The sequence below is a fragment of the Streptomyces sp. NPDC058619 genome, assembly GCF_042717785.1.
Classification (GTDB): Bacteria; Actinomycetota; Actinomycetes; order Streptomycetales; family Streptomycetaceae; genus Streptomyces.
Genome location: NZ_JBHXQN010000016.1, coordinates 115,343 through 169,198, shown reverse-complemented (window position 1 = coordinate 169,198; position 53,856 = coordinate 115,343). Strand labels below are relative to the sequence as shown.

The window sequence follows — 53,856 nt, the reverse complement described above, 5'->3', positions numbered from 1 at the left end:
GTACGCGCTCTGGTCGGCGCGGTCACCGACGTCTACGACGGCCGGCCCCCCAGAGACGACGCGACCGTACTGTGCCTGGACTGGCACGGACCCCGACCTGGACCGGCCCCCCGATCCCCGCTCCGCACCTCCCGCCCGGGCCTCTGAAAGCACGTGGGCGGGTGGGCCGGCCTGCGAGCGGTCGACGTTTCCCGCGTGTGACCAGCCGGGGACGGCTTTGCCAGGACCGATGCCGACCCGACGCTGACTTTGGTGACAATGCGTCAGGATGCAGCATGCCTTGCGGTGGCGGCGCCAGGACGGGTGCGGGTCGCTGTCACACGTCGATCAGGGCGTCCACCACGGCCCTGGCGACGCGGCTCGCGCGCTCCGGTGTCCAGTGGGCCGGCTCTTCCACGGTGGAGACGTAGTAGCCGCGGGTCAGCAGCGAGAGGACGTCGGCGGCGAGGCCGGCGTCGGGTACTCCCGCGGCGATGGACGCTTCGAGGAACTCCTGGCGCGATTCGCGCGGCTCGTGGTGGTCGACGCCGTGGGGGTCGGCGTGTGCCGACGAGAGCATCTCGATCCAGAGCGACCGGAGCAGCAGGTCTTCCGGTTCCGTGCTGAGGTGCCATTCCACCGTGGCGCGCAGCCGGTCCGAGCCGGTCAGTTCTCCCAGATGGGCCTCCAGGTCGGCCCGCCACCGCGATTCTGCGGCGCGCACGGCGTTGGTGATCAGCGCCGTGCGGGTGGGCACATAGTTGGTGACCATGGCCGTGGACCCGCCGAGCTCCTTTGCCACGGCCCGGATGGTGACGGCACGCGCACCGTCCCGGGCGGCGACCGCGAGGGTCGCGTGGGCGATTGCCTCCGTCCGCGTCCCGGCGCGTCAGCCCCCGCCGTGGAGGTAGAGGACGACCGGCAGGGGCTCGCGTGCCGCGTCGGGCAGCCACAGATCGAGTTCGAGCGGCCGGTTGCCCGCACGGTAGGCGTACGGGACGCCGCGCAGCAGCCGTACGCCGGGGGCGGGGTGCGCGGCGGGCGGGAGCGGCAGCAGCTCGGGGGCGGGCGGCGCCAGGAACGAGGCGAGGCCGGGCGTCAGCGGCACGGGATCAGCTCCCGGTGCGCCACTGGTGTCCGGGCAGGAAGCGCACGTCGTAGCGCTCCGGCACGGTGGCGAACTTGTGCGGTCCCGGTACGTACGGCTCGGGCGGCAGGCCGAGTTCCTCGGTCGGAACGCCGAGGTTCTCGAAGAACCGCTCGAAGGTGCCTCCGGGTCCTGCGGCCACGCCGACGACCCGGCTGTGGTGGCGCTCGATGCGGTAGGCGTGAGGGCAGTTCTTCGGTACGAAGCCGAAGTCGCCGGCGGTGAGAAGCCGTTCGTACTGCTCACCCGCCAGATCCTCGACGAACAGCCGCACCGCGCCGTCGGTGATGTAGAAGACCTCGTACGTGTCGGAGTGGACGTGGGCGGGGATCACCTCGCCCCTGGGACCCTCGACGGTGAAGAAGTTGAAGGCGTTCTCGGTCTGCTCGCCGCCCGCGTAGACGGTGACCAGGTCGGTGAACAGGTGGGCGCGGTCGCCCATGCCCTTCTCGATGAAGTACGGCTTTCCGGGCTCGGCCGGGATGTGCGACCGAGGGCGGCTGGGACGGGCGAACTCCATGGTCATGAGAACCTCCGGCACGACGGGACGACGAATGTCAGGCTACCTGACATTTGGGGCGGGGGTGCCCCCGTACCGTCGCTATTCTCGAAACTCCGTCCCGCGAGGAGCCATGACCACCCCCACACCCAACCTGCCCCAGCTGCTCACCGAGGCCAAGCGCTGGTTCGACGACGCGTTGCTGGCCAGCATGCGGGCCGCCGGCGAACAGCCGGTCACCGTCGGGCAGGCGGCCGTCTTCGCCGCCCTCGACGAAGGGGGCACCACGGTCTCGGAGCTGGCCCGCCGGATGGGCGTCACCCGGCAGACCGCCCACCAGGCCGTGCACGCCCTCATCGGCATGGGGCTGCTGGAGCAGACGCCCGACCCCTCCTCCGCCCGCAGTCGACTGATCCGCCCCACCGCAGAGGGCACCCGCGTGCACCGACGCGCCCAGGACACCCTGGCCGTCATCGAGGGCGTCCTGGCGGAACGCATCGGCGCCGAGGCCGTCGGAGCCCTGCGTGCAGCGTTGACCGTCCCCCTGGGGGAGCCCCCGCTGGTCGCAGCACCCTGACCGGCGCAGGCCCTTCGGCAGTCGGCCGGCGGCGCGAGCGCGCGTGGGCTGCCGGTGGTGAGCTCCGTACCGCCCACCGCGATCCCGGCGCCCGGCCACGGTGCCGGGCGCCGGCTGTAGTGCGGGGGAGGCGTGCTCCGGGCCGCCGACGGCGGTCGCCGGGGCGGGTGCTGCTCAGGTGCCGCGCTGGTCGTGAGCGGTCTGGCGGAGTTGCTCGGTGTGCCGGGTCAGGGCGTCGATGCGTGCGGCGAGGTCCGCGTCCTCGGGCCGCAGATGGGCCCGGGTGTCGGTCAGGGGGCGCACGAGGCAGGCGGCGTCGTCGCGCCCGAGGGCCAGGTTCAGGGCGCCGACCGCGTCGGCGGCGTCGGCGGGCAGGCCGGCGAGGGCGGTGATCTGTGCGGCCAGGCGTCGGAGGTCGGCTGCGTTGTCGCGGGCCCAGGCGGTGACGGTGCGGTCGGCGGCGCGGGTGTCGCGGGTGGCCTGGACACGTTCTTCGCCGGTGGAGCCGGGGGTGCCGGGGCGCAGGCGGAGGTAGCGGCGTTCGGCGGCCTGGCGGCTGGCGACCCCGAGGGGTCCGGCGAGCTCGGCCCAGCTCGCCCCCTCGCCGCGGGCGGTCTCGATCAGCCCGCTCTCCCAGCCGGCGAGCTGTTCGCGGACCTCGCGCAGCGTCAGCAGTGCGGCCAGGGCCGGGTGCGGGCCGGAGTCGGGCGCGGGTGGCGCTGGGGTGTCAGGCGTTTGCGCGGAAGTCCGCTGCGCGTCCCTTACGGACTGGTTGATGGCCTCCAGTGCCGCCGCGGCGGCAAGGAAGGGAACGGGTGTGGTCGGCGGGGCGGGTTCGGTCATGCTGACTCTCCGTCGTCTCGTCGTCCTCCAGATGACTCCTTGCTTGTCATCACTTCGATGACATGTTACAACGGATGCACGTTGAAGCGCATTGGCAGTTTCTGCCTGAACCAACTGGAGGTGTTTCGCGATGTTGATGCGCACTGACCCGTTCCGCGAGATGGACCGGATCGTCCAGCAGCTGTCGGGTACGTCCGGGACCTGGTCGAAGCCGTCCGTCATGCCGATGGACGCCTACCGCGACGGCGACGAGTACGTGATCGCCTTCGACCTTCCCGGCGTGAGCACCGACGCGATCGACATCGACGTCGAGCGGAACATGCTGACCGTGAAGGCGGAGCGCCGCCCGGTCGCAAAGGCGGACTCCGTGAAGGTGGAGCTCTCCGAGCGGCCCCTGGGTGTCTTCTCCCGCCAGATCGTCCTGGCCGACACCCTCGACACCGAGCGGATCCAGGCCGACTACGACGCGGGTGTCCTGACCCTGCGGATCCCGATCGCCGAGCGCGCCAAGCCCCGCAAGATCAGCATCGGCGCCGAGACCGGCCGCAGGCAGATCTCCGGCTGAACCCTCCAGTCTCGGTATCAGCCTGCAGCGGAGGGTGGGAAGCGCCGATTCCCCTCCGGCACCCACCCTCCGCCCCTCTTTGACCTCTCCACCCCTTCACCCTTTCTCCGGAGGTGACGTGATGTCGATGCGCAGGGAGTCGTTCCTGGCCCATGTCCAGGAACGCGGCGAGTACGAAAGCCCGGAAGAGGCCGATCGTGTTTCCCGCGTCGTCCTGGCCCTGCTGGGCGCACATCTGGTCGGCCGTGTGCGGGCCGAACTCGCCGCCCGCCTCCCCGAGACCTACGCCCTGATCCTCCTCAACCCCCTCCAGGCCGCGGAACCGCTCTCGCCCGAGCGGTTCGTCCGTGCGACCGCAGCCTGGATCGAGGGCGCCACCGAGAAGACGGCCCTGTGGGACATCGGCGCCGTCCTGTCCACCGTGACCGCCGCCGCGGGCGACGTCCTCACCCGCGAGGTCCTGCTCCAGCTCCCGCCCGGCTACGACCTCCTTTTCGGCCACCCTCAACCCGACTGACCCTCAAGCCCAGCGGACCAGCGGCCACAGGGCCGGATCCTTCGCAGAGAAAGGCAACCGCAGCCATGTACGACCAGCCTCGACCGAACCGGTCCACCCCCGCCATGCCGTTCGACCAGATGCTGGAACGCGTGCGCTACGAAGGCGCCTACCCCACCCGCGAACGCGCCGCGGAAGCCGTCCACCACGTCCTGGCCGCCCTCGGCCGCCAGCTCACCGGCGAGGAACGCGCCGGCCTCGCCCAGTGCCTGCCCGTCGAAGCCGCCCTGACCCTCACCGCCCAGATCCCCGACACCCAGCACCTCACCGGCTGGGGCTTCGTCAAGGACCTGGCCGCCCGCACCGATGCCACCCCGGCCACCGCCCGCTGGGACGCCGGCGCCGTCCTCGCCGTCGTCACTCGCCTCGCCGGGCCCGACCTCCTCGCCCGCATCCTGCGTCGGCTCCCCGGCGGCTACGCCCTCCTCTTCGGCCAGGTCGAACTGCGCCGGCCCGAGCCCGTCGCCGCCTGACCCGGACGAGCAGCGCGTGCACACGCGTCAGGGCCGGGACCGCTCCGGCGGTCCCGGCCCTGACACGTGGCGATCAGTGCCCGAAGACGTCCTTACAGCGTGCTACCGGGGGAGCAAGACGATCGTGTCGGCCTGCTCCGGACCGATGGCCGGCTGCCCGAGGGTCTCGAGGAACGCCCGGACGGCCTGACGCGCCTCGGCGACGGCTGACAGAGAACGAATGGCTGTGCGCTCGGCGCTCATGGTGGTCATCGCGCGCTCCGGACGCCACACCTAGAGCCATCTGTTGCGGCGCAGGGCCCGGTAGATGATCGTGCACGCGGTGACGATGAGGATCCAGACGGCGGGGTAGCCGTAGGGGGATCCGAGTTCGGGCATGTGCTCGAAGTTCATGCCGTAAATGCCGACGATCATGGTGGGGACGGCAATGAGGGCGGCCCAGGCACTGATGCGGCGCATGTCGGCGTTCTGCTGGACACCCAGCTGGGCGATGCTGGCGCTGAGCATGCCGCTGACGAGCTCGTCGAAGGACAGGATCTGTTCGCTGACCCGCTGGTGGTGGTCGGCGACGTCCCGGAAGTAGGTGGCCACCTCCTTCGGGATCTGCGGGATGGTGCCCTCACTGAGGCGCTGCAGCGCGGGTGCCAACGGCATGACGGCGCGCTTGAATTCCAGGAGCTCGCGCTTGAGCTGGTAGATGCGACCGGCGTCGACCGGCCGGTCCGGGGAGAACACCTCGTTCTCCAGGGTGTCGACGTCGCCGGCGAAGGCGTCGGCGACTTCGACGTAGCGGTCGACGACCCGGTCCGCGACCGCGTGCAGGACGGCCGCAGGCCCGCAACCGAGCTGCCGCGGGTCGCCCTGGAGTTCTTGGCGCACGCCGTCCAGGGGCGGGGCGCTGCCGTGGCGCACTGTGATCGCGTACCCGGGCCCGGCGAACACCATGATCTCGCCGGTGTCGACGATCTCGCTGGTCGCGGTCACCTTCTCATGGTCGACGTAGACGATCGTCTTCAGCACGAGGAACAGCATGTCGCCGTAGAGCTCCAGCTTCGGCCGCTGATGCGCGTGTACGGCGTCCTCGACCGCGAGCGGGTGCAGGCCGAAAGCCTCGGCGACCTCCTGCAGTTGTTCTGCGCTCGGCTCGTACAGGCCGATCCACGCAAAACGACCCGCCTCCGGGTCTGTCCGCTCCATGATCCCGCCCAGATTCACCTGCCCGGGAATCCGCTTTCCGTGCTCGTACAGTGCGCAGTCCACCACCGCCGACGGCAGACCCCCACCCTCACCGCTCTGATGCGCCGCCACGTGCTGCCTCTTGTCTGCCGTCGAACGTGTAGGCAGGCCACCTACCCCCGACAAGCGGATGATCACCTCCCGGCCCTCTTCACCGCCTGCGGCGCCAGGCTCCGCCGGGCCGTGAGCGGAGGCGCGGACCGGCGCCGCGTGGCGCCTGGCGGGTGTCGGGGTTCCTTCCGCCTGGATGGCGTGCGTATATTTGTCACGCGACAATAGTTGCGCGTGCGGGGTAAATTCGGGAAGTCCCCGTCCCGCCGCCTCGCCCGCCTGGAGGCGGGGAGCGCCAAGGACTGTGAGGGACCTGAGTGAGCAGCGGTACGGCCAACGTACGGCAGCGTGTCACAGAAGCGCTCCACGGGGGCGCTGATGGCATAGGGGACCGGTGGGTGCGGCTGCGGCTGGAGCGGTCCGATCCGGGAACCGGCATCGGCGAGAGGGAGCTCCGGGAGGAGGCCGACGCCGTCGTCGGCGCTCTCCTCGCGGGACTCGGCACTTCACTGCCGGTGAAGGAAGTGGTGGTCTCTCACGCCGACCTGAACCGTGCGGTGATCGTTTTGTCCCTACGCAGGGCGCGTACGGGTGCCACGCCGACGGCAACCTTCCTGGCGGTCCTCACCCTGAAGGAGGCGCTGCTGGAGGCCGTCCAGCACGGCACGCAGGACGCCGGAGACCTGTTTGCGGCCGCGCTGTTGATCAACGAACTCCTCGACGCGGCCGGGGCCCTGTCCTTCGCCACCCATGTCGAAGGACGAGAGGAGATCATCCGTCGGCAGGGCCGGCAACTGCTGGAGGTATCGACCCCGGTGATACGGCTGTGGCACCACATCCTTGCCGTCCCGCTGATCGGCACCCTCGACACCGCGCGGGCCCAGGTGGTGATGGAGGCCCTGCTCGGGGCCGTCGCCGATCACGACGTGCGGGTTGCCATCATCGACCTCACCGGCGTGCCGACGGTCGACACCGCGGTGGCCGAGCACCTGATGCACACCGTCCGCGCGGTTCGTCTCATGGGGGCGGAGTGCGTCATCAGCGGCATCCGGCCGACGATCGCGCAGACCATCGCCCACCTGGGCACCGACCTGTCCGGCATCCTCACCCGGGCCACCCTCGCCGACGCCCTGTCCGAGGCAGTGAAGATCACCGCCGCGGACGGGCCGGACCCGCGCACCCGGGTTTTCCTGTGACGCGCCGCCCCGCTGCCGCCGTCCCCACGGTGATCGTGTCCGGCGTGCGGCCCGCGGTGGCCGTCACCCTCGTCGAGCTGGGCCTGGAACTCACCGGCGTCGAAACCGCCGTCCACGCGGAACAGGCAATGACCGTTCTGGGATGGCATTCGAGCCAGCAGCCCCTGAAAGGGGCCTATATGACACAGCGAGCTGACAGCGCCCACGCCCCCACGGCCCTCCCCGACCTGCCACATGCTTTCGCCGCCCCCGCCGCCCCCGCCGCCCCCGCCGCCCCCGCCGCCCCCGACACACCCCTGCACATCGCCCTGCGCACGGAAGAGGACCTGCTGTCGGTACGTCACGCCGTGCGCGCCGCAACCCTTGAAGTCGGCTTCGGGATCGTGGACCAGACACGGGTGGTCACCGCGGTCAGTGAACTGGCCCGCAACGCCTACGTTCACGGCGGGGGCGGGACACTGCTCATCGAGTACCCGCGCCACAACGGCAGGCAGGGGTTGCGGCTGACGATAAGCGACAGCGGACCCGGCATCCGCGACGTCGAGGAAGCCCTGGCCGACGGGTTCACGACCGGGGGCGGACTCGGTCACGGCCTGGGTGGTGCCAAGCGCCTCATGGACGAATTCGCGGTGCGAAGCACCCTGGGCCAGGGCACGACGGTAACCGTCACCCGGTGGGACCGCCCGTGACCCTGACTTGCGCCGTCCCGACCGCGTACATCCGCACAGACCACTGCAGCGCCGTACACGTCGCCTCGGAGACCGCACGCGCCTCAGCGCAGGAGTGCGGCTCGACCGGTGCTCGGCCGGACCGGGCGGGGGTCATCGCATCCGAACGGGCAGCCGAGTACAGCGGCATCGGCAACGTCCGCATGATCCGCCACCGGCGCTCTCGGGACGACGCCACGGTGCTGACGGCCCGTCCGCAGCAGGTGACGTCGTGAACGTGAATCGCTACTCCACGTTGCCGGCGCTACGGCAGGCGGTGCGCTCCCTGGCCCGAACCCACCGGCTGCCGGCAGATGTCCGGGGCCGCCTCGTGCTGGCGGTGACCGATCTCGCCGCACCCGAGTTCCATGCCGGACGCCCCGTCGCCCTCACCGCCTCGTGCGAGAACGGACCCGGCAACGGAGGCCTCCTGGCCGTCACCTTCCACGCGTCCCGCTCCGCCGGCCCCCTCGCAACCACCGATCTGCCCCTCCCCGCGCCCGCGACCTCCGGCCCCACGGCGACCTGGCACATCCCGACACCCGAAGCCGACCCTCCCTGCGCGGGCATCCACCGTCTCACCCCTCCGCCCGCCGACTCGCCGATCCGGCCGACGGCCGAATCCCGCGACAGCGACGAGGAATTGCGGGCCGCTCTCGCCCTCGCCGACTCCCTCGCCGGCGGACACCGTCTCCTGAAGCACGAGCTCGCCGAGACCAATGCCGGAGTCGTCGCCCTCTACGTGCAGCTCGAAGAGCAGGACGAGCAACTACGCAAGGCCCACGGACAGGTCCTGCGGGAACTCGAGGACGCCCTGCGGCCGCCGCCGCCGCTGATCCCCGGCCTCGACCTCGCCGTTCACTACGCCCCCGCCGACCCCGGCGCGCCCACCGGCGGTGACCTCTACGACTGGTTCACCCTCCCCGACGGCACCCTCCACATCACCATCGTGGACGCGGTCGGTCACGGCGTACGCAGCACCCGCAGCGCCCTCAACGTCACCCACGCCGTAAGAACCCTGGCCCTCGAAGGCCATCCCCTGCAGTCGATCCTGGCCCGCACCCACGACATCCTCATGCCCCTCGACCCGCGACTCATGGCGACCGTGCTCCTGGCCCGGATCGACCCCGCGACCGGTGAACTCCAGCTCGCCAACGGAAGCCACCCACCCGCCCTGCTCGTACGGTCCGACGACACCGCGCAGTACCTCGAGGTGCGCGGCCGGGGCATCGGGTTCCCCCTCCCCGGCAGCGATCGCGTGCTCTCCGCGCGCCTGGACCCGGGAGACCTCCTTCTCCTCTACACCGACGGCCTCACGGAAAGCCGCAAAGACGTGGAGGAGGGCGAGACCCGGCTTGTCCAAGCGGCACAGACCCACGCCCACCTGCCCCTGGCCGACATTCCCCACGCCATCGCCGCCGACATGCACACCATCGTTCTCCACGCCGACGACACCCTGGCCCTGGCACTGCGCATCACCCTCCCACCTCCCTGAGGAGGAGATGGTCCGGTGCGGGTGCCTCGCCTCCGCGCGTTTCCCGGCCGCTGACTCTCGGCTAGCCTCATCCCCGGCGGCAGAAGCCGCCGGCCCGCCCGCCCCACTCCGGGCAGCTCCGGCCAGCCGGTTCCTGCCACACGCCGTCCCCAGCTCGTCCACCGGGAGGTACCTACAGGTGCTTGACAACGAGGCGGCTGACAAACAGGCGATCAGGTGTCAGAGTGAACGAATGCCCCGAGCCATGCCGTCCGCCAGTCACGACCAAGTGGCTCTCGAGGCATGCACCCTGCTGGAGGTTCTGGAGGTCCTGTGGGGCCGAGGCGGTGAAGCCCCCGACCTCGCCCCGGTCTCACCCTCGCAGCTCCGCGCGCTGACGGTGATCGAGAAATGGGACGGCGTCAACCTGCGCGACCTCGGCGAAGCGCTCGGATCCACGCCGCCTTCGGTGAGCCGCCTGTGCGACCGACTGGAAGCGGCCGGACTCATCCAGCGCTCCCGCGGTACGGCCAACCGCCGGGAGGTGGAACTGAGGCTGAGCCCCGGCGGGCACAGAATCCTCGCGCAGATGCGCGCCTGGCGATCCAGCGAGATCGAAACCGTCCTGACGAGGATCCCCGCAGCCGAACTCGGAGCGCTGGCCGAAAGCCTGCAGACCCTCCGCACCGCGGCACTGCTCCACATAGGCCTCGAGGAGAGAGAACGCAGCGAGCGCCGCGAAACCGCCTGACGGACACGCTTCGCGGCGCGGACGACGATGACCGGGCGACAGGCCCCTGAGGTAGTCGCCCCCCAAGGCCGCCCGCATCCCAGCACGGGGCACCGGGCACACTTCCGGACCGGGCCGCTGGACTTCACGCCCACCCGGCGGGCTCGCGCGGGTGATGAGGGAAGAGGCTATGAGCAACCGTTCCGAAGCCTGGCTCGGAGCCGCGGAGAGCGCACTGCGGGCCGCGCCCCCCACTGCGCTCCTGTCGGCGGCCGCCGAACTGCTGGCCACGTACGTGCAGGCGAAGGAGGTCACCCTGCTGCTCGCGGACTACGGCCTTTCCGTGCTGCAACCGGTCACGCAGCTGCCGCACACCGGATCCCAGGTGTCCGTCCGCGAGGGGACACCGGTCAGCCGGGCGTTCACCGCGCAGGTTCCGGTCGTCGAGGTCACCGACCACCCCGGCATCGTGATCGCCCACCTGCCGGTCACCGTTCGGGGCGACCGCCTGGGCGTGCTCTCCGCGCGCCTTTCCGAGCCTGCCGAGGGAACTCCCCGCATGCTCGAACTCGCGGCCTTCGCCACAGCCCTGGGGCATGAACTGATCGTGGCCGAACGGGACACCGACCTCTATCTGCAGGCCCGCCGCCGTCGTCGGCTCACACTGGCCGCCGAGATGCAGTGGCAGCTCCTTCCGGGCCGCGGACTGAGCCGGCAGGAGTACACCCTCGGCGCCCACCTGGAGCCGGCCTACGCCATCGGGGGAGACAACTTCGACTGGAGCACCACCGACGACGTCCTGACCGTCACGTGCACCGACGGCCAGGGACACGGCATCGATGCCGCTCTGCTGACGAACCTCGCCGTCAGCGCACTGCGCAACGCCCGCCGGGCAGGCGTCCCTCTCGAAGAGCAGGCGTCTCTCGCCAGTGAGGCGGTATACGCCCAGTACGGAGGTAAGCAGTGCGCACCGTCGCTGCTGCTTCGCTTCGACCTGACCACGGGTTCAGCGCATGCGGTGGACGCCGGTTCACCTCACGTGTTTCGCGTACGCGACAACCTCGCGGAGCAGGTGGTCTTGGAAACCCAGACGCCGCTGGGGATGTTCCAGGAGACCGAATACCGCAAGCAGCCCTTCAGCGTCTCTCCGGGGGACCGCCTGGTGATCGTGAGCAGTGGCGTACACGGCTCCCCGGGCAAAGACGGTCGCGCTTTCGGTGAACGCGCCCTTCGCGAGACGATCGCCGCCACCCAGCGGTCTTCGCCGCACGAGACCGCCCGGGCGCTCGTGGACGGCCTCGTGCAGCACCACGGCGGCAGCGATCTACCCGAGGACGCGGCGGTGGTGTGCCTGGACTGGAGAGGAAGGCAGCAGCCAGTCGACGGCTGAGCACTCCGTGCCTGAGCGCGGTGACGACTGGCAGCGTCCACGCCCGGCCTGACAACGGCCGGGCGTTCACAGCTCGCGGGCGGGTGAGGATCGCCCCGACGCCCGGGTGAAGGCACGCAGACCGTTCAAGAGCTCCCGGCACCGCTCCGGGGGCATGCGTTCGAGAACCTCGTGGATGGCGTGACAGCGCTGCTCGGCCAGCGCGTCGATGGCCTGGCGGCCGTGCGGTGTCAGCGTCAGGACGATCTCGCGCCGGTCGGAGTCGCCGCGGTCACGACGCAGCAGCCCGGCGGCCTCCAGCCGGTCGCACAACCGGCTCGTGGCAGGCGTCGTCGCATCGATGTCCTCGGCGAGCCGCGTGAGATTCATACGGGGCGAACCCCGCACCGCCACCAGCGCCCGCAGCTGAAGAGCAGACAGGCGCGGAGGGGCACTCTGCGCCGAGCGCTCCCATCTGTCCATCAAGGCCTGGGCGGCCTCTGCCACCTCGCAGGCCGTCTTGTACAAGGGATCCTCGGGCGGTTCCGCGCGGCTCACTGTGGCGTCACTCCCTGTAGGCAGGTGCAGATCCCTTCGGGAAAGGCGCCGCGGTGACAGGTCTCTATCTGAACGGATACGCCTCGTCTGCCCTCTTTCACGAAAGTATCCCCGCAGAGTGACTCCAACGCTGCGCCACGCAGCGGGCGCGCCGCGGATGCCGCGTGGCCCCTCAGGCTGCGGCGGACCGCCCGAACCAGTCCATGCACAAGACCATCGCATCATCGTCGGCGTCGGCAGCCCGGTAGACCGCCAGCTCCTCGAGGATGGCCCGGGGCACGGCGGCGGCCGGCAGCAGGCTGGTGGCCTGGATCGCCCGGGCGAGAGCACGTTCGCTGTACGCCTCGCCGCCCGCGCTCGCGGCCGCGTAGACACCGTCGCTCACGAAGATCAACCGATCGCCGGGCAGGGCCTGGAATTCCTGGGCGCTGTAGGGGGACTCCTCGAACATGCCGAGGGGAAGCTGTGCCTCGAATTCGAGGCGCTCCACGCACCTGTCCCGGTAACGCCACAGCTGAGGAGAACCGGCATCCACGACCTGCACGCGCCCGGTGCTCAGTTCGAAGCACAACAGAAGGGTCGACACGTAGGCGCGCCCCCGGTACTGCCCGTAGACGGCCTGGTCGGCCAGCGCCGCCTGGTCGGCGATGCTGATCCCGGCCCTTCGTGCGTTGCGCAGCGCGTTGATCGCAAGATTCGTCAGGAGCGAGGCCTGGATCCCCTCGCCCATGCCGTTGGTGACCGTGAGCGTGAGGGCCTCGGCGGTGGTGGACCAGTCGAAATTGTCCCCGTGGATGTCGTACGCCGGCTCCAGCTGCGCCCCGATGGCGTACTCCGGCCGGGCGCACGCCCGCGCGGGGAGCAGCTGCCACTGCATCTCGGCGGCCAGGGTGAGGCGGCTGGCGCGCCGCGCCTGGAGGTACAGGTCGGTATCACGTTCGGCCACGACGATCTCGTGTCCGAGCAGTTCCGCCAGGTCGGTCAGTTCGCCGACCGTCACGGAAGTGCACGCCTCCTCGGGCATGCGCACCGTGAGGATGCCCAGGCGGTCGCCGCGGACGGTGACCGGAAGATGAAGATCCACGGCGCCGTCCCGGGCCGCAAACTGTCCGTACGGTTCCTGACTGCCGAACGCGCGGCCCTCGGAACTCGCCTGGACGGGCAAGGGCTCGGAAGTGTGCGGCAGCGCGGTTACCGGCTGCAGCACGGTGAGGCTGTAGTCGGCCATGAGGAGTTCGACCTCGATCGCACGGAAGTGCTCGATGAGGGCGGCGCGGACCGTGCGAAGAAGGTCATGAGGCGCTGCCGTGCGCAGCGCACGTTCCACGGCCAGGAAGTTCGTCATGGTCAGGATCATTTCTTCCAGGAGCGGGCTGTCGGATGAGGTGACATCCGGGGCGACCCGGTGGCGCGGAGGGAGTCCGAGCGCGAGACATGGTTCTCGCACCCGCAGACCCCAGAGCCGTTCCGCCCCGAAATCCGGATGATGATCCCTTTACATAGTTGTCATTCGGCAACTATCAACTGTACCGCCTCGTGCCGCTCAGGAGTGGAGAAGAGACCAGTCACATGGCGATCCGCCAACGAGGACCGATGATGGCGTGTCGTGGGAGAGGCGGTACGCCGCCCTTCCAGACGCCGAGGCCCCGCTGGGGCGGCTGTCGCGGGTCCGGCTAGGGCGTGAGTTCCATATCGGCGCGGGAGGCTTCGGGCAGGACGGACGGGCCTGCGGTCTCGGGGGGTTCGCCGGCGAGGGTGAAGGTGATGCGGGCACCGTCGCGGTAGTCGGGGTCGACGGCGATGGTGCCGCCGTGGAATTCGACGATCTTCTTGCACATGGCCAGGCCGATGCCGCTGCCGCTGTATGCGTCTTTGGTGTGGAGGCGCTGGAAGATCACGAACACCTTTTCGGCGTACTCGGGGGCGATGCCGATCCCGTTGTCGGTGACCGTGAACCGTCATAGCGGCCCTTCCTGGGCCGCCGTTATGTGGATGTGCGGGGCCTGCTCGGGGTGGTGGAACTTGATCGCGTTGCCGATGAGGTTCTGCCAGAGCATGCCCATCTGGGTGGGGTCGGCGACCAGGGGCGGCAGGGGATCGTGGGTGACCGCGGCGTCCGTCTCCTCGATGCTGACACTGAGGGAGGACAGGGTCCGCTTCAGCACCGCTTCGAGTTCGATGCTCTGGAGTTCGTGGTGGACGCGGCCCACGCGGGAGAAGTCGAGGAGGTCGTTGATGAGGGTCTGCATGCGGTTGGCGCCGTCGACGGCGAAGTCGATGTACTGGTCCGCCTTGGCGTCGAGCCGGCCGCTGTAGCGGCGCTGGAGGAGCTGGGTGAAGCTGGAGACCTTCCGCAGCGGTTCCTGCAGATCGTGGGAGGCCACGTACGCGAACTGCTCCAGCTCGGCGTTCGAGCGTTGGAGGTCGGCCGCTTGGGCATCCAGGCGCAGCCGGGCCTGCTCGGCGAAGGCCAGCTCCCGCACCAGACGCCGCCGCATGAAGTCGATCTCGCCGCTGAGGCGGCGCATGTCCGCGGGTCCGGCGGGGGCGATGGGGTGGTCGAAGTCACCGTCGGCGATGGTGCGGGCGTCGGCTCCGAGCTGGTCCAGGGGGGCGGTGACGCCGCGGCGAAGTGCCTCGAAGACCAGCACCGTGAGGGCGGCGATGACGAGGGCGATCGCGGTGAACACCCAGTTGCGCAAGGCCGTCGTGCCGGAAAGGTCCTCGACCGCCTGCGCGCGGTCCGCGCGCAACCGTTCCTGCTGGACGCTCAGGGTGGCACGCAGGGCGTCGAAGGCTTCCTTGCCCTCCGCGGCGCGTTCCGTGGTCAGCGGGGAGGGCGTCCCGGCGGGTGCGGCGGCGATCGGGCGGGCGATCCTCGCCTGCCAGGACTCCACTGCGTCCTGCACGGCGTTCAGGTCGCTCAGGCCTGCCGTATCGCCGTGCAGCAGCTCTCGCAGGCGCGCGGTGTGGGTCGCCTGTTCGGTGAGCCCTTGCCGGTAGGGGGCGAGGAAGTCGGGGGCGCCGGTCAGGCCGTAGCCGCGGATGCCCGTCTCCTGGTTCAGCAGCGCCGATTCCAGACGGAACGACGTACTCAGTGCCGGGGACTTCACGTTCATGAGGGTGTCGCTGAGCGATGCCGTCCGTCCCAGCACCCACGCTCCCGTCACCCCGAGCAGGGTCAGGACGGTCAGAGCAACGGCCGCCCGGCGCGCAGCCACCGCTGCGTCGTCCACGCGGAAAGCCCTCGCGTCTGCCGCAGCCCCTCTTCCCTGCCCATCCCTCGTACTCCTCGCTGTGACGGCCGCCGGCACGATGCGGGCGCAGGCGTCACTCTAGAGGGTTGTCGACAACTTTTGTTGTCGTAGGCTCGGAACCGTGTGGCGTTAGGAGTGCGTCAAGATTTTTCCAATCGGTCCCTTCCCGGACGCTCTCTGGTGTCCGCTCGGCGCGCGTTCCCCAGCTGGTGTGGTTGAGCCTCGGCGAGGTTGTCCCGGCAGCTCTGACCGGGCTTTACGGCCCGGCCGTGACGCAGGGACATGCCGCCTGTCCTTCGGGGCATACAGGAGCGGGGGAGCGCACGGGCAGCAGGTCTGCGGGTGCGGGACCGCGCCGGCAGCAGCCCCATACTCGATGATCGTCGCATTGCCCCGAGGTACTGGGCGTCGTGCACATACGTCAGACGTTCCGGGAAGAGTTGATGAGGGATATGAGCGCAACAAGCGAGCCGGCGATGCCGGAGGTGGTGGACAGCCCCGCGCTGCGGGCGCAGCCCACGGGCAAGGTGGCGACATGGATGCTGCGCCACCGGGTGCAGCCGGTGGGCCCGGCTGCGGGTGAGGCGCATGCCGAGCCGCACGCGTGGTGGAAGGTGATGTGCCTGACCGGGGTGGACTACTTCTCCAGCCTGGCCTACGTGCCCGCGATCGCCGCGTTGGCCGCCGGCGCGGTCTCCCCTCTGGCAACGCTGCTGATCGTGGCGCTGACGTTGCTGGGGATGCTGCCCATGTACCGACGGGTGGCGAAGGAGAGTCCGCACGGTGCCGGTTCGGTGGCGATGCTGGAGGACCTGCTGCCGTTCTGGTGGGGCAAGCTGTTCGTGCTGGTCCTCCTCGGCTTCGTCGCCACCTCGTGGATCATCACCATCACGCTGTCGACGGCGGACGCCTCCGTCCACGTGGTGGAGAACCCCTTCTTTCCCGCGGTCCTCCACGGCCACGAGGTCGCCCTGACCGTGGCGCTGCTCCTGGTCCTGGGCGGGGTGTTCCTGCTGGGGTTCAGCGAAGCCGTCAGCGTGGCCATCCCGCTGGTCGCGGTCTTTCTCGTATTGAACGCCGTCGTCATCGGCGTCGGCCTGGTCCACGTCTTCACGACCCCCGGCGCGTGGTCGGCGTGGACGGACGCCCTCGTCGGGGGCGGAGGCGGCTTCGGCGACCTCATGGGCCCGGCGCTCTTGGCGTTCCCCCTGCTGGTGCTGGGCCTGTCGGGCTTCGAGACCGGCGTGAGCATGATGCCGCTCATCGCCGCCGAAGGTGAAGACCCTGAGCAGCGGCTGCGTTCGCGGATCCGCAACGCCCGCCTGCTGTTGACCACCGCCGCCCTGATCATGAGCGTCTACCTGCTGTCGGCGAGCTTCGTCACCACCCTCCTCATCCCGCACGAGGAATTCGAACCCGGCGGTGCGGCCAACGGCCGCGCGCTCGCGTACCTGGCGCACGAGCACGTAGGGGAGGCGTTCGGCACCGTTTACGACGTCAGCACCATCCTCATCCTCTGGTTCGCCGGCGCCTCCGCCATGGCCGGGCTGGTCAACATCGTCCCCCGCTACCTGCCCGACTACGGCATGGCCCCCGAGTGGGGACGCGCCGTCCGCCCCGTCGTGATCGTCTACACCGCCCTGTGCATCCTGATCACCATCGCCTTCAACGCCGACGTCGACGAACAGGCCGGCGCCTACGCCACCGGCATCCTGGCCATGATGGTCTCCGGCGCCTTCGCCGTCACCGTCTCCGTCGCACGCCACCGCCGCCGCACACCCACCATCGGCTTCGCCCTGCTCACCGCGGTCCTGCTCTACGCCCTGGTCGCCAACATCATCGACAAGCCCGACGGCATCGTCATCTCCGCCTTCTTCATCGCCGGAATCATCATCGTGTCGCTGATCTCCCGCGTCTCACGCACCACCGAACTGCGCGCCGACCGCATCGTCTTCGACGACAACGCACGCCGGTTCATCGACGACACCCTCGCCCACGACGGCGGCATCAACATCATCGCCAACCGCCGTCAAGCGGGCGACGTCGACGAATACAGCGCCAAGGAACGAGAGCAGCGCGGCGTCAACCCGGTGCCCGGAACCGCCGACGTGCTGTTTCTGGAAATCGATGTCGTCGACCCCTCCGACTTCAGCGACACCCTCACCGTCCACGGCATCGAAGTCGACGGCCACCGCATCCTGCGTGCCGATGCCCCGGCCGCACCGAACGCCATCGCCGCGATCCTGCTGGCCCTGCGCAACGCCACCGGGGTCCAGCCGCACTGCTACTTCGCCTGGGCCGAGGGCAGCCCCCTGGTCCACATGGTCCGCTACTTCCTCCTCGGCCGCGGCGACACCGCACCCGTCACGCGCGAGATCATCCGCAGCCACGAACCCGACCCCGACCGACGCCCCGGTATCCACGTCGGCGGCTGAGACGGCGCCGGACCGGGGAGACCCCGCAGGGAGGCAGGCCGCCCCCGGCACCGGAAGCCGGTGCCGGGCGGTGCCTGGACAGACCGCGGGGACAAGGCTGCGGTAGTGATCAGGCCGAGAGGGCCGAGGACGAGAATCGTGAACATCGCTTCTACGATCCGCGCCTGTGCAGGTGCCTGATGCGGTTAGCGCCTACCCTGGTTATGAACCGTCAAGAGAATTTGGAGGACACCATGATCGTCCTCGGCGTAATTCTGCTCGTCATCGGTTTCGTGACGGGAATTTCGATCCTGTGGACCATCGGGATCATTCTGCTGATCATAGGAATCATCCTCTGGATCCTCGGAGCGGTCGGTCACGCAGTCGGGGGACGGAAGCACTACTGGTGACCGGCACGCGACCGGCATCGTGACAACGTCGTCTCGCGTAAGTGCCACTGTGGCTCGCAGGGCGAATGGCGCGATGCCGCCGCCGATGGCGCGACCGTGACGTTCTGAGTGGAGCGATCCGAGCGAGCACGTCCAGACCTCAGTCGTCCAGACCTCAGCCGTATGACGCGCCCGCTCGGACAAACGGTGGGACCATTGGCCTTACAGCAGCAATGGCGCGAAGGAACCGTGCGCCCCTCCCTATTCGGACAGAGGCAGGCCAGGCCATGAGTAAGCAGCCGAAGCCGTCCCAGCCCACCCACGGTAAGGGCCCGAGCCCTCACCAGGGCACCAAGCAGCACGGCTGGTCGCCGGATGTGGACGAGACCACTCAGCAGGACAATCCGAGTGCCCACCGTTCTTTCCACCCGGACACGTACGCGCCAGCCAAGGGCCCCGGCCGGAAGGTCTCCAAGGAAGAAGCCGGTAATCCTCACGGCGAGCCCGTGAAGAGCCACGGCACACGAGGCGAGGAGCAGAACAAGGGCTCCGAAGAGACGGGAATGCATGACACCGGCCCACGAGGCCGATCCCAGCGCCCCAGTGGAACAAAAGATGCTTCTGCCACCACGGGTGTGGACCCCCAGGACCCGCCCGGCAAGCGCAGCGGCGGGTAAGGCGGAGGGCGGTATGGGAAGCCTTATCGGTGCGCCGCCGCCTTCGCGGCGGCGCACCGTGAACACCGCCTCGTGCGCGACCTGCCGAAGCGGACTGCAGTCACCGCAGTCGTGGGGCCGTGTTCCGCCGCTCTAGGTGAAACCGGACTTGCGCGGGCGGCGCGAAGAGGAGCTTCGCGCATCGGCTGATTCGAGTCACCACCAGTAGGTGGGGTAGCGGGGGGTCTTGCCGCTGCGGCCTGCCAGGATTCCCACGCCGACCAGGACCAGGGTCGCGAGCAGCAGCAAGAGCAAGAAAGTGGCGGCCGCCGGCTGGGCGAGGACGACGATGACCGACGTCGCGGCGGCGGGGGAGTGCGGCGTCCGAGCCAGAGCCATCGCGCCGATCGCGAGGCCGCCGGCGACGGCGGCGCTCCAAAGGGAACGTCCGGCGACCGTGAGGACGAGGAAGCCGACGACGGCGGAGACCAGCTGTCCTCCGACGACGCTGCGGGGCTGCGCCAGCGGGAGTGCCGGGGCGGCGAAGACGAGTGCGGCGCTCGCGGCGAGCGGCGGAATGAGCACGGCCTGGTCGAGCGCGTAGCCGATGGCCACGAGCAGGAGCAGGGAGGCGACCCCTGCCAGGGTCGCCACCGAGATCGCTGCACCCGCGGCGCGTGCCGGGGCCTTGCCCGCGAGCACGGTGGCCAGGCTGCGCGGGGCCGCGGCTTCGGATACGGGGGTGTCGGACATGCTGTCCCTTCCGCGGAGTCCAGACGAAGGTTGAAACGAAGGGTCGGCCGCCAGCGGACTGTTCCCGCTGACGGGCGGGCCGTTGACCCGTTCCCTTCCTGCCTCGGACGACCTCGGGCAAGGTCCGCCGAGCGCTGCGCGACCGGGCACCCGGGACCGCTGCGGCACGGAGTACCGGATCGATGATCGGGGTCCCTCGGCGCGAAGGCCCGGGGCGCGAGCCCGGGCCCCGGGCCGTCCGCGGTTCCGTTCCCGCACCGTCAGCCGGGGTTGTGGCGTGCGTAGTGCCGGTTGGCCTTGGCCCGGTTGCCGCAGCCGGCCATGGAGCACCAGCGACGGGTGCCGTTCTTGGAGACGTCGTAGAAGTGCAGGACGCACTCCGGGTTCGCGCACGGGCGGATCCGTTCGGGCCGCTCGCCGAGCAAGTGCAGGAAGTTCTCGGCGACTGTCCAGGCCGCCAGCCACGACGGCGGGTCCACCTCGACGGCGTTACCCGCTCCGTCGGGCAGGAGCAGCCGGCGGACGCGACCGTGCGCCAGTACGGCATTCAGCGCGCCGATCGTGGCCTCGTCCCAGGGCCTGGGGGCGCCGACGAGGCCGTCGAGCGCGCCGCGGACCTGGAGGAGCGCGTCCAGCGTCCGGCGGTCGGCCACTGCCCGCCGGTCGCCGAGCTCTTGGCGGACGAACGGACCGGCGAGCCAGATGCCCAGTCCTTCGACGGATTCCAGCAGATCGTGTCGACCGTCGCTGTCGATCCAGCGGGTGTTGAGCAGATCGATGGAGAGCGGTTCGCCGGTCAGTGGCCGGGGGTCCGGCTCCGTGGGTGGCAGCACAGGGGGCTCCTTCCTTCTCTGGGGGGACGCCCGACCAACCTTAACCGGTCATCCGAAGATCAAGGGTTGACGGTCCCCAAATCTAACCGTTAAAGTATGTCTCAGTGGTTGAAAGAGTGCCTCGAAACCCCGACCGAAAGCAGTGATCGACCATGGGCAAGGCAAAGACCCTGCAGACCGGGCACGTCGGCCTGAACATCACCGACATGGACCGCTCCCTGGCCTTCTACCGGGCGGTCTTCGACTTCGACGTGCTGGCGGAGGGCGAGGAGGAGGACCGGCGCTGGGCATTCCTCGGCCGCGACGGCCAGATGCACGTCACCCTCTGGCAGCAGAGCGCGGGCACGTTCGGCACGGACCTGCCGGGCCTGCACCACCTCTCCTTCCAGGTGGACACGATCGGCGAGGTCCGTGCCACCGAAGAGGTCCTGCGCGGCCTGAACGCCGAGTTCAACTACGCCGGCGTCGTCCCGCACGGTGAGAACGGCGCCTCCGGCGGCATCTTCTTCACCGACCCCGACGGCATCCGCCTCGAGATCTACGCCCCCACCGGGGCCAACCCGGCCGACGCCCCCACCCAGGGTGCGCCCACCTGCGGCTTCTTCTAGACGCGAGCCGCCAGCAGCACCTCACGGTGCGATCGGGGGCCGGGCCCCGGCGGGCCCGCGTTTCCCGGTCGCGGCGCAACGAAAGGAACAGCCGTGGCAACCGGCTACCACCCCGGCGAACTGCTGGTGCAACACCGAGCGGACCTCACCGGCGAGGCGAACTCCTCCCTGGGCGCCATCGGCGAGTCCGTTCCCGCCGTAGCGGCGGACTTCTTCGCCGAGCAACCGATGATCATCCTCGGCGGCACGGACCGCGCGGGCCGCGTCTGGGCCACCCAGCTGACCGGAACCCCCGGCTTCCTGCGGTCGCCCGACCCCCGCACCCTCATCATCGATGCGCTCCCCCTTCCCGAGGATCCCCTCGCGGACCTGCTCGGCCCGGCCGACGCACCCGCCGGGACCGCGGACGCGGAACGGCCCGCCCGGCTGGGCATGATCGCCATCGAACCCGCCACCCGGCGTCGCATGCGCCTCAACGGCAGGGCGTTCCCGGGCGTCGGCGGGTTGCACGTCGCGCTCGACCAGGTCATCGCCAACTGCCCCAAGTACCTCCAGAAGCGGGACTTCCGGATCCTGCGGGCTGCCGACGCCCAGGCGCAGGCGGCGGCCCGCACGGTCACCTCCGGCTCCGCGCTCAGCGCGGCCCAGCAGCGGACCGTGCGCGAAGCCGACACCTTCTTCGTCGCCACTGCCTCTGACAGCGGCGATGCCGACGCAAGCCACCGCGGCGGAAACCCCGGCTTCGTCCAGGTGCTGTCCCCGACGCGGCTGCGCTGGCCCGACTACATCGGCAATGCCATGTTCCTGACACTCGGCAACCTGGCCCTCAATCCGGCCGCCGGCATCCTCTTCCCGAACTGGAGAACGGGCTCGGTCCTCCACCTCTCCGGCACCGCGCACACCGTGTGGGACGAGGAGGAACGGTCCCGCGTTCCCGGAGCGCAGCGCCTCGTGGAGTTCTGCGTCACGGACGTACGGGAGATCTCCGCCGTCTCGCCCCTGCGCTGGAGCGACCCCGGATACTCCCGCTTCAACCCCCCGGTCGGCTGAGACCACCTTTCCCACCGGCCCGGCACCAGGGCCGGTCCTCGCCCCCAACGGAGCCACTGCGCACCGCCGGCTTCGCTGGCTCCCTGGCCATCGTCGGCGACGAACCGTACCTGCCGTACGACCGGCCACCGCTGTCCAAGGACGTCCTGACGGCCCAGAACCCCACGCAGCTCACCGCACTGCCCCTGCCCGACGGGCTCGACGCCCGTTGGCAGCTCGGCCGGCCCGCTGTCCGGCTCGAACCGCGCGCCCGTACGGTCACCCTCGCCGACGGCACCCGGCTCCCGTACGACGCAGTGGTCATCGCCACCGGCTCCGCCGCCCGCACCTGGCCCGCCCGCCGGCCCCCGCTGCCCCGCGGTGTCCTCACCCTGCGAGGATGGCAGGACGCGATCGCGCTGCGGGCCGAACTCGCGCCGGGACGGAGGCTCGCCGTGATCGGCGCCGGCTTCCTCGGCGGCGAGATCGCCGCCGCGGCCCGCGCACGCGGCGTGAACGTCACGCTCATCGAGTCGGCCGGGCAGCCTGTGGAACGCGCCGTCGGAACGGTCGCCGGCCGGTTCGTCGCCACGATGCACCGAGAAGCCGGCATCGACCTGCGGACTCACACCACGGTCAGGGGTTTCCTTGCCACCGACGACGGCCGTATCACCGGAGTCCGCCTCTCCGACCACAGCGAACTGCCCGTGGACGCGGCAGTCCTGTCCCTCGGCGCCGTGCCCGCCACCGAATGGCTCGCGGACTCCGGCCTCGCCCTCGAAGGCGGGGTGCGCTGCGATGCGTACCTGCGGGCCCTGCTCCCCGACGGAACGGCAGTGCCCGGTGCCGTCGCGGCCGGTGACGTCACGCGCGTGCCGCACCCGCTGGCCGGCGGCGCACCGGTCACTCTGGGTCACTGGACCCATGCCGTGGAGCAGGCGGCCTCGGCCGCCCACACCCTGCTGCACCCGGACGAGCCCGAGCCGTTCAGCGCAATCCCGTCCTTCTGGTCGGACCTGCACGGCGCCCGAATCCGCTCGGTCGGCCTGCCCGGACTCGCCGATGAGACGCGGATCGCCGAGCACGAACTCGTGGGAGAGCGCAGCCTCGAGGTCAGTTACCACAAGGAAGGGCATCTGATAGGCGCTCTGACCATCGGCAGGACCCGCAGGCTGGCCGCCTACCAGCGCGACCTCCAAGCCTTCCGAGTCGCGACGTCCTGCGGTACCCCGGCATCAGCCCCTGGATCCCCAAGACCGCTGCATGGCACGACCCCTGAAGGGTAGGCGCGCGCCATCGCCCGCTAGCGGAGGAGGACCCCGTATGACGGCCAGGTCCGTCCCAGAGCACGGAGCACTGCCCCAACACGATGTCCTGCTGGGCGGTCGCTACCAGCTCCAGCGGCCCATAGGGTCCGGAGGTACGGCCGATGTCTACTGCGGTGTCGACCAGGTCCTGGGCCGCGAGGTGGCCGTCAAAGTGTTCCGCTCGGGTACGGACACGGTCACTGTCGATCGCTTCTGCGACGAAGCACGCACGCTGGCCCGCATGTCCCACCGCGCCCTCGTCACCGTTTACGATGCCGGACGTCACGAGCGCGGCGCCTTCATGGTCACGGAGCTGATCCGCGGTGTCACCTTGCGCGCCCGGATGGACGCCGGCCCCCTGAGCCCCGTTCACGTCGCGCGGATCGGGTCCGACATCTCGTCAGCCCTGGACCACGTGCACGCCCACGGCGTAATTCACCACGACGTGAAACCCTCCAACATCCTGCTGGGGGAGGAAGGGGCGCCGCACCTGGCCGACTTCGGGCTTTCCAGGACCGTACACGACCACTCCCACGGCGCACCCGACACCCTGGTCGGCACCCTCGCCTACATGGCCCCCGAGCAGTTCCTCGGGCAAGGCGCGAGCGCGGCCAGCGACATATACGCCATGGGCGTGACTCTGCTCGAAGCGCTCACGGGCCACCGCGAGTATCAGGGAACTCCCGTGGAGATCGGCACCGCCCACCTCCTGCGTCAGCCCCGGATACCCGAAGGGTTGCCGGACGACCTGGCCCGCCTGTTGAAGGCGATGACCGACCAGGCCCCTCAGGCTCGCCCCGACGCTGCCGCTGTTCACCAGCGCCTGCAGGACATTGCACAGCCGTCGCGGCCCCGCACCGCGGGGGGCGCGTCGCCCACCAGCGCCTCCACCCGTCAATTCGCTCCGTCACCGCTCGCCGCTCATGCCGCACCTACGCCCGCACCACTGCGGGGCAGGGCGGCCACCCGGCGACATGCAGTGGGTTTGGGCCTCGCGGCGGCGATTGTCGCGGGCAGCTGCGCCTGGGCATTTGGCGGCATCCCGGCCGGGGAGAACACACCGACCACCGCCCCCTCGCGCGATGAACCGTCGGCGCCGAGGAACACCGAGGCGGCAGGCCCCGTAGGGTCTCAGCCGGCGGTGCAGGTGCCGCCGCTTCCCGCTGCCTCGGAGTCAACTCCGCAGCCGCCACACGCGGCACCGACCACCCCACGGGAACTCCAAGCGTCTACCAGCCCGACGGGCTCGTACGCCTCACCGTCCGTCACCGACGGCCCGGCGAAGGCGTCGGGGGTAGCGAAGACGAAGGAGAATCCGGGGAAGGCCAAGGGGAAGAGGGACAGGGGACGGTGACCGAACCGTCGCTCAGAGGGAGCGGTCGATCGGTCACGAGCAGCCGAGCGATGCGGTGTCGGCCTGCTGGGCCGCCTCGCGGTGCTGGATCCACCGGTTCACGAGAGGAGGGGGCTGCGCCGCTCCAGCAGTACGACATCGCGCCAGACGCCGTGGTGGCGGCCGATGCGCTCGCGGGTGCCGATGATCCGGAAGCCTGCCCGCTTGTGGACGGCGAGGCTGGCGGCGTTCTCGGGGAAGATCCCGGACTGGATGGTCCAGATCCCTGCCGTCTCGGTCGACTCCACGAGCGCGGCGAGGAGACGTCCGGCGACGCCGCGGCCGCGGGCGGCGGGGTGGACGTAGACGGAGTGTTCGACGACGCCCGCGTACGCGCTGCGGTCCGACACCCGGGTCGCGGCCACCCAGCCGAGCAGCTTGCCGTCGGCGTCGAGTGCGGCGAAGCGGTGGCCGGGCAGCTTCGCCGCGTCGAACTGCGTCCAGGTCGGGGCGGTGGTCTCGAAGGTGGCGTTGCCCTCGTCGATCCCGGCCTGGTAGATGGTCAGGGTCTGGTCCGCGTGCGCGCCGGTGAGCGGGGTGACGCTGAGGGTCACGCGGCGGCCGCGCGGGTGAGGAGCCGGCCCATCGCGGCCAGGACCGAGGGCTCGACCCGGTAGTAGACCCAGGTGCCGCGCCGCTCGGAGGAGAGCAGGCCGGCCTCCCGGAGCTTCTTCAGGTGGTGGGAGACCGTGGGCTGGGATACGCCGACGTCGGAGATGTCGCACACGCACGCCTCGCCGCCCTCGTGTGAGGCGACGGCCGAGAACAGGCGCAGGCGCACCGGGTCGCCGAGCGCCTTGAACATGACGGCGGTCCGCTCGGCCTCCCCGGCCGTCAGCGGGCGCTCGGACAGGGGCGGGCAGCACGGGGCCACGGCCTCGGGCTCCATCAGCGGCAACACCTTCGCAGTGGACATGCCCCCATCATCCTTCCCGCTTCGATGCTTGTCTATGTTGACGGGAGTCGATGTATGGTGCGACCCTGGAGCCGTCAGGATATCGACAGATGTCGAATTAACTGGGGAGCCCGTCGTGAACGCCACCAACGAAGCCCTGCCCGTCCTCGTGATCGGCGCGGGTCCGATCGGCCTGGCCGCCGCCGCGCACCTCGCCGAGCGCGGCATCGAGCCCCTCGTCCTGGAAACCGGCCCCGCGGCCGCGGGCGCCGTACGGGAGTGGGCCCACGTCCGCCTCTTCTCCACCTGGTCCGAGCTCGTCGACCCCGCTGCCGAGAAGCTCCTCGCCCCCACCGCCTGGGTTCGCCCCGACGGCGCGGCCTACCCCTCGGGCGGCGCCTGGGCCGAGCTCTACCTCCAGCCCCTCGCCGACGCCCTGGGAGACAGGGTCCGCTACGACAGCACGGTCACCGGCGTATCCCGCTCCGGCCGCGACCGCGTCGTGGACGCCGACCGGGACCGGCAGCCCTTCGTCGTCCACTACACCGACAAGGCCGGCACCGAGCAGCGGATCCTCGCCCGCGCCGTCATCGACGCCTCCGGCACCTGGTCCACCCCCGGTCCCGCCGGCGCCAACGGCCTGCCCGCCCTCGGCGAGAAGTCCGCGGCCGACCGGATCTCCTACCGGATCCCGGACCTCAAGGACCCCGCGATTCGGGCCCGGTACGCGGGCAAGCGCACCGCCGTCATCGGCTCCGGCGCCTCCGCCTTCACCGCTCTTGCCTACCTCGCCGACCTCGCCCCGTCCGATGACGGCAGCGGCACCCACACCACCTGGATCCTGCGCCGTGGCATCTCCGGCTCCACCTTCGGCGGCGGCAGCGCCGACCAGCTCCCCGCCCGCGGCGCCCTCGGCCTCGCCGCCAAAGCCGCCGTCGACGGCGGATACGCGGACGCGGTCACCGGCTTCCGCACCGACACCATCGAGCGCGACGGTGACGGCCGCCTGGTCCTGGTCGGCGAGGACTGCCGCCGCCTCGACCCGGTCGACGAAGTCATCGTCCTCACCGGCCTGCGCCCCGACCTCACCTTCCTCGACGAGCTCCGCATCGCCCTCGACGAGCGACTTCAGGCTCCGGTCGGCCTTGCGCCTCTGATCGACCCCAACCAGCACTCCTGCGGCACCGTCTACCCCCACGGCGTCAGCGAGCTCTCCCACCCGGAGAAGGACGTCTACCTCGTCGGCATGAAGTCCTACGGACGCGCCCCCACCTTCCTCGCCATGACGGGCTACGAACAGGTCCGCTCCATCGCCGCCCACCTCGCCGGCGACCACGAAGCCGCCCGGCGCGTCGAACTCACCCTCCCCGAAACCGGCGTCTGCGGCGGCGCCGGCCTCTTCGACCAGCCCGCGGATACCGAGGAGACCAGTGGCGGCTGCTGCGCCGCCCCGGCCACCCTCACCCTCGGGGCCCCCGCCGCGACATCGGGCGGCTGCTGACCGGGGTGCCACACACCATGCCGGCGTGGCCGCGACCGGGACGGGGGTCCAGTCGCGGCCACGCGCCGGCCGCCCTGCCCGCCTGTGCGCCACCCGGATCACCAGCTGCGGCATCGCCCAGGTTGGCCTCGGCATGGGGGAACTGCCGACATCCTCGACGGATCCTTGGTCCGGCCGGCCTCCAGATGCTCTCGCCCTGATGGAGCTCCTCGCCAGACACCTTTCTCCGCTACGGTGCGCCGGGTTGCGGTCCGGTGAGAAGGAGTCAGTGATGAGCACGGTGGGTGCCTCGACGGGCGCGGGCGCAGGCGCGATGAGGCGTCATGTGGGCTTGTCCGACGCGGTGTTGATCGGCTTGGGCTCTATGGTGGGAGCCGGGATTTTCGCGGTTCTCGGTCCGGCGGCCGACGCCGCCGGATCCGGGCTGCTGGTCGCGCTGGGCTTGGCCGCGGTAGTGGCCTACTGCAACGCGACGTCCTCGGCCCGTCTGGCCGCCCTGTACCCGCAGTCCGGCGGGACCTACGTCTACGGCCGCGAACGCCTGGGCGACTTCTGGGGCTACCTGGCCGGCTGGGCGCGACGGTCGGCGGGGTGCTCCAGGCTGCGGGCATGCTGAGGGACGGCCCAACCGTACGGTCCCCCTCATCGGCCTGGCCGGTTGCGTGGCCCTCGCCTTCGCTCTGCCCCCGACCACCGTCATCGCCGGCGCTGCCGCTCTCGTCCTCGGGGCTGCCGTCTACGGCCTGCGCCGGGCCAGGACCAACTGATCGTTGACTTCGAACCGGGGGACCCGGCTCGGAGTCCGCGAGAGGTCACTCCATCGGCCCCGGTCGGCTCTCCGCCGCTACGAACTCACCGGGGCGCCTGGCGGGCATCGACCGCACGTGGCCCGTCCTGGTTTCCGACGGGCGACGGCAGCGGGCTGTGACCGTGAGAAGAGGCGATCGGCCACGGCCACAGCCCGACGACAGCAGGGGGCGTGGACACCCTGCCGCCCTGACCAGGGTGCCCGCCGCGTCCCCGTTCCATGCCGTGCTGCCGAAACCGTGCTGGAATGACGACCCGATCGGCGCATCCGACGGCCCCGCGACCGGCAAGCGTCGGCAAGGGCCTCGTGCACCGTGCGTGTCACGACGGCTCTGCCCTCTCAGGGCGACGCATCGGTTTTCGTGTACGCGGGTGATGCGGGACGGGCGGGCCCGGCTGACCCGGCGCCGGGAACGGGCCGGGCCGGACCGTGTCTCAGGTCTTCGTCAGGGTGCATGTGTAGGGGGAGCTGCCGGACCCCCGGTAGGCGTCGAGCTCGACGTAGTAGGTACCGCTCCCTGCGGCGGTCCTGGTGAAGCCGAGGGACTCGTCGGTACCCACCCCGTCGTTGACGGACCGGCCGATGGTGCTGCCGCCGGAGTCGAGGAGATGGAGGTCGGCGTCGTAGGCCCCGTCGGGGATGGCGCAGTGGATGTCGACCCGCTCGCCGACTGCGAGGGCAACGCGGAAGTAGTCGCGGTCGGTGGTCGACTTCATGCTGCCGGACAGTGAGGCGGGGTAGGTCAGCGCGGTGGCGTCGTTCGCGGTCGTGCGGGTGTCGTTCGCCTCGGTCTCGGCCAGGGCGTTCGTGCCTCCGGGGGTACCGCAGGTGCTCTGGGGGCTGCCGGTGTAGAGGTTGGCGTCGGCGATGCCGTTGGTGATGCTGCGGAGGTAGTAGCCGCAGGTGGGGCGGTTCTTGAAGTCGTAGGTCTGCCCGGGGCCCAGGCGCCATATCTTGTAGTCCGAGAACGTCAGGGGCTTGCCCGCGGAGGCCTGCTCCGGCTGGTGGTCGCCCAGAACGACGTAGGCCTCCTTGCCGTAGAGGGTGGCCCGTCCGTTCTTGTCGAGGAGGAGCGAGCTGCCTTCCTCCACTCCGACACCCCAGGCCTTGACGCCGGAGGTCCGGCCGTCCTTGATCGCGCGGGCCACGAAGGCCATGGTGCGGCCCATCCGGTCGCGGGCCCTGAAGTGGGAGTCGTTGATGACGCCGCTGTAGTTCTGCCACTCGAACATGCCGGTGGTGAAGGTGGCGTAGCTGTCGTAGGGGTTCGCGAGGGCCTCGGAGCTGGTGATGCTCCCCTTGCAGGCGTCGTAGACCACCGGGCTGTTGATGTGGTGTCCGGCACTGCCACCGCCCGAGCCACCGCCCTTGGCGACGACGGACTCGACGGATGCTTCGAGGGCGCTGCCCTTCCAGGCGGCGTACCGACACTGGTCGCCGCCGGCGAAGTACACGAACTCGGCGTTGCGGACGTCGGTGTTGACCTGGCCGTTGTTCCCGTCCGAGGCGGCGGTCAGGGTCCAGCTGGTACACGAGTTGACGCCGGGCAGGGCCATGGCTGCGTCGCATTCGGGGGTCTGGCTGCCCGAACCGGGGGCGGAGCCGGCGATGACGACGACATCGAGGCTGCCGGTGCCGCCGCGGATGGCGTCGAGGGCGGCGGTCATGGATGAGGCGATGATCTTGCCGTCGCCGTTCATGGTGAAGGCGGGGCCCTGCCAGGACGTACGGCTGACGTCCGAGGAACTGCCCAGGCGGATCCGGGTGGCAGCTGCCTCGGCGGGGTCCGCCGCGGCCAGTGAACCGGCCAGGGTGAGGAGCGCGACGGCCGTGGAGGTGAACGTCGCACGCCGGAATCGGGTGCCCATGGAATCTCCGGAGGGTGAGGGGGGCCTGCGCGGGGGCAGGGCTCGGCAACGCTTCCCGGATCCGCCGTCTGTCCGCCGGATCCAGCAGCATCGATGTGGTAGCGGAACTTACAAGCCAGCATGAACATGCGGTAGATGTACGCCAAAGAACGCGCCATTCAGCCGCCGGAAGGGATCGAGCGGCAGTTGGGAGGTGCCATTTCCGCGAGCGTGCTGGCTGGATCGTGCGCGTTACCTGAATGTAACGAGCGATACATCTAGCCATAAGTGGGAGGCGTCTGTAACTTCCAGTGTGCAGCCGACGCGCACATCCCGTCGGCCCGAGACCGGAGAGGTTCGACCTTGATAAACACCCGTCTGACCCGTCACCTGCCCACAGCGCTCGCCGCCACGGCCGTGCTGGCCTCGCTCACCGCCTGTACGGACGGCGCCACCGCCTCCGCCGCAGGCAACGAGCGGCTCACCGTCGCCGGTGTGACGATCGCCGAGGACAAGGCACTGCACGATTCACTGCCCGAGGCGATCAGGAAGTCGGGCACGGTGCGGGTGGCCACCGACGTCCCCTACGCGCCCTTCGAGATGTTCGTGACCGAGGGCAAGCCCGAGCTGACCGGTCTCGACTACGACCTCGGTCAGGCGCTGGGGGCGAAGCTGGGCGTGAAGTTCGCCTTCACACCGCAGAAGTTCGACGGGATCGTGCCCGCCATCCAGGCGGGGAAGTTCGACGTGGCGATGTCGGCGATGACCGACAACAAGGAGCGGCAGGCGGTGGTGGACTTCGTCGACTACTCCGTCTCCGGATCCGGGATCATGGTGGTCAAGGGGAACCCCGAGAAGATCGCGACGCTGAACGACCTGTGCGGGAAGAAGGTCGCGGTCCAGGCGGCGACCAATCAGCTGGACCTGCTCAAGGGCCATCAGGCGGCGTGCAAGGCCGCGGGCCGGGCGGAGATCGACATCCAGACCTTCCCCAAGGACTCCGACGCCCAGCTCGCCCTGCGCTCGGACAAGGTCGTCGCCCAGGTGCAGACGAAGCCCGCCGCGGGCTGGACCTCCAAGACCGCCGACGGGGGCAACACCTTCGAGGTCGTCGACGACCCGGCGGCAGAAGGCGGCTACGGAGCCTCCCCCAACGGAATCGCCGTGTCCAAGAAGCTCCCCGAACTCAGCGACGCCCTGCAGAAGGCCCTGCAATCGCTGATCGACGACGGCACGGTCACCAAGATCTTCGACCAGTACGGCGTGGCCTCCATCGCCGTCAAGGAGGCCACCAAGAACGCGGAGGTGAACTGACCGTGGCCGCCACCACCTACGCGGGCACGGCCCGCGAAAGTCCCGCCCCCGACGACCCGCAGGTCGTACCCGTCCGCCATTACGGACGCTGGGTGGCCGCCGTGGCCGCCGTCACCGCGCTCGTCGGTGTGGCCGGCTCGCTCGCCAAGAACGACAACCTGCGCTGGGACGTCGTCGGACGCTACCTCTTCGCCGACCTCATCTTCGACGGCCTCGTCACGACCCTGTGGCTGACGGCAGCGGCGATGGCCCTTGGTCTCGGCCTGGGCACGCTCATCGCGGTCATGCGGCTCTCCGCGAGTCCCGTCCTGTACGGCTTGGCGACCCTCTTCGTATGGGTCTTCCGCGGCACGCCGCTGCTGGTCCAGATCATCTTCTGGGGCTACGCCGGAGCGCTCTACAAGTACGTCATGATCGGCGTCCCGTTCACCGACATCACCCTCCTCAGCGTCGAGACCAACGCGCTGCTCACCCCGGCCGTCGCAGCCCTGCTCGCGCTCGGACTCAACGAGGCCGCCTACGCCTCGGAGATCGTGCGCGCCGGCATCCAGTCCGTCGACCCCGGCCAGGCCGAGGCGGCCCACTCGCTCGGGATGCGTCCCGCCCTGACCACGCGCCGGATCGTTCTGCCGCAGGCCATGCGGGTCATCATCCCGCCGATGGGCAACGAGACCATCAACATGCTCAAGATGACCGCCCTCGTCTCCGTCATTTCCGCGCACGACCTGATGTCCAACATCCAGGACGTGTACGCCCAGAACTACCAGGTCATCCCCATGCTCGTCGTGGCCAGCCTCTGGTACCTGGCCCTGGTCACCCTGCTGGGCATCCCGCAGGCCTGGCTGGAGCGCAGGTACGGCCGCGGAACCGCCCGAGACGGGCACGTCTCCCCGCTGCGGCGCCTGCTCGGCGGCGCGGTGGGCCTGGTCCGTACGAACGGCAAGGAGGCCGCCCGGTGACCACTCCCATGCTCCAAGCCCGCGGTGTGCGCAAGCACTTCGGCCGGCTCGAGGTCCTCAAGGGCATCGACCTCACCGTCGAGCGCGGCCAGGTGTGCTGCCTGCTCGGACCCTCCGGCTCGGGCAAGTCCACGTTCCTGCGCTGCATCAACCACCTGGAGAAGATCGACGGCGGCACGCTCGCCGTCGAGGGCGACCTCGTCGGATACCGAAGGCAGGGCAGCCGTCTCCTCGAACTCCGCGAACGGGAGGTCGCCGACCGGCGGCGCGACATCGGCATGGTCTTCCAGCGGTTCAACCTCTTCCCGCACATGACCGCCCTGGACAACGTGACGGAGGCCCCGCTCAGGGTCGCCGGTGCCTCACGGGCCGATGCCCGCCACGACGCGCTGCGACTGCTCGAACAGGTCGGGCTGGCCGACCGGGCCGGCCACTACCCCGCCCAGCTCTCCGGCGGGCAGCAGCAGCGCGTCGCCATCGCCCGCGCGCTGGCGATGAAGCCCAAACTCATGCTCTTCGACGAGCCCACCTCCGCGCTCGACCCCGAACTCGTCGGAGACGTCCTCGACGTGATGCGCCGGCTCGCCGACGACGGAATGACGATGATCGTCGTCACCCACGAGATCGGCTTCGCCCGCGAGGTCGGTGACACGGCCGTCTTCATGGACGACGGTGTCGTCGTCGAGGCCGGCGATCCCCGACAGGTCCTCGTCGACCCCGAGCAGGAACGCACCCGCGCCTTCCTCTCCAAGGTCCTGTGAGCGCCCCCGCCGGGCAGCAGGTCTCCGCCTCCGCGGTCCTGCTGCCCCACGCCCAGCGCCACCTGCCGTCCTACCTGCGCGACCTGGCCCACCTGGTCTCCATCGACTCCGGCTCCTACAGTCCCCAGGGCGTCAACCGGGTGGCCGACTGGGTCCAGGACCGACTCGAACGGATCGGCTTCACGACCGAGCGGTTCACCACCTCCGCGGTGGGCGGCGGTCCGGCGACCGGAGACACCCTCGTCGCCCGCAGACGAGGACGGCTGGGCGTCGCGGAAGGCGGACGCCGGATCCTCCTGGCCGCCCACATGGACACCGTCTTCGAGGACGGCACCGCCGCCGAACGACCCTTCTCCCTGTCCGGCGCCGTCGCCCACGGGCCCGGTGTCAGCGACGACAAGGGCGGCCTCCTGGCCGGGCTCACCGCGGTGGAGATACTCCACGAGACGGGATGCGAGGACTTCGCGGAGATCGTCTTCCTGGCCACCCCGGACGAGGAGATCGGCGCACCGGCGAGCCGGCCGGTCACCGAGGCGGCCGCCCGGGGCATGCACTACGCCCTCGCCCTGGAATGCGCCCGGGAGAACGGCGACCTCGTCATCGCGCGCAAGGGGGTGGCGGACTTCCGCCTCACCGTCACCGGCCGGGCCGCCCACGCGGGCATCGAACCCGAACGCGGCGCCAACGCCGCCCTCACCGCAGCCCACCTCGTCGTCGCCCTGCAGAACCTCAACGGCCGCTGGAACGACGTCACCGTCAACGTCGGAGTCATCCGCGCGGGCACCCGCGCCAACATCGTCTGCCCCGACGCCGAACTCCGCGTCGAGGCGCGCGCGGCGACCCTCGCGGACATCCGGCGCGTCCAGGACGCCCTCACCGAAGCGGCCGACCACCCGGCCGTGCCCGGCACGCACGTGCACGTGGAACAGCTCGACCTGTGCGCGCCCATGGAGGACACGCCCGCCTCACGCACCATGCTGCACCACGCGCAGCGGGCCGCCCGGGCCATCGGACTCGACATCGGCGCCGTGGCCACCGGGGGAGTGGGCGACGGCAACCTCATCGCCGGCACGGGGGTTCCCGTACTCGACGGCCTCGGCCCCGTCGGCGGCGCCGACCACAGCCCGCTCGAATGGCTCGACACCACCACCGTCGCCCCCCGGATCGCCCTCCTCGCATCCCTCATCACCTCGCTGGGCGACGCCCGCACCCACTGAGCACCCCTGGCACCCGTACCACCGCCCCTTCACCGAGGCCGGGCGCAGCCGTGTTTCCCGCCGTCCCGCGCCCTCCCCGCCGACACCCGTCCGGCGGCTGCCGTCCAGGCCACCCGTTCCGTCCGTACCGGAGGTACCACGCCCATGCGCGCCCCTTCCCCCCTCAGCCGCCGCGCCGTCCTCGCGGGCGGCACCGCCCTCGTCCTCGCGCTCACCGCCGCCCCCGCCGGGGCGACCGCCCCATCCTCCGGCCAGCGAGGCTCCCTGGTACTGGTCGGCGGAGGCCTCAAGGACGACAACACCCAGGTCTACGGCGAGATCATCAAGCGCGCCGGCGGAGCGAAGGCACGCATCGGCGTCCTCACCGCATCCTCGATCCCCGCCAGCCAGGACCCGGACGCGGACGACCCCGAGAACTGCAGCAACTCCGCCTGCAACGGCGCCTACTACGCGGGCCTCTTCATCAAGCACGGCGCCGCGGACGCCCAGTGGATCCCCATCGACCTCGACCACATCGCCAACGCCGACTCCGAGGCCGTCGTCACCCAGGTCAACTCCATGACCGGCTTCTTCTTCGGCGGCGGCGACCAGTACCGCTACGTCACCACCCTCCTGCACGGAGCCGCCCACACCGACTCCAAGGTGCTCGCCGCGATCCGCGCCAAGCTCGCGGCGGGCGCCGTCGTCTCCGGATCCTCGGCCGGCGCCCAGATCGCCTCCGGCGCGGACATGGTCACGGGCGGCGACTCCTACCGGGCCCTGCGCGACGGAAGCAGCCCCGGCTACTTCGAGGACCCCGGCCGCCTCGGCTACCTTCCCGAAGGCGGCTTCGGCTTCCTGCGCTCCGGCCTCGTCGACACCCACACCGGCGCCTACGGACGGGAGGGCCGCGCCCTGCGCCTGGCCGCGGACACGGGCCACGACCGCGTGTACGCGCTGGAGGAGAACACCGCCCTCGTCGTCGACGCCCCCGGCACCCCCCGGGAAGCCCTCACCGTGCTCGGCCCGCACGGCGTCGCTGTTCTCGACCTGCGCCACGCACGTGCCCGCCAGACCGATGGCGGATGGTCCCTCACCGGCGGCCGCTACACCTACCTCACCGACGGCGACCGCTACGACGCCCGCCTGCGGCTCGCCAGCCCCGCCCCGGGCAAGCGCCCCCTCGTCCCGCGCGGCAACGAGCCCGTGGCCGCCAACAACGACGCCTTCTACTCCGTGGCGAACGCCGGCGGATCCGCGTACTCGCTGCGATCCACCGCCCGGGCGCTCGCCCAGACCCGCGCCCAGCGCACCGCCACCGCGACCACCTTCGAGAGCGGTCCCCGGTTCACCGTGACGCTGAGCAAGACACCCGGCTTCGCGGCCTGGACCAGCGAACCCGGCCGCGCCCAGAGCATCGTTTCGCTCGGCATCGCCATCTCCCCCCGGTAGCCCCCATCGGAGCCCGCAGGGCTCGCTGACCCCGGTGGGTGCGGCCGCCGGGCGAGATGCCGCGTCCGCCGAGCCAGGGGATAGGCTCGGCGGACGCGGCCCGCAACCACGTGAAAGGACACTCATGGCAGCCGGCTCGCTCGCCGACGACATCCGCACCAAGCTGGGTGACCTCAGCCCGGCCGAACGCAGGGTCGCCCGAGTGCTCCTGGCCGGCTACCCCGCCTCGGGTTTCGAGACCGTGGCCACCATCGCCGAGAAGGCCGCCGTCTCCGCGCCCACCGTGCTGCGCTTCGCCGGCCGTCTCGGCTACCGGGGCTTCCCCGACTTCCAGGCCGCCCTGCGCGCGGAACTCGACGAACGCAACGCCTCCCCCCTGTCGCTGTACGAGGCGACCGACTACGGCCGGCAGCCCGACCCGGAGTCGACCCCGGGAGCCGACGGCCTGCTGGTCCGCGGCAGCGCCGTGTTCACCGCCGCCGTCGGCCAGACCCTGGCCGAGATCCCCCCGCACGACCTCGACCAGGCCGTCCGGATCCTCAGCGACCGCAAACGCCGCGTCACGCTGGCCGGCGGCCGCTTCACGCACCTCCTGGCCCAGTACCTGGCCATGCACCTCATGCAGCTCCGCGACGACGTCCGCGTCCTGCCCGACCGCGCCGTGGAACGTACCGCCCAACTCGCCCACCTGGCCCGGCGCGACGCCGTCGTCCTCTTCGACTACCGGCGGTACGAGGAGGACAAGGCGGCGATCGCGCAGATGACGCGTGAGGCCGGCGGCAAGGTCATCGTCTTCACCGACGCCTGGCTCTCTCCGGCGACTTCCCAGGCGGACGTCGTCCTGCCCAGCCAGGTCGGCACCGTTTCCCCCTACGACAGCCTGGTCCCGACCCTGGCCGTCGTCGAGACCGTCATCGCCGGGGTGATGCAGGCCCTCGGCGAGGACGCCCACCGGCACATGCAGCAGTCCGAGGACACCGCCCGCCGCGCAGGGCTCGTCTGATGCCGACCGCCGATGTGCGGGACTTGCCGTTGTCCGGCTGAAGAACGCCGAGGATCCGGAGCGAGGCCACGTGCTAGCGAGGCCACGTGCTGACGAACAGGCTCCGCTGCGCGCCCAGGGGTTGCGTGACCGTGCGGAGTACCCGGTTCACTCCGTAGCGGCGCGTTCCGCTGGGCGGGTGGGGGAGTCGCGTGCGCCGAGCCGCAGGTGCTCGACGTGATAGAGGGCCTGCTCGAGGAGTTCTGCGACATGGCTGTCGTAGAGCGCGTAGACGATCGAGCGGCCGTGGCGTTCCCCGGTGACCAGGCCGAGGTTGCGCAGCAGCCGCAGCTGGTGGGAGCAGGCGGAGGCTTCCATGCCGACGGTCTCGGCGAGGTCGCTCACGGAGCAGGGGCCTTCCTGGAGACGGGCCAGGATGCGGAGCCGCGAGGGCGTGGCGAGGGCCTGCAAGGTGGCGGCGACGTCGGCGGCGCCGACGGCATCGAGGCGCTCCCGGGTGCTGGCGCTGCTGGTGATGCTGGTTCCGTGGCCCATGGGGACAGCATACCGACGATATATGAATAACTGTTCAGGTGTTCCTGTATGGTGGATGTGTTGCCTCATCCGCCCGTGAAGGGTTGCTTTGTCATGTCTGCTGTCCTCGACCAGCGGCCCGCGCCGCCCTCCGTCCGGCCGCTTCCCGCGCTGCCGAAACGGCGCGCGCGGCTGCTGGCTCTGCCGGAGGCCCGGTGGGCGCTGGCCGCGCTGGTCCTGTTCCTGATCGCCCTTCCGCTGGATCTCCTGGAGGCCCCGGCCTGGCTGTGGGGTCCGCTGTATGCCGCCGTCTACGCCACAGGCGGCTGGGAGCCGGGATGGGAGGGCCTGAAGGCCCTGAAAAACAAGACCTTGGACGTGGATCTCCTGATGGTCGTCGCGGCGCTCGGCGCCGCAGCCATCGGGCAGGTCCTCGACGGGGCCCTGTTGATCGTCATCTTCGCCACCTCTGGTGCGCTCGAGGCCGTAGCGACGGCCCGGACCGCCGACTCGGTGCGCGGCCTTCTCGACCTGGCGCCGAGCACCGCGACCCGGCTCCGGCCGGACGGCGGGGAGGAAAGCGTTCCTGTCGACACCCTCACGGTCGGCGACGTCATCCTGGTGCGGCCCGGCGAGCGGGTCGGTGCCGACGGTCAGGTCCTCGACGGGACCAGCGACCTCGACCAGGCGACCATCACCGGCGAGCCGCTCCCGGTGGCCAAGCAGGTGGGTGATGAGGTGCTCGCCGGCACGGTCAACGGCACCGGCGCCCTGCGCGTGCGGGTCGAGCGGGACCCGGCGGACTCGGTGATCGCCCGGATCGTGAAGATGGTCGAGGAAGCCTCCGAGACCAAGGCCCCCATCCAGCTGTTCATCGAGAAGGTCGAGCAGCGGTACTCGATCGGCATGGTCGTCGCGACCCTGGCCGTGTTCGCGCTCCCGCTCGCCTTCGGCGACGGCCTGCAGCCGGCCCTGCTCCGTGCGATGACGTTCATGATCGTGGCCTCGCCGTGCGCGGTGGTGCTGTCCACGATGCCGCCCCTGCTGTCCGCCATCGCCAACGCGGGCCGTCACGGCGTCCTGGTCAAGTCCGCCGTCGCCATGGAACGCCTGGGCCAGATCGACGTCGTCGCGCTGGACAAGACCGGCACCCTCACCGAGGGTGCCCCGCGGGTCACCGACGTCCGCCCCCACCCCGCCTCCGGACTCGACGAGGACGGGCTGCTGGCGCTGGTGGCCGCGGCCGAGTACCCCAGCGAGCACCCCTTGGCCCGCGCGGTCGTCCAGGCCGCCCGCGACCGCGGCCTCACGCTTGCCGCGTCCACCGACTTCACTTCGGCCCCCGGGTCGGGTGTCACCGCCACCGTCGGTGGCCGCACCGTCCGGATCGGATCCCCGGCCCGACTCGAGGCGGCCGGAGACCAGGACATCGACGCCGCGGTGCGGGCCCTGGAAGACGAAGGGCGTACCGCGGTCGTCGTCCTGCGCGATGACATCCCGGTCGGCGTGCTGGGCATCGCCGACCGCCTGCGACCCGATGCCGAGTCGACGGTGGCCTCCCTCACCGAACTGGCCGGCCGGGCCCCGGTCCTGCTGACCGGGGACAACGAGCGCGCTGCCCGCCACGTGGCCGCGGCGGTCCGCATCGCCGACGTCCGCGCCGGCCTGCTCCCACAGGACAAGGTCGCCGCGGTCAAGAAATTGGAGGCCGAGGGCCGCCGGGTGCTGGTGGTCGGCGACGGCGTCAACGACGCCCCGGCCCTGGCCGCCGCGCACGCCGGCATCGCGATGGGAAGGGCCGGCTCCGACCTCGCGCTGGAGACCGCCGACGTCGTCGTCGTGCGCGACGAACTCGCCGCCGTCCCCGCCGTCGTGGCACTGTCCCGCAAGGCCCGCCGTGTGGTGGTGCAGAACCTGGTCATCGCCGGGATCTTCATCACCGTGCTCTCGGCCTGGGGCCTGATCGCCACGCTCCCGCTGCCCCTGGGTGTGGCAGGCCACGAGGGGTCCACCGTCCTTGTCGGTCTCAACGGCCTGCGCCTTCTGCGCGAGCACGCCTGGACGAACCCCCTCGGCAAGAACATCCCGTGAGCGAGCGCATCCCCCGCACCCACACGGCTGTCCCGACCGGCGAACAGCAGGCGGCCCGGTGGGGTCGGTGGGGAGGTCCCGGCCGGCAAGGGGAGCGGAGTCGCCGGGCCGGATCGTACGATGACGGTATGACCAGCACGATGCAGCCGTCGAGTCGTCGCCCTGCCGGGCGCGGCTTCGTGCTGCTGGTGCTGGCGTTGCTGGCCGGGGTGCTTGCGATGCACGGCCTCGGTCCGGGCCCCGTGCCCACGAGGGCGCCGGCGGCCGCAGGTGTTCACGACATGGCGATGGCCCACGAGGGCACCGCCCGACAGGTGGCGGGCGCCTGCTCGCACACCGATGGCGGTACGGGCCATGCGGACCACGCGGATGCCACGTGCGCGGCGGCCGGTGTCGGCGCCGGGTACTCGCCTCCCGTTCTGGCCGCCGCCCTCGATTCCGGGCCCGTGCCCGCCATGCTGCCCGGCAGCGCGGCGGGGACCGCCGAGGGCGGCCGGGCACCGCCTGACCTCGCTGAACTGCAACTCCTGCGGATATAGGACTGCCCGCACGGCACCCCCTTGCCCCGGCTCGCCCGGCGGGGGACGCCGTGCTCCGGCACATCCCCGTCCGCATCCGCGCCCGCCTGCTCGGGCGGCGCATCAAGGAGTCGCACCACCATGAACACCAACCGTTCCCTCATTCGCCGCGGCGCCGCTGTCGCGGCCGCCGGTACGGCCGCACTCGTCCTCGCCGCCTGCGGGTCGAGCGGTGACAGCTCGGCCGGGCACGACGGCCACACCTCGCAGTCGCCTACCGCCCCGGCTTCTGCTCAGGCCGCGCAGGGGCAGCGCAATACCGCCGACGTCGCATTCGCCAAGGGGATGATCCCCCACCACCGCCAGGCTGTGGAGATGGCCGACCTCGCGCCCGCCAGGGCCGAATCCGCCGAGGTCAAGAAGCTGGCGGACGAGATCAAGAAGGCTCAGGACCCGGAGATCAAGACACTGTCGGGGTGGCTGACCTCATGGGGCGAGCCGGTGCCCACCGAGGGGGCCATGGATCACTCTGCGCACGGGACGGCCGGGATGATGACGGCCGAAGAGCTGGACAAGCTGAAGAGCTCGTCGGGCAGGGCGTTCGACACCGCCTTCATGAAGCTGATGATCGAGCACCACGAAGGCGCGGTGGCGATGGCGAAGGCCGAGAAGGCCGAGGGCGCCTTCCCTGAGGCCAAGGCGATGGCGGATGCGATCATCACCTCGCAGACCGCCGAGATCGCCAGGATGAGGGGCCTGCTCGGCGAGAACTGACCGACTCTCGCGGAGGGGTGTGCCGGGGTCCTGCGTGCCTCGCACGCCCCTCCGTCCTGTGCGGGGTCCACACACCGGCGGGAATACCCTCAGGGGGTATGTGTTGAGGGTGTGGGGCCTCCGGAGCGGGGTCACACTGGACGGGATTGGGGATGACGGTCATGGATCACAGTGCGCACCACACCGGCACCGCTCACGACCACGGCGCGAACGAGGCGTACGCGGGTCACACCGGGCGCCAGGCGGGCGGGGTGACCTGGGGGACCGCCGCGAAGGCGACGCTGCACTGCCTGACCGGATGCGCGATCGGCGAGATCCTCGGCATGGTCATCGGAACCGCCCTGATGTGGGGCAACGTCCAGACGATGATCCTGGCGATCGCGCTGGCGTTCGTCTTCGGCTACTCGTTCACCCTCTTCGCGGTCCGCAAGGCCGGCCTGGACTTCAAGGCCGCCGTGAAGGTCGCGCTGGCCGCCGACACCGTCTCGATCGCGGTGATGGAACTCGTCGACAACGGCATCATCGCCCTGACGCCCGGGGCGATGGACGCCCACCTGTCGGACGCGCTGTTCTGGACGGCGTTGCTGGGCGGGTTCGCCGTGGCCTTCGTGATCACGACGCCGGTCAACAAATGGATGATCGGCCGCGGCAAGGGCCACGCCGTCGTCCACGCCCACCACCGGCCGTAGCCGTACGGCGCCGCACCCTTACGGGCCGGAGGGAATGCCGGCTCCCGACCCCGCTGGGGCCGTGCGGCCCGACTCCCTCGTGCCGCCCGCGGAGCGTGGACCATTTCGCGAACGGCCCGCCCTGACGCGATGTCATCACCGGCCCCGAGGCCGACGCGGCGGTAACGGCCGCTGGCATGCACCTCCTGACGGGTAGTCATATGTGCGGGGTCCTCTTCTCGCGTGTCCCAGGGCGGAGTTGGCCGCGCTTGACGCATCTATTCGCTTAATGAATAGTGAGGGGTGTGTCCAACTCACACATCCTTCTCGGCCTGCTCGCGCCGCACCCCCTGCACGGGTACGAGCTGAAGCGGGCGCACGACACTCGCCTGCCCAGTGCCCGGCCGCTGGCCTTCGGGCAGGTGTACGCGACGCTCAACCGGCTCGTCCGCGACGGTCTGGCGAGCGCGGCGGGCCACGACCGGGCCGGCGGTCCGGACCGCACGGCGTACGAAGTCACGGACGACGGGCGCCGGTTGCTGTTCGACTGGCTGGGTACACCTGAACCTCCCGCTCCACACCTGTCGAGCGTTCTCCTCGCCAAGACGGTGGTCGCCCTGCTCGTCGCCGATGAGGCCGGGGCCCGCAGGCACCTGTCGGGGCAACGGGCCGCCCACCTCGCGCGCATGCGTGAACTGACAGCGCTGAAAACCACCCCGGGCTCGGCCGTCGCCGATGTACTCGCCGCCGACCTGGCGATCGCCCATCTCGACGCCGACCTGCGGTGGATGCAGACCGCAACGGACCGCGTCGCCGACCTGCGCCTGGAGGTGCACCGATGATGATCGAAACACGTGCCGTGACGAAGTCGTACGGCCCGAGCCCGGCCCTGCGCGGGGTGTCACTCGCACTGCGGGAAGGCGAGATCGTCGCCGTCACCGGCCCCAGCGGCTGCGGCAAGTCGACACTGCTGCACCTCATGGCCGGGATCCTGCGCCCGGATGGCGGGGAGGTCCTCTACCGCGGCGCCCGCATCGACGACCTGGGCGAAGCCAGACGCTCGCTGCTGCGGCGCACCGACTTCGGGGTGCTGTTCCAGTTCGGCCAGCTCGTGGCGGAACTTCCAGCGGTGGAGAACGTCGCACTGCCCCTGATGCTGGGTGGAACCGGTCGGCGGCAGGCGACGGTCCAGGCAGCCGACTGGCTCGATCGGCTCGGTGTGGCCGAGCTGGCGAAGCAGTTGCCGGGGGAGATGTCCGGCGGTCAGCAGCAGCGCGTGGCGCTGGCCCGCGCCTTGGTGACGGGACCCAAGGTGCTCTTCGCCGACGAACCCACCGGTGCGCTCGACACCCTCGCCGGAGAGATGGTCATGGGCCACATGGTCCGCGCGGCCCGCACTCAGGGAACCAGCGTCATGCTGGTCACCCACGACGCCACGGTCGCCGCCTACGCGGATCGCGAGATCCGCCTGCGCGACGGCATGCTGGAAAGCGACGACGGCGCCCTGCTCGGATCGGCCTGGGGACACTCCGGTGCCGGGGCGGAGAACGGCCGGTGAACCTGCTGACCACACTGCGCCTGTCGGTGGCGGGAAGCCGCGCGGACCACGTGCGCATCGCCTTGACCGCTCTCAGCTCGGCCCTCGGCACGGTGACGCTGCTCTGCGCCGCCGCGGTGATCGCGGTGCCGCCCGCTCTGGCGGTGCGCTACACCAACGACCTGCTCAACGAGAGCGGGCTGCGCCCGGGGGTCGCCCTCGCGATGGTGCTGCTGACGATACCGGCCCTCGCCCTGGTCGCGCAGTGCAGCCGGCTCGGCGCGCCCGCGCGCGAGCACCGGCTGGCCGCGATCCGGATGGCCGGTGCGACACCACGCCAGATCATCCGCATCGTGGCCGTGGAGACGGGACTCGCGTCCGTCCCCGGAGCGGCGGCGGGATTCGCGGTGTTCCTCCTCGGCCGCGCCCTGCTCGACGCCCCCGACGCGCAGGGCCGTCGCCCCCTGCCCACGGACGTGCTGCCCCATGCCGCCGCCATGGCCGGCATCGCCCTGGGGGTCCCGCTGGTCGTCGCCGCACTGACCGTCCTCACCCTGCGCCGGGCTGCTCTCACGCCCCTGGGTGTCGTCCGCAGGACCCGGCGCAGCAAGCCCCGCGTCACGCCCGGAGTGCTCATCGTGACGGGGCTCGGCGCCTGCGCACTGGTCGAGCCGGTGCACTCGTACTTCACCCGCAACCCGCGGGCCGACGACGCACCGTTGCTCATCACCGGGGGGCTGGTCGTCCTCGGCGTGCTCGCCGTCGGCATCGGAGTCGTCACGGGTACGGGCTGGATCACGTACACCATCGGCCGGACCCTGCAACGGTACGCCCGCAAGCCCGCCGGGCTCCTCGCGGGCCGCCGCATGACGGCCGATCCCTGGTCGGGCAGCCGCACCTTCTCCGCCATGCTCGTCGCGCTGATCATCGGATCGGCGGCAGCGGGCCTCGCCGCCCTGACGGTGGCCTCCGTCTCCGCACAGCAGGAGAACACCCGCCGCTTCGCCGCTCTGGTCGGCGAGCCGTACGAGCCCGCGGGCACGGGCCTGTACGAGCGGGCCTACGAACTCGTCGGATACGCCTCCCTGGTGGCCCTGGTCATCGCTGCCGCCGGGCTGCTCGTGGCGCTCGCCGACACGGTCCTCGCCCAACGGCGCGCGCTCGCCTCTCTGATCGCCACCGGAACGCCCCGGCGCGTGCTGGCCCGTGCGATCGGCTGGCAGACGCTCTCCCCCGTCGCCCCGGCCGTGGGCCTCGCGGTACTGGCGGGTGTTCTGCTGCCCCGCTTCGCCGTCCCGGACGCGAGCGACACCGCGGACATGCAGACCTGGCGCTGCGCGCCGCTGCCGGGGGACGGCATCGGCGCCTGCGAGGACCAGGCATACTCCCAGGCACACGGTGTCCTGGTCAGTGCCGAGAAGGTCCCCGTCATCGTGAACACGCCGTGGGACCAGGTGCTGATGCTCGCCGGAACAGCGATCACGGCGACCATGGGCATCACCCTCGTCTCCCTGCTCTTCCTGCGGATGAGCACACGCGCCGGGGAACTGCGCACGGCCTGACCTCCGGAGCGGGCCGTTGGTGACGATGCCCTACCAGCCCGTTTTACGGCCCGGTCGGCCCGGTCGGCCCGACGCGGGCCGTCACGGCCTCCGGAGCGCGGCGGCGAGCTCGTCGAGGTACCCCGCGACGGGGCCGCTGGTGAGCAGACCGCTGCCGGCGCCGGCGAGTTCCGCCCTGGCCGGCGAGAGCGCGGTGTGGGCGCGTTCCATCACGGCCCGGTCCGACACGGCGAGCGCGGCTCGCGCCACCACGGACCACAGGGCCTCGAACAGCAGGCCGGGGGGAGGATCCGGGAGTCCGCGCAGAACCGCTGCGGCTTCGTCCCCGCGGCCTCGGGCGACCAGGAGCAGGGGAGTCACCCACGGCTCGTGCGGTCCCCAGTCGTCCTGTGAGCAGATCTGCGCGCTCTGCCCGTGACGCAGCCGCAAGCACAGCAGGGCCAGTGGGAGGAGCCCTTGTTCCAGGCCGGGCATTCCGACGCCGTGGAGCCGGGCCGCGGCCTCCCGGCAGGCGGCTTCCGCCTCTGGCGCCGGGCCGGTCGCGGCGTGTCGCAGCGCCCGGTACCACTGGGTGAACACTCCCGCCAGCGGCAGCTCGTTCCGTTCGGCGAGGCGGTCCACCGCGGTCGCGTGCCGGTCAGCTCCCGGGAAGTCGGCCAGGGCGCTGCGCGCCTGGAGGCGGATGAGGTGGCCGAGTACCTCGTACGTGAGCATGCCGTGCCGCGCGGCCAGGGTGATCAGTTCCGCGCCGATCCTGTCGCGGCGCGGCGACAGGCCCGCCCGGAAGAAGGTCTGCATGAATACGCCGTTGAGCGCGAACGCCAGGAGGGCGGGATCGTCCAGGTCGCGGGCGATCTGTTCGGCTTGGCGGGCCGCCTGCAGCCCGCGCGCCGAGGCGCTCGCGCGTGACTCCATGGCGATCGTGGCCAGCAGCCGGGCTCGTGCGGTGTCGTGTCCGCCCGGTCGGAGGGTCTTCAAGGTGCGCTCCGCCGCCGCCACGACGTCCGCCGCATGCCGTGGGTCGTCGACCCGTGTCCAGATCGCCGGAACGTCGTAGGTGCCGATCACGCGCGCGGTCAGCTCCGAGTCCCCCAGCTCTTCGGCCGCCGCGATGACGGCCGAGCGGTGCCGGCGGGCCACCTCCAGGCCGCGGCCACCCGTCACGGCGAGGTTGCGCAGCAGGCCGACGGTCGATTCCAGCCGTGCCCGGGCGCCGGATGCCAACGTGCGGTCGTAGGCGGCCGATGCCTCCGCCCACACCGTGTCCGCTGAAGAGACCGGCGCGGGAGCCGGGTCGAGGTGGTGTTCCTGAGTGAGGATGTCCGCCTCCAGGCGGCGCAATCCGGGCCCGGGATCCACCCCCAGTTGCTCGACCAGCAGCTTTCGTGCACGGCTCAGCACCGCGAGCGCCTCGCCCTGGCGTCCCGTGCGGTACAGCGCGAGGGCCAGGAGCCGCCACGCGTCCTCGCGCCAGGGGTGCTCGGCCACGTGCGCGTCCAGTTCCGCAATCGCCTCCGCGGCACGGCCGAGGGTCAGGCAGACCTCCGCCCGGTACTCCAGGGCGTGCAGCCTCAGCTCGCCGAGGCGGGAACGTTCGGTGCGGGCCCAGGCCTCTTCGGGGAAATCCGCGAGGGCCGGACCCCGCCAGTAACCCAGTGCCTCCGTGAGCCGGTCGAGCGCCTGCTGCGGCGGCAGGGTGCGGGCGGCGGAGACCGCCTGCTCGAAACACCAGCCGTCGACGGAGCCGCGCTCGACGCGCAGCGCATAGCCGGGGCCCTCGGTGACCAGGATGCGAGCCGGAGTGCGGGGCCGGCGCTGCGGTTCCAGGGCTCGCCGCAGCGCGGAGACGAACGTACGGACGGCACCGACCGCGTCCGCGGGTGGTACTTCCCACAGATCTGCCACCAGGCGGGTGACGGGGACGACCCGGCCCCGGGCGACGATCAGCCGGGCCAGTACGGCGCGGTGCCGCGGGCCCTTCAGGGGGATCGGTCCCCCCTCGCCGTCCCAGGCCGTCACCGGACCGAGTATCCCGAACGTGACGTTCACGCGTGGCCGCCTTCCCGCTCGCCCTCGGTGCCACGTTATCGGTCGCTCATTCGATGCTCATCCGAGGCCTCCAGGGTGGAGTCAACAGCCCGTCCACGGAAAGAGGCCGACTCATGACTCCTCCCACCAGCACGTTCGACCACCAGCGGATCGAGGTCGCCGATGGGGTTTCCCTGAACGCGGCCGTCGTTGGCTCGGGACCCCCGATCGTGCTGTTGCACGGTTTCCCGCAGACCCATCTGATGTGGCGGCACGTGGCCGCCGACCTCGCGCACGACCACACCGTGATCTGCCCCGATCTGCGGGGCTACGGCGACAGCGACAAGCCCGTCGAGACCGACGGCACCGTCTACGCCAAGCGGACCATGGCGGCCGACGTCGTGGCCCTGGCCGGCGCCCTCGGACACGACCGGTTCGCGCTCGCCGGGCACGACCGCGGCGCCCTGGTGGCCTTCCGCGCCGGGCTGGACCACCCGGACAGGATCACCCACCTCGCCAGCCTGGACGTGCTGCCCACCCTGGACATGTGGGAGGTGCTGCACGGCGTCAGTGCGGCGGTCGGCTTTCACCTCTACCTGATGGCACAGCCGCCGGGCCTGCCCGAGCAGATGATCGCGGCGTGCCCGGACGCCTTCTTCGGCCACTTCCTGGACACCTGGACCAACGAGCCACAGTCGATTCCCCCTGAGGTCCGCACCGCGTACCTCGATGCCTGCCGGGGCGCGGTGGCGTCGATCGTCGCCGACTACCGCGCTTCCGCCGGTATTGACATCGAGCACGACAAGGCGGACCGTGCTGCCGGGAATCAGCTGAACATGCCGGTCACCGTGCTCCAGCAGGACTGGGGCGCGTTCCTCGGCTTCGACGCGGCCGCCCTGTGGGGCTCCTGGGCGTCCGACCTGGAGCACAGGACGGTCACCTCAGGTCACTTCATGGCCGAGGAGAAGCCCTCCGAGATCGCCGACGCCCTCCGGACTCTGCTCAGTCGCTGAACGGGGCCGCGTCCCTCGGGCGCCTCCTCCTCGCGTTCACACATTCTCCGTTTCCGCTTCACCGATCGGTGTGCCCGACTGCCCTCCGCCCCGTGGATTGTCATGCGCGCGGCCATGGGTGGGTGGCTGGTTCCAGACCATGGGTGGGTTTCGCGGGAGGGGGGGAGGACAGGTGTCTCAGCCACGTTTTCTGTTCGTGTCGCGGGTGGATGTGGCACGACGTCAGGTGCCCGAGGGGGAGACGGGCGCGCCACCGCGCACCGCGTCCGGCGCCGTCACCTGGCGGCTCGTCGGCGCGAACAACCACTTAAAGCTACCTATGTCGCCAGTACGGGTGAACGGGGCTATCCGGGACGCCCTTCGCCGCGAACCTGCCGTGGTGGTGCTCGCGACCGTGCGGGCGTGCCGTACGCGACGAGGGAAGGCAGGGGAGTGATGGGCGTACGTCGTATCGATACCCGGCTGTTGGGACAGTTGGCCGAGCAGTCGCAGGATCTCAACAGCAGTGCGATGCGGATGTCGGGCGCCGCGTTGGGCCAGGTCGACAGCCGGGTGACCCGGGAAGACGTCATGGCGCTCCAGACGGCGGCCTCCTTGGAGAACCTGGCCGTGGACGTCTACCGGCAGGCGGCCGGTCTGCCGTTCGTCAAGAACGGCAACAAGACGGTGGCGGCCTTCATCTCCACCACGATCAGCCAGCACTCCGCCCACGCCCGGGCGTTCAACGCGGCGGCGACCCGGGCCGGCGGGCGGGCGCAGACGGCGCCCCATCCGACGTACGCGGCGATCGTGAAGAAGGCGCTGCCCGGGATCAAGGGTCCGGCCGACGTGGTGGCGCTGGCGATCACCTTGGAGGACGTCGCCGCCCAGACCTACACGAAGAACACCGCGGACGTGCGCGACGTGCGACTGCGGACGCTGTTCGCCTCCATCGCGCCGGTGGAGGCGCAGCACAGGGCGGTGCTCCTCGCGGTGCAGGCCCTGCTGGCGGCGGGGAAGCCGCAGCTGATCGCGGTTCCCACGAACGCGGCCGCGTTGCCCGCCGCGGCCGGCCCGGTCGGATTCCCCGAAGCCTCCTACCCCGTCAAGAGCGCTTCCCCGATCGCCGAAGGAGCCGTCAAGTGAACGCCGTACAGCAGGGCTGGAAGCTCGGGCTCAGCGAGGGGGAGCTCGTCCGGCTGACGAGGGGCATGGAGGAGGCGCACCGGGAGACCCTGCCCGCCATGCACGAGGGAGCCGCAGAGCTGGTCGAAGAGATCACGCCCGGCGAGGTCGGCCGGCGCCGGTTCCTCACGGGGATGGGGATCGCCGCGGCGGCGGCCGCGTTCACGTGGACCGCGGGCGCCGGGGCGGAGAAGGCGAACGCCGCCGTCCAGGGTCCGCCCGCCGCAGGCGCTCCGAGCCCCTACGTGGGCGACCTCAAGGTGGTGGCGCTGGCGGCGGCCCTGGAGAACCAGGCCGTGGGCGCGTACGGCGCGGCGCTGAAGGCCGCCGGCGCGGGCAAACTGGGCAAGGTGCCACCTGCCGTGGGCACGTTCGCGCAGGCGGCCATGGACCAGCACGCCGCGCACGCCACAGCGTGGAACGTGGTGCTGACCGGTGCGGGCCGTCCCGCGATCACGGGGGTTCCGCTGTCCAACCAGCCCGTCACCCTCAAGGCCCTCGGCCAGGCCAAGGACGTCGGAGCCGTCGCCCGGCTGGCCCTGGCCCTGGAAGACCAGGCCGCGCAGACGTACCTGTCCGCCGTCGGCAATGTCAGCAGCCCGGCGGGCATCAAGACCGCGGCCAGCATCGCCCCCGTCGAGGCCATGCACGCCGCGATCCTGCACTTCGTCCTCGGCGAGTACCCCGTCCCGGACGCCTTCCTCCAGGCGGACCGGGCGGCGAACCCCACCCTGCTGACCGTCTGACCGCCTGGCCCCGCTGACCGCGTGCCCGTCGGCGCTCCGGCGCCACGGTTCGTCACACCCGGGGCGCCGCGACACCCGGTCCCCGTCGCGCCCCCGGGCCCGTCGCGCCCCCGGGCCCGCGGCGCCCCGCCGTCCGCCCTCCTGTTCCCGCGACCCGCGAAGGGCCCATCCGTCATGTCCCCGACCCGCTCCGCTCCCACGCCGTTGCGCTCGACGGCCGCCCGCGCCGCATGTGCCGTACTGGCACTGGCCGGCGTCTGCCTGGCTCCCGCGACCGCCCAGTCGGCACCCGCGCCGACCGCACGCATCGTCATCAAGGACTTCGGCTTCAGCCCGGGGACGCTGACCGTGGCTCCCGGAACCGTCGTCACCGTCACCAACCAGGACACCGCCCCGCACACCGTCACGGCGACCGGCCCGGCGGTCTTCGACACCGGCACCGTCAAGGCCGGACGCACCGCGACCTTCACCGCGCCGCGCACCCGCGGCAAGCATGACTACGTCTGCGACATCCATCAGTTCATGTCCGGCACCCTCACGGTCCGCTGACCCCCGGAGCCCCACCCATGCCCCACATTCCACGCCCCAGCGACGCCCACCTGCTGGCGCTGTTCCGCATCGTGACCGGATCCCTCCTCGCCTGCCACGGCGCGGCCAAGCTCTTCGGCGTCCTCGGCGGCGACCTCGTACCGATGGGCAGGTGGCCGTACTGGTGGGCCGGACTCATCGAACTCGGCGGAGGGGCCCTCGTCGCCGCCGGCGTGGCCGTCCGCCCAGCGGCGCTCCTGTGCTCGGGTGTCATGGCCTACGCCTACTTCACCGAGCACCAGAGCCAGGGTCTCCTCCCGATGCAGAACGACGGGGAGTCGGCCGCCCTGTACTGCTGGGCGTTCCTCGCCCTCGCCATCCTTGCCCCCTCGGCTCTCTCCCTGCCCGTCGGCAAGCGCCTCGCGCCCCCCGGCGCCTCCGTACCAGCCAGGACGTAGCCGCGGGCAGCGAGTGGATCAGGACCGTGGTCCGTCTGCGGATCACTCCGGCGCGGGCGCCCCTTGAGGGTGTTTCCGCAATCTTTACGGAAATGGGGTGACGGGGTGCCGTCACCCCATTTCTGCATTCCGTCAATTGGGTCCGACTGTGGATGGGGGAACTGAACCCCTCGCATTCTCTATTGCGAATAGGTTGCAATAACGCGGCGACGCCCGGTCGGTCTAGTGTTTTGGCTGCGTGTCGCGACGATTATGACGCCCTCCGTCCTGCCTCCAGAAGGCTGTGGCCAGTGCGAATGCGGGATGGGAAGGGCCTGATCCCGAATCTGGAGGGGAATGCGGTCACGCGGCGCCGGTGCTGCGTGCTTACCTTCCGTCTGCACGTTCCGAGCGTGAAATCGACACGCGGTCGGCGGGCCCTGAGTCGTCACTCATGCCTCACAGGCCTGTTGACCGACCGAATTTCTCCCCAGCTGAACGTCCCCCGCCCGGCCGCTTGTGCACGGCCGGACGCGCGGTTCGCAGTCGAGAGGATCAGCCTTGAAGTCCACCTCCGCACGGCCCCGTTCGCGGCGCGTGCTCGACCAGTCCCTCCTCGTCCTGGGTGCGGGCGCCCTGGCGACCGGCCTCGTCGCCCTGACGCTGGCCCCGGGGGTCAGCGCAGCCTCCAGCCACCGCGAGGCCCCGCTGATCGCGGGCGACCCGCGCGCGGACAACACCGACGTGTACGCGTTCACCAGCCCCGACAAGTCCGACACGGTCACCCTGCTGGCGAACTGGATTCCGTTCGAGGAGCCCAACGGAGGACCGAACTTCTACGCCTTCGCGGACGACGCCCGCTACAACATCAAGATCGACAACACGGGTGACGGAGTCTCCGACGTCACCTACACGTGGCGCTTCCGCAGCAGCTACCGCGACGACGCCAACCAGTTCCTGTACAACACGGGCCCGGTCACCACGCTGAACGACCCGGACCTGAACTTCCGCCAGGTCTACGACCTCGTCGTCACCACCGGCGGCAAGTCCACCGTGCTCCTGTCCGGCGTGCCGGCCGCACCCTCCCGCGTCGGCCCCGCGTCCATGCCGAACTATGCGTCCCTGCGCAACCAGGCCATCTTCAACCTCCCCGGCGGAGGCAAGACGTACGCCGGCCAGGCCGAGGACTCCTTCTTCGCCGACCTGCGCGTCTTCGACCTCCTGTACGGCGGCGACCTGTCCGAGCGCGGCCAGGACACTCTGGCCGGGTACAACGTCAACTCGGTCGCCATCCAGGTCCCCAAGAGACTCCTCGCGCTGAAGGGGAACACCGGCCGAAACCCGGTCATCGGCGTGTGGTCCACGACCGACCGGCAGGGCGTGCAGGTCTCCGACTCCCGCACGAAGCACGGTGACAACTGGAAGCAGGTCTCCCGCCTCGGCAACCCCCTGGTCAACGAGGTCGTCGTCCCGATCAAGTTCAAGGACGCCTTCAACACCCTCAACCCCGACCAGGACCGCACCGTCCAGCCGGTCGTGGACAAGGTCCTCGACCCGATCCTGCCCAAGCTCATCCAGCAGATCTACGGTATCCCGGCCCCCGCCACCCCCCGGCGGGACCTGTTCGAGATCTACCTGACGGGCATCTGCAAGGCCTGCGGGCCGATCCAGGCCGACCTCAACGCCCACCGCCTCAACCGCGACGCCAACCTGCGCCGGATCGTGCCGGCTGAGGAGCTGCGCCTGAACATGGCCGTACCGCCCACCGCGCGGCCCAACCGGTACGGAGTCCTCGCCGGCGACCTCGCGGGCTTCCCCAACGGCCGCCGCCTGACCGACGACGTCATCGACATCTCCCTCCAGGCCGTCGAAGGCGCAGCCCAGACCGGTCAGCTCGTCCCGGCGCTGGCCGACGGCGACAAGGTCAACGCCAACGAGGTGCGCTTCGGCACGTCGTTCCCGTACCTGGCGCTGCCGCACACCAAGTCCGTCAACAGCGGGCCCGGCACCCTGCAGAAGTCGGGAACGAAGAACGCGGCGGCCCTCGGAGGGCTCGGCGCCCTGCTCCTGGCAGTGGGCGGCCTCCGCCTTCGCCGCAGTCGCAAGACCAGCTGACCCACCCGTTCCGGGCGGGAACCGGGGCTGACCCCCGCCTCCCGCCCGGACACCTCTGCCCAGCCCACCGGGGAGGACCCTGTGCACCGGCCCGAAGACGAACCCGCCCCCTCGATCCGTCGGCGCAGACCCCTGCGGAACAGCGCGATCACCATCGCCCTGGGCGTGGCCATGTTCACCGCCGGCGCCGTGGCGGCCTCCCCGTCAGGCGTCAACAGGCCGGAGGCGAGCGCGGCTTCGGCTGCAGCCGGCGGCCAGGTCCGGGGCGTCGAGGCGCTGCGCGAGCGGGTACGGCGCCTGCCGGCGGATCCCGTCAGCTGGGCGGACCTCGGTACGGCCCTGGTGCAACAGGCCCGTACCACTGCCGATCAGGCCGCCTACACGCAGGCGGAGGCGGCGCTGCGCCGCTCGCTCGCGCTCCAGCCCGCCGAGAACCTCCACGCGGAGATCGGCATGGGCGCGCTCGCAGCGGCACGCCACGAGTTCCACGACGCCCTCACCTGGGCCCGCAGGGCGATCGTGACCAGCCCCTCCACCCCCGCCGCCTACGGGATCCTGGCCGACGCCCTCACCCAGCTCGGCCAGTACGAGGACTCCTGCACAGCCGTCCAGACGATGGCCGATCTGCGCCCCGACAGTTCCTCCCTCGCCCGCGCCTCCTACACCTTCGAACTCCGCGGCGACACGGTCCAGGCCAAGGCGGTGATGGAACGCGCCCTGCGTGCGGCCGGCACCCCGGGTGAACGGGCCTTCGCCCACACCCACCTGTCCTCAATCGCCCTGGAGAGCGGCGACCCGGCGACCGCGTTGCGCGAGGCCCGGCGGGGCTTGGCCGACGCGCCCCAGGACCCCGGCCTGCTCGAGGCCCGGGCCAAAGCCCATGCGGCCCTCGGCCAGTCCCGGCAGGCCGTCGCCGACTACACCGCGGCCCTCGCGGTGGCGCCCCTGCCGCAGTACCTGCTGGGGCTGGGGGAACTTCAGCAGTCCCTGGGCCACCGAGCCGAGTCCGAGAGCCAGTACGCGGTCCTGCGCGCCCAGGAGAAGATCCGCCGAGCCGAAGGCACTCCCGCCGACGTCGACGCGATCCTCTTCGAAGCCGACCACGGCGACCCCCGGCAGGCCGTGGCCATGGCGGAAGCCGCCGTGTCCGAACGACCCTTCATCGCCGTCCACGACGCCCACGCCTGGGCCCTGCACCGCGCCGGACGCGACGAAGAGGCCCTCGCACGAGCCGACAAGGCCCTCGCTCTCGGAACCCGCAGCGCGCTCTTCCTCTTCCACCGCGGCACCATCCACCACTCCCTCGGCAACACCGCGGACGCCCGGCGCGACCTCGGGCGGGCCCTGGCCACCGACCCGCACTTCCACCCTGTGCACGCCCCCGCGGCGCGCACCTCGATCCGGCGAATCGACGACGCCTCATGAACCTCCTCAACCGCCGGCGCCTGGCGGCCACCCCGCTCGCAGCCGTGCTCCTCGTTCCGATCGCGCAGATCGCCGCGGCGCCGGTCGCCGCCGCCCACCCCCTGGGCAACTTCACCGTCAACTACTCCACCAGCCTCACGCTGCGCCCCGACGCGGTCGATGCCGAGATCGTGGTCGACCGCGCCGAGATCGCGGCGGCGCAACAGCGGCCGCTCGTCGACCAGAACCACGACGGATCGGTGACGAAGGGGGAGGCGCAGGCGTACGCCGATGAGGAGTGCGCCGTTCTGACCAGGCAGCTGGGCGCCGACATCGGCCGCAGGACAGCGCGTTGGGACAACGGCCTCAGCAGGCTGACGTTCCACCCGGGCGAAGCCGGGCTGGAGACCAGCCGCCTCGCGT

The 53,856-nt window shown here is 71.0% G+C and carries 54 protein-coding genes and 3 pseudogenes (1 of these 57 running past the window's edge); 41 read left to right on the top strand and 16 right to left on the bottom strand.

All coding sequences use genetic code 11. From position 1 onward, the window contains the following. Positions 1–147: pseudogene (locus tag ACFWTC_RS18530) on the top strand (serine/threonine-protein phosphatase); the annotation flags it as partial. A gap of 169 nt (positions 148–316) precedes the next feature. Here the strand turns inward: ACFWTC_RS18530 and ACFWTC_RS18525 are convergent. The 3 genes from ACFWTC_RS18525 to ACFWTC_RS18515 form a co-directional block, all read right to left on the bottom strand. Further along, a complete protein-coding gene (locus tag ACFWTC_RS18525; protein ID WP_383928297.1) occupies positions 317–781 on the bottom strand; it encodes a TetR family transcriptional regulator C-terminal domain-containing protein in 465 nt (154 codons plus the stop codon). Positions 782–868: 87 nt separating this feature from the next. Beyond that, on the bottom strand, positions 869–1,087 hold the full coding sequence (locus ACFWTC_RS18520) for a hypothetical protein (protein WP_383928300.1): 219 nt from the start codon (positions 1,085–1,087) through the stop codon (positions 869–871). A 4-nt stretch (positions 1,088–1,091) separates the two neighbouring features. Then, positions 1,092–1,652 carry a quercetin 2,3-dioxygenase gene (locus ACFWTC_RS18515; RefSeq protein WP_383928303.1) on the bottom strand — a complete coding sequence of 187 codons (561 nt, stop codon included), beginning with the start codon at positions 1,650–1,652 and terminating at the stop codon, positions 1,092–1,094. 106 nt (positions 1,653–1,758) lie between these two features. On the opposite strand from ACFWTC_RS18515, the gene ACFWTC_RS18510 reads away from it, so the two are divergent. After that, complete coding sequence (locus tag ACFWTC_RS18510; RefSeq protein WP_383928307.1) at positions 1,759–2,202, top strand: MarR family winged helix-turn-helix transcriptional regulator; 444 nt, start codon at positions 1,759–1,761, stop codon at positions 2,200–2,202. 174 nt (positions 2,203–2,376) lie between these two features. Here the strand turns inward: ACFWTC_RS18510 and ACFWTC_RS18505 are convergent, their stop codons facing one another. After that, positions 2,377–3,045, bottom strand: a complete 669-nt coding sequence (locus ACFWTC_RS18505; RefSeq protein ID WP_383928310.1) for an HSP18 transcriptional regulator — start codon at positions 3,043–3,045, stop codon at positions 2,377–2,379. A 130-nt stretch (positions 3,046–3,175) separates the two neighbouring features. Here ACFWTC_RS18505 and ACFWTC_RS18500 point away from each other — a divergent pair, with 130 nt between their 5' ends. The 3 genes from ACFWTC_RS18500 to ACFWTC_RS18490 all read left to right on the top strand — a co-directional run bounded on the left by ACFWTC_RS18500 (position 3,176) and on the right by ACFWTC_RS18490 (position 4,639). Next, entirely contained in the window at positions 3,176–3,610 is a 435-nt protein-coding gene (locus tag ACFWTC_RS18500) for an Hsp20/alpha crystallin family protein (protein WP_383928313.1), read from the top strand. A gap of 121 nt (positions 3,611–3,731) precedes the next feature. Continuing rightward, a complete protein-coding gene (locus tag ACFWTC_RS18495; RefSeq protein WP_383928316.1) occupies positions 3,732–4,127 on the top strand; it encodes a DUF2267 domain-containing protein in 396 nt (131 codons plus the stop codon). Positions 4,128–4,192: 65 nt separating this feature from the next. Continuing rightward, positions 4,193–4,639, top strand: coding sequence for a DUF2267 domain-containing protein (locus ACFWTC_RS18490; RefSeq protein ID WP_383928319.1), 447 nt, complete (start codon positions 4,193–4,195; stop codon positions 4,637–4,639). A 102-nt stretch (positions 4,640–4,741) separates the two neighbouring features. Here the strand turns inward: ACFWTC_RS18490 and ACFWTC_RS18485 are convergent, their stop codons facing one another. Together ACFWTC_RS18485 and ACFWTC_RS18480 are read right to left on the bottom strand one after the other, a co-directional pair. Then, positions 4,742–4,891, bottom strand: a complete 150-nt coding sequence (locus tag ACFWTC_RS18485; protein WP_383928322.1) for a hypothetical protein — start codon at positions 4,889–4,891, stop codon at positions 4,742–4,744. Between the two features lie 21 nt (positions 4,892–4,912). Next, positions 4,913–6,013, bottom strand: a complete 1,101-nt coding sequence (locus ACFWTC_RS18480) for a magnesium and cobalt transport protein CorA (protein ID WP_383928325.1) — start codon at positions 6,011–6,013, stop codon at positions 4,913–4,915. A 230-nt stretch (positions 6,014–6,243) separates the two neighbouring features. On the opposite strand from ACFWTC_RS18480, the gene ACFWTC_RS18475 reads away from it, so the two are divergent. The 6 genes from ACFWTC_RS18475 (at position 6,244) to ACFWTC_RS18450 (ending at position 11,423) form a co-directional block, all read left to right on the top strand. Continuing rightward, the gene (locus ACFWTC_RS18475; RefSeq protein WP_383928328.1) at positions 6,244–7,122 is read left to right on the top strand and encodes an STAS domain-containing protein; all 879 of its coding nucleotides are present in this window, start codon (positions 6,244–6,246) and stop codon (positions 7,120–7,122) included. After that, positions 7,119–7,811: an ATP-binding protein gene (locus tag ACFWTC_RS18470; protein WP_384028641.1), complete on the top strand. Its 693-nt coding sequence runs from the start codon at positions 7,119–7,121 to the stop codon at positions 7,809–7,811. The genes ACFWTC_RS18475 and ACFWTC_RS18470 overlap by 4 nt, the downstream gene beginning before the upstream one ends. After that, positions 7,808–8,065 carry a hypothetical protein gene (locus tag ACFWTC_RS18465; RefSeq protein WP_383928334.1) on the top strand — a complete coding sequence of 86 codons (258 nt, stop codon included), beginning with the start codon at positions 7,808–7,810 and terminating at the stop codon, positions 8,063–8,065. The genes ACFWTC_RS18470 and ACFWTC_RS18465 overlap by 4 nt, the downstream gene beginning before the upstream one ends. After that, positions 8,062–9,324 (top strand): PP2C family protein-serine/threonine phosphatase, encoded by a 1,263-nt coding sequence (locus ACFWTC_RS18460; protein WP_384028643.1) that lies wholly within the window; start codon positions 8,062–8,064, stop codon positions 9,322–9,324. Before ACFWTC_RS18465 ends, ACFWTC_RS18460 begins: the two co-directional genes overlap by 4 nt. Before the next feature lie 268 nt (positions 9,325–9,592). Continuing rightward, on the top strand, positions 9,593–10,054 hold the full coding sequence (locus tag ACFWTC_RS18455) for a MarR family winged helix-turn-helix transcriptional regulator (RefSeq protein ID WP_383928340.1): 462 nt from the start codon (positions 9,593–9,595) through the stop codon (positions 10,052–10,054). A gap of 169 nt (positions 10,055–10,223) precedes the next feature. Continuing rightward, a complete protein-coding gene (locus ACFWTC_RS18450) occupies positions 10,224–11,423 on the top strand; it encodes a PP2C family protein-serine/threonine phosphatase (RefSeq protein ID WP_384028645.1) in 1,200 nt (399 codons plus the stop codon). Positions 11,424–11,489: 66 nt separating this feature from the next. On the opposite strand, the gene ACFWTC_RS18445 is transcribed toward ACFWTC_RS18450, so the two are convergent. From ACFWTC_RS18445 to ACFWTC_RS18435, 3 genes and pseudogenes are all read right to left on the bottom strand, one after another. After that, positions 11,490–11,885: a MarR family winged helix-turn-helix transcriptional regulator gene (locus ACFWTC_RS18445; protein ID WP_384074257.1), complete on the bottom strand. Its 396-nt coding sequence runs from the start codon at positions 11,883–11,885 to the stop codon at positions 11,490–11,492. 247 nt (positions 11,886–12,132) lie between these two features. Further along, positions 12,133–13,317, bottom strand: a complete 1,185-nt coding sequence (locus ACFWTC_RS18440; RefSeq protein WP_383928350.1) for a PP2C family protein-serine/threonine phosphatase — start codon at positions 13,315–13,317, stop codon at positions 12,133–12,135. 316 nt (positions 13,318–13,633) lie between these two features. Then, a pseudogene (locus tag ACFWTC_RS18435) lies at positions 13,634–15,240 on the bottom strand (CHASE3 domain-containing protein). A gap of 429 nt (positions 15,241–15,669) precedes the next feature. Here ACFWTC_RS18435 and ACFWTC_RS18430 point away from each other — a divergent pair. The 3 genes from ACFWTC_RS18430 (at position 15,670) to ACFWTC_RS18420 (ending at position 18,697) form a co-directional block, all read left to right on the top strand. Next, the gene (locus tag ACFWTC_RS18430) at positions 15,670–17,652 is read left to right on the top strand and encodes an amino acid transporter (protein WP_383928356.1); all 1,983 of its coding nucleotides are present in this window, start codon (positions 15,670–15,672) and stop codon (positions 17,650–17,652) included. 233 nt (positions 17,653–17,885) lie between these two features. Then, positions 17,886–18,041, top strand: a complete 156-nt coding sequence (locus tag ACFWTC_RS18425) for a DUF6131 family protein (RefSeq protein WP_383928358.1) — start codon at positions 17,886–17,888, stop codon at positions 18,039–18,041. Between the two features lie 266 nt (positions 18,042–18,307). Then, entirely contained in the window at positions 18,308–18,697 is a 390-nt protein-coding gene (locus ACFWTC_RS18420) for a hypothetical protein (protein WP_383928361.1), read from the top strand. Positions 18,698–18,892: 195 nt separating this feature from the next. On the opposite strand, the gene ACFWTC_RS18415 is transcribed toward ACFWTC_RS18420, so the two are convergent. Together ACFWTC_RS18415 and ACFWTC_RS18410 are read right to left on the bottom strand one after the other, a co-directional pair. Continuing rightward, a complete protein-coding gene (locus tag ACFWTC_RS18415; protein WP_383928363.1) occupies positions 18,893–19,429 on the bottom strand; it encodes an HPP family protein in 537 nt (178 codons plus the stop codon). Between the two features lie 260 nt (positions 19,430–19,689). Then, a complete protein-coding gene (locus ACFWTC_RS18410) occupies positions 19,690–20,262 on the bottom strand; it encodes a CGNR zinc finger domain-containing protein (protein WP_383928366.1) in 573 nt (190 codons plus the stop codon). Positions 20,263–20,414: 152 nt separating this feature from the next. On the opposite strand from ACFWTC_RS18410, the gene ACFWTC_RS18405 reads away from it, so the two are divergent. From ACFWTC_RS18405 to ACFWTC_RS18390, 4 genes are all read left to right on the top strand, one after another. Further along, positions 20,415–20,870 (top strand): VOC family protein, encoded by a 456-nt coding sequence (locus tag ACFWTC_RS18405; RefSeq protein ID WP_383928368.1) that lies wholly within the window; start codon positions 20,415–20,417, stop codon positions 20,868–20,870. A gap of 93 nt (positions 20,871–20,963) precedes the next feature. Beyond that, a complete protein-coding gene (locus ACFWTC_RS18400; protein WP_384028649.1) occupies positions 20,964–21,920 on the top strand; it encodes a pyridoxamine 5'-phosphate oxidase family protein in 957 nt (318 codons plus the stop codon). After that, on the top strand, positions 21,830–23,185 hold the full coding sequence (locus tag ACFWTC_RS18395) for an NAD(P)/FAD-dependent oxidoreductase (protein WP_384074254.1): 1,356 nt from the start codon (positions 21,830–21,832) through the stop codon (positions 23,183–23,185). Before ACFWTC_RS18400 ends, ACFWTC_RS18395 begins: the two co-directional genes overlap by 91 nt. A gap of 37 nt (positions 23,186–23,222) precedes the next feature. Next, on the top strand, positions 23,223–24,560 hold the full coding sequence (locus ACFWTC_RS18390; RefSeq protein ID WP_383928373.1) for a protein kinase: 1,338 nt from the start codon (positions 23,223–23,225) through the stop codon (positions 24,558–24,560). Positions 24,561–24,658: 98 nt separating this feature from the next. On the opposite strand, the gene ACFWTC_RS18385 is transcribed toward ACFWTC_RS18390, so the two are convergent. Together ACFWTC_RS18385 and ACFWTC_RS18380 are read right to left on the bottom strand one after the other, a co-directional pair. Then, complete coding sequence (locus tag ACFWTC_RS18385) at positions 24,659–25,153, bottom strand: GNAT family N-acetyltransferase (protein ID WP_384028651.1); 495 nt, start codon at positions 25,151–25,153, stop codon at positions 24,659–24,661. Further along, a complete protein-coding gene (locus tag ACFWTC_RS18380; protein ID WP_384028653.1) occupies positions 25,150–25,515 on the bottom strand; it encodes an ArsR/SmtB family transcription factor in 366 nt (121 codons plus the stop codon). The genes ACFWTC_RS18385 and ACFWTC_RS18380 overlap by 4 nt, the downstream gene beginning before the upstream one ends. Before the next feature lie 115 nt (positions 25,516–25,630). On the opposite strand from ACFWTC_RS18380, the gene ACFWTC_RS18375 reads away from it, so the two are divergent. Continuing rightward, positions 25,631–26,995 (top strand): NAD(P)-binding domain-containing protein, encoded by a 1,365-nt coding sequence (locus ACFWTC_RS18375; protein WP_384028655.1) that lies wholly within the window; start codon positions 25,631–25,633, stop codon positions 26,993–26,995. A gap of 271 nt (positions 26,996–27,266) precedes the next feature. Beyond that, positions 27,267–27,599: pseudogene (locus ACFWTC_RS18370) on the top strand (amino acid permease); the annotation flags it as partial. A 638-nt stretch (positions 27,600–28,237) separates the two neighbouring features. On the opposite strand, the gene ACFWTC_RS18365 reads toward ACFWTC_RS18370, so the two are convergent. Then, positions 28,238–29,671, bottom strand: coding sequence for a pre-peptidase C-terminal domain-containing protein (locus tag ACFWTC_RS18365; protein ID WP_383928386.1), 1,434 nt, complete (start codon positions 29,669–29,671; stop codon positions 28,238–28,240). Positions 29,672–30,013: 342 nt separating this feature from the next. On the opposite strand from ACFWTC_RS18365, the gene ACFWTC_RS18360 reads away from it, so the two are divergent. The 6 genes from ACFWTC_RS18360 to ACFWTC_RS18335 all read left to right on the top strand — a co-directional run bounded on the left by ACFWTC_RS18360 (position 30,014) and on the right by ACFWTC_RS18335 (position 36,335). Beyond that, positions 30,014–30,964 carry an ABC transporter substrate-binding protein gene (locus ACFWTC_RS18360; protein WP_384028657.1) on the top strand — a complete coding sequence of 317 codons (951 nt, stop codon included), beginning with the start codon at positions 30,014–30,016 and terminating at the stop codon, positions 30,962–30,964. Positions 30,965–30,966: 2 nt separating this feature from the next. Beyond that, positions 30,967–31,923 (top strand): amino acid ABC transporter permease, encoded by a 957-nt coding sequence (locus tag ACFWTC_RS18355; protein ID WP_383928392.1) that lies wholly within the window; start codon positions 30,967–30,969, stop codon positions 31,921–31,923. An 8-nt stretch (positions 31,924–31,931) separates the two neighbouring features. Further along, positions 31,932–32,684 carry an amino acid ABC transporter ATP-binding protein gene (locus ACFWTC_RS18350; RefSeq protein ID WP_383928404.1) on the top strand — a complete coding sequence of 251 codons (753 nt, stop codon included), beginning with the start codon at positions 31,932–31,934 and terminating at the stop codon, positions 32,682–32,684. Further along, positions 32,681–33,901, top strand: coding sequence for a M20 family metallopeptidase (locus tag ACFWTC_RS18345; RefSeq protein ID WP_383928395.1), 1,221 nt, complete (start codon positions 32,681–32,683; stop codon positions 33,899–33,901). The genes ACFWTC_RS18350 and ACFWTC_RS18345 overlap by 4 nt, the downstream gene beginning before the upstream one ends. Positions 33,902–34,045: 144 nt before the next feature. Further along, positions 34,046–35,332 carry a cyanophycinase gene (locus tag ACFWTC_RS18340; protein WP_384028659.1) on the top strand — a complete coding sequence of 429 codons (1,287 nt, stop codon included), beginning with the start codon at positions 34,046–34,048 and terminating at the stop codon, positions 35,330–35,332. 124 nt (positions 35,333–35,456) lie between these two features. Further along, a complete protein-coding gene (locus tag ACFWTC_RS18335; RefSeq protein WP_383928805.1) occupies positions 35,457–36,335 on the top strand; it encodes a MurR/RpiR family transcriptional regulator in 879 nt (292 codons plus the stop codon). A gap of 147 nt (positions 36,336–36,482) precedes the next feature. Here ACFWTC_RS18335 and ACFWTC_RS18330 read toward each other — a convergent pair whose 3' ends face one another. After that, positions 36,483–36,869, bottom strand: a complete 387-nt coding sequence (locus ACFWTC_RS18330; RefSeq protein WP_384028661.1) for an ArsR/SmtB family transcription factor — start codon at positions 36,867–36,869, stop codon at positions 36,483–36,485. Positions 36,870–36,962: 93 nt separating this feature from the next. Between ACFWTC_RS18330 and ACFWTC_RS18325 the strand changes: the two genes are divergently transcribed. The 7 genes from ACFWTC_RS18325 to ACFWTC_RS18295 all read left to right on the top strand — a co-directional run bounded on the left by ACFWTC_RS18325 (position 36,963) and on the right by ACFWTC_RS18295 (position 43,998). Beyond that, positions 36,963–38,939 (top strand): heavy metal translocating P-type ATPase, encoded by a 1,977-nt coding sequence (locus tag ACFWTC_RS18325; protein ID WP_383928810.1) that lies wholly within the window; start codon positions 36,963–36,965, stop codon positions 38,937–38,939. A 128-nt stretch (positions 38,940–39,067) separates the two neighbouring features. Continuing rightward, a complete protein-coding gene (locus ACFWTC_RS18320) occupies positions 39,068–39,478 on the top strand; it encodes a DUF6153 family protein (protein ID WP_384028663.1) in 411 nt (136 codons plus the stop codon). Between the two features lie 120 nt (positions 39,479–39,598). Further along, the gene (locus ACFWTC_RS18315) at positions 39,599–40,231 is read left to right on the top strand and encodes a DUF305 domain-containing protein (protein ID WP_383928816.1); all 633 of its coding nucleotides are present in this window, start codon (positions 39,599–39,601) and stop codon (positions 40,229–40,231) included. A 161-nt stretch (positions 40,232–40,392) separates the two neighbouring features. Next, positions 40,393–40,920 carry a DUF4396 domain-containing protein gene (locus tag ACFWTC_RS18310; RefSeq protein WP_383928819.1) on the top strand — a complete coding sequence of 176 codons (528 nt, stop codon included), beginning with the start codon at positions 40,393–40,395 and terminating at the stop codon, positions 40,918–40,920. Between the two features lie 284 nt (positions 40,921–41,204). Beyond that, on the top strand, positions 41,205–41,741 hold the full coding sequence (locus ACFWTC_RS18305) for a PadR family transcriptional regulator (protein WP_383928822.1): 537 nt from the start codon (positions 41,205–41,207) through the stop codon (positions 41,739–41,741). Next, a complete protein-coding gene (locus ACFWTC_RS18300; protein ID WP_383928825.1) occupies positions 41,738–42,457 on the top strand; it encodes an ABC transporter ATP-binding protein in 720 nt (239 codons plus the stop codon). The genes ACFWTC_RS18305 and ACFWTC_RS18300 overlap by 4 nt, the downstream gene beginning before the upstream one ends. Further along, a complete protein-coding gene (locus ACFWTC_RS18295) occupies positions 42,454–43,998 on the top strand; it encodes an FtsX-like permease family protein (RefSeq protein WP_384028665.1) in 1,545 nt (514 codons plus the stop codon). Before ACFWTC_RS18300 ends, ACFWTC_RS18295 begins: the two co-directional genes overlap by 4 nt. An 81-nt stretch (positions 43,999–44,079) precedes the next feature. Here the strand turns inward: ACFWTC_RS18295 and ACFWTC_RS18290 are convergent, their stop codons facing one another. Then, positions 44,080–46,047, bottom strand: a complete 1,968-nt coding sequence (locus ACFWTC_RS18290) for a BTAD domain-containing putative transcriptional regulator (protein WP_384028667.1) — start codon at positions 46,045–46,047, stop codon at positions 44,080–44,082. A gap of 113 nt (positions 46,048–46,160) precedes the next feature. Here ACFWTC_RS18290 and ACFWTC_RS18285 point away from each other — a divergent pair, with 113 nt between their 5' ends. The 8 genes from ACFWTC_RS18285 to ACFWTC_RS18250 form a co-directional block, all read left to right on the top strand. Beyond that, complete coding sequence (locus ACFWTC_RS18285) at positions 46,161–47,039, top strand: alpha/beta fold hydrolase (RefSeq protein WP_384028669.1); 879 nt, start codon at positions 46,161–46,163, stop codon at positions 47,037–47,039. 435 nt (positions 47,040–47,474) lie between these two features. Next, the gene (locus ACFWTC_RS18280) at positions 47,475–48,164 is read left to right on the top strand and encodes a ferritin-like domain-containing protein (protein ID WP_384028671.1); all 690 of its coding nucleotides are present in this window, start codon (positions 47,475–47,477) and stop codon (positions 48,162–48,164) included. Further along, positions 48,161–48,949, top strand: a complete 789-nt coding sequence (locus tag ACFWTC_RS18275; RefSeq protein WP_384028673.1) for a ferritin-like domain-containing protein — start codon at positions 48,161–48,163, stop codon at positions 48,947–48,949. Before ACFWTC_RS18280 ends, ACFWTC_RS18275 begins: the two co-directional genes overlap by 4 nt. A gap of 174 nt (positions 48,950–49,123) precedes the next feature. Continuing rightward, positions 49,124–49,498, top strand: coding sequence for a cupredoxin domain-containing protein (locus ACFWTC_RS18270; protein WP_383928842.1), 375 nt, complete (start codon positions 49,124–49,126; stop codon positions 49,496–49,498). Between the two features lie 17 nt (positions 49,499–49,515). Further along, positions 49,516–49,935 (top strand): DoxX family protein, encoded by a 420-nt coding sequence (locus ACFWTC_RS18265; protein ID WP_384028675.1) that lies wholly within the window; start codon positions 49,516–49,518, stop codon positions 49,933–49,935. Between the two features lie 540 nt (positions 49,936–50,475). Then, the gene (locus ACFWTC_RS18260; RefSeq protein ID WP_383928848.1) at positions 50,476–52,029 is read left to right on the top strand and encodes a DUF4331 domain-containing protein; all 1,554 of its coding nucleotides are present in this window, start codon (positions 50,476–50,478) and stop codon (positions 52,027–52,029) included. Positions 52,030–52,110: 81 nt separating this feature from the next. Then, on the top strand, positions 52,111–53,454 hold the full coding sequence (locus ACFWTC_RS18255; RefSeq protein WP_383928851.1) for a tetratricopeptide repeat protein: 1,344 nt from the start codon (positions 52,111–52,113) through the stop codon (positions 53,452–53,454). Beyond that, a protein-coding gene (locus ACFWTC_RS18250) for a nickel/cobalt transporter (protein WP_384028677.1) crosses the window boundary here: on the top strand, positions 53,451–53,856 show its beginning. The gene runs 1,340 nt beyond the window's last position; the window shows 406 of its 1,746 coding nt (coding positions 1–406); it begins with the start codon at positions 53,451–53,453; the stop codon falls past the right edge of the window. The genes ACFWTC_RS18255 and ACFWTC_RS18250 overlap by 4 nt, the downstream gene beginning before the upstream one ends.

Coding starts and splice junctions, on each gene's coding strand:
- ACFWTC_RS18365 (WP_383928386.1), bottom strand. CDS start 29,671: ATGGGCACCCGATTCCGGCGTGCGACGTTCACCTCCACGGCCGTCGCG.
- ACFWTC_RS18325 (WP_383928810.1), top strand. CDS start 36,963: ATGTCTGCTGTCCTCGACCAGCGGCCCGCGCCGCCCTCCGTCCGGCCG.
- ACFWTC_RS18500 (WP_383928313.1), top strand. CDS start 3,176: ATGTTGATGCGCACTGACCCGTTCCGCGAGATGGACCGGATCGTCCAG.
- ACFWTC_RS18285 (WP_384028669.1), top strand. CDS start 46,161: ATGACTCCTCCCACCAGCACGTTCGACCACCAGCGGATCGAGGTCGCC.
- ACFWTC_RS18450 (WP_384028645.1), top strand. CDS start 10,224: ATGAGCAACCGTTCCGAAGCCTGGCTCGGAGCCGCGGAGAGCGCACTG.
- ACFWTC_RS18440 (WP_383928350.1), bottom strand. CDS start 13,317: ATGATCCTGACCATGACGAACTTCCTGGCCGTGGAACGTGCGCTGCGC.
- ACFWTC_RS18380 (WP_384028653.1), bottom strand. CDS start 25,515: ATGTCCACTGCGAAGGTGTTGCCGCTGATGGAGCCCGAGGCCGTGGCC.
- ACFWTC_RS18430 (WP_383928356.1), top strand. CDS start 15,670: ATGAGCGCAACAAGCGAGCCGGCGATGCCGGAGGTGGTGGACAGCCCC.
- ACFWTC_RS18310 (WP_383928819.1), top strand. CDS start 40,393: ATGGATCACAGTGCGCACCACACCGGCACCGCTCACGACCACGGCGCG.
- ACFWTC_RS18390 (WP_383928373.1), top strand. CDS start 23,223: ATGACGGCCAGGTCCGTCCCAGAGCACGGAGCACTGCCCCAACACGAT.
- ACFWTC_RS18425 (WP_383928358.1), top strand. CDS start 17,886: ATGATCGTCCTCGGCGTAATTCTGCTCGTCATCGGTTTCGTGACGGGA.
- ACFWTC_RS18445 (WP_384074257.1), bottom strand. CDS start 11,885: ATGGACAGATGGGAGCGCTCGGCGCAGAGTGCCCCTCCGCGCCTGTCT.
- ACFWTC_RS18405 (WP_383928368.1), top strand. CDS start 20,415: ATGGGCAAGGCAAAGACCCTGCAGACCGGGCACGTCGGCCTGAACATC.
- ACFWTC_RS18340 (WP_384028659.1), top strand. CDS start 34,046: ATGCGCGCCCCTTCCCCCCTCAGCCGCCGCGCCGTCCTCGCGGGCGGC.
- ACFWTC_RS18265 (WP_384028675.1), top strand. CDS start 49,516: ATGCCCCACATTCCACGCCCCAGCGACGCCCACCTGCTGGCGCTGTTC.
- ACFWTC_RS18300 (WP_383928825.1), top strand. CDS start 41,738: ATGATGATCGAAACACGTGCCGTGACGAAGTCGTACGGCCCGAGCCCG.
- ACFWTC_RS18415 (WP_383928363.1), bottom strand. CDS start 19,429: ATGTCCGACACCCCCGTATCCGAAGCCGCGGCCCCGCGCAGCCTGGCC.
- ACFWTC_RS18335 (WP_383928805.1), top strand. CDS start 35,457: ATGGCAGCCGGCTCGCTCGCCGACGACATCCGCACCAAGCTGGGTGAC.
- ACFWTC_RS18280 (WP_384028671.1), top strand. CDS start 47,475: ATGGGCGTACGTCGTATCGATACCCGGCTGTTGGGACAGTTGGCCGAG.
- ACFWTC_RS18350 (WP_383928404.1), top strand. CDS start 31,932: ATGCTCCAAGCCCGCGGTGTGCGCAAGCACTTCGGCCGGCTCGAGGTC.
- ACFWTC_RS18485 (WP_383928322.1), bottom strand. CDS start 4,891: ATGACCACCATGAGCGCCGAGCGCACAGCCATTCGTTCTCTGTCAGCC.
- ACFWTC_RS18490 (WP_383928319.1), top strand. CDS start 4,193: ATGTACGACCAGCCTCGACCGAACCGGTCCACCCCCGCCATGCCGTTC.
- ACFWTC_RS18510 (WP_383928307.1), top strand. CDS start 1,759: ATGACCACCCCCACACCCAACCTGCCCCAGCTGCTCACCGAGGCCAAG.
- ACFWTC_RS18320 (WP_384028663.1), top strand. CDS start 39,068: ATGACCAGCACGATGCAGCCGTCGAGTCGTCGCCCTGCCGGGCGCGGC.
- ACFWTC_RS18330 (WP_384028661.1), bottom strand. CDS start 36,869: ATGGGCCACGGAACCAGCATCACCAGCAGCGCCAGCACCCGGGAGCGC.
- ACFWTC_RS18420 (WP_383928361.1), top strand. CDS start 18,308: ATGAGTAAGCAGCCGAAGCCGTCCCAGCCCACCCACGGTAAGGGCCCG.
- ACFWTC_RS18495 (WP_383928316.1), top strand. CDS start 3,732: ATGTCGATGCGCAGGGAGTCGTTCCTGGCCCATGTCCAGGAACGCGGC.
- ACFWTC_RS18315 (WP_383928816.1), top strand. CDS start 39,599: ATGAACACCAACCGTTCCCTCATTCGCCGCGGCGCCGCTGTCGCGGCC.
- ACFWTC_RS18270 (WP_383928842.1), top strand. CDS start 49,124: ATGTCCCCGACCCGCTCCGCTCCCACGCCGTTGCGCTCGACGGCCGCC.
- ACFWTC_RS18505 (WP_383928310.1), bottom strand. CDS start 3,045: ATGACCGAACCCGCCCCGCCGACCACACCCGTTCCCTTCCTTGCCGCC.
- ACFWTC_RS18515 (WP_383928303.1), bottom strand. CDS start 1,652: ATGACCATGGAGTTCGCCCGTCCCAGCCGCCCTCGGTCGCACATCCCG.